We start from the raw sequence: 41869 nt of genomic DNA on the forward strand, positions 1-41869 counted from the left end.
AAGTTATTGATCAGCTTGTTGTCCAGCACATTCGCGTGATTGGGATCAAGAGACACCCACTCGATTGGCGAAGGCTGCACCTCCGTATATTGCACATGATCCTCCTGAGCGTTCCAGATCTTCGTCAAGGTGGTTCCGTCGGCGAACTTGAACAGAATCGGCACGGGGCCGTTCGTTCCGCCGTTCTTCTTGATCAGTACGGTCGATTCGTACATATTGCCGTTATCTCCTGCGCCGGGACGAGCCCCTACGGCTTCCACCGCGTAATCGGCCATGGAGCTGCTATAGACGAACTGGTTGAAGTAGTCGGTCCACTTCGCCTTTGTGACGCTTTCCACGACACGCTGGAAGTCGGAGGTGGAGGGATGCTTGAATTTGTATTTTTGAAAATAAGTCTTGAGAATCTTCGCCATCGTCTTGTCTCCGACCTTGTTCTCGATGTCGACGAGCACCAGCTTCGCCCTTATATAGACATTCTCCGCATAGGCGTTATGATCATGATACGCCCAGGAAGCTTGACGGAGGGGGGCGGGATCCGTCATATAGCTGCCCTCGAGCCGCAGATTCGGACTGATGCCGTAAGCGGCCTCCATCACCTTGTCCTCCGCGTAGGAGGTGAAGCCTTCGTCGAGCCAAGCCTCCTCGAATTCATTCGAAGCGACCATGCCGTACCAATATTGATGACCGATCTCATGAACGACCGTTCGTTCCAGATCGTAGCCGGGATGATCGTTCTCGGCGGCGAACGCCGTGACGAGCGTCGGGTATTCCATACCGCCGGCTCCGTTCGCGCCAGCGGGAGGAACGACGATCGACAGCGTGCTGTACGGATAGGTTCCGTACCATTTCGCATAATTCGAGAGAGCGGACTTGGCCGCAACCATATAGCGATCCTTCAAATCGGCATGCAAGGGATCGAGATAGAGCTTGATGCGAACGCCGGGGATACCTGTATCCGAATAGGCCGCCTCTTCATAGATGAAATCGGGAGAAGCGGACCAGGCGAAATCATGCACATCCTCCGCATAAAATTGGTAGGTGCTTCTTCCGCCCGAGGCGGACACCGGCCTTGTTTGGAACCCTGTAGCGGCGACGGTGTACGTCTCCGGCACTTGGATGTTGATGCTATATACGCCGAAGTCGCTGTAGAATTCCGAATTGCCGTGATATTGATGCACATTCCAGCCTTCCTCGGCTCTCCCGCGCGTTCCCGCCGTCTCGTACACGGCGAGCTTGGGAAACCATTGGCCGGCCATGACGAAGCTTCCCGAATAGCCCATGCGGGCGAACACCTCCGGCAGCTTGACCTCGAAGCTCATGCGAAGCGTAATCGACTTTCCAGGCTCGACGGGTTCCGCCAGTCGCAGCCGGGCCAGCGTCTGATCGTTCTTGTTGCCGTCGTCAGGCTGGATGAATTGCAGGCGCGGCAGCAGACTTTCGCCCTCCAACGTCTGAAACGTCAGCAGCTTCATATAGCTGGTGGAGTTGGCGGTCGCTTTGTCTTGCCGCAGCGAGCCCCCGGATTCCTTCATAAAGGTGGTCTTCGAGGATTGAAAGGCATTGGGATACAAGTGGAAATAAAGCTCGGACACCGGCTTCTTCCCCGGATTGGTCCATGTCACATCCTGCATGCCGTCGAGATGCTGACCATCCTCACGAAGGCTGACATTGATGTGATATTCGGCCACGCGGTTGCTCAGCGCCTTCACTTCATCCGCGACCGTCTGATCCGGCTGCGGGACAACCTGCGGCTTGGCCGTTTTCGGAGCAGGCGTATTCGTCGCGGCGGCAGGGGCGAGGGCGTAGGTATACTGCGATTGCCAAGCGTTCCCGAAGCCGTAGCGCACGGACAGCACCAGCAAGACGGCGGCGAGCAAACCGAATAGAACTCGTTTGACATAGCGTGGGGTCATTGATCGTTTCCCTCCCGTTGACAAGCATCTACAGCATGTATATGTTTGCAATTCAAAGATTATTAGCTAAAATGGAATTATTGTATGGGAAGGTGGGAACACAGATGGCAGAAGAACAGAACAAGCCGGCCGAGCCGGCCGCGAAAGAGAAAAAGTCCTTGACGCTCAATGTGGTGAGCAGCAAGAAACATAGAGGCTTCGGAGCGGGCTCCATTGATTTGAGCGATGTTGCCTGCGTGATGATCGATGAAGGCAGAGCTTTCATTGACGTGGGCGCCATGCATGCGAAGAGCAAGATTGAACGCGGCATCAAGTTCACGCCGAACAAGGAGGATACGCCGAACGGCCGCCAGTGCTGGATCGTATGGGTTGCGGTGGACCGGAACGAGGAAGGCTCGTATTATGCCGGAGCGGCTTCCTGCGAGATGCTCGTGGATTCCGAAGCGAAGCGCGGCTGGAAGATCCTCGCCGATCATGTGAATCGGCTGGACGCCGCGATCAAACGCAAGTTCATGCTGGAGAATCTCGGAGCGGAGGACAAGGCCGCGCTCCGCACATTCCTTCAGGAGCATAATCAGGAATGGTGGGATCGCTCGCCGGATGCGCTGAAGGAAGCGCTGGCGTAGCAAGCGTCGTGATAAAACGACTGATGGGGAACATACAGACGGGCTCAGTCGTATATCATGTACAACAACGATGTGGAACGGGTTACCGAGACATATCGGTCATAGGCGACCAATAAGTGGAACGGGTTAGCAGGAGCATTGTCTCCGCTAACCCGTTTTTCAAATGCAAAGAAGCTTATAAAATTTCGATGAGAAATGAATGCTTGCAACTGTAACGGACTTTTTCGAGGCTGTCGATTAACTGTGGACTGGGTTGCAAGATTGATTACCAGCGCTGCAGCCACGGGTGACGCTCCGACTGACGCTCTAGCGCTGCTTACCAGCGCTGCAGCTTCAAAAGCGGAACTGGCTGAGGTGTTCTACAAGTTGGTGATTCACAGTTAATCGACAGCCTCCTTTTCGCTTCTTAGCGGGTTAATCCGATTGTTTTTTCGCTCGTTTGGTTGGCTAAGAGGACAAAAGGTCCGTTAGAGCAAGCGAGTGTTGAAAAACGCTGTCTAAGAGGACGAAAAGTCCGTTAGAACAGGCGGGATGCAACGAGCCGGAGAATTTCATTTCCAAAAATTTTTTCAGAAAAGCGCAGGGTTTGCGAGGATGACTGACGTCTATTATAGGTGAAGGGGGGAGAGCGACATCGAGGATGAAGCATGGATCGAAGCTGTGCGCAGCGGCGGGCCCGAGCAGTATCGGACGTTCGTGCAGGCTTATGCTCCATATATCTACCAAACCGTATACGCCGTTCTGCGATCGCCGCAAGATGCGGAGGATATGACGCAGGAAGTGCTTCTGCAGATTTATCGCGCTCTCCCCGAGTATCGTATGAACGGCTTGAAAACATGGATTACCCGAATCGCGGTCAATAAAGCGATCGATTTCAAACGCAGCAAGGCGCGCAGGCCCGAGCAATTATTGGAAACAGTAGAGGTCGCAGACTCCGGCGGCAGGCAAGCGGGCATCTCGGACGGGATGCTGAGCGCAGCGCCTGCGCCTGCCGCGGAGGAGATCGCGCTCAGCAAAGCGAACAGGCAGCTCATGCATGAGCGAATGGAGCTTATGCCCGCAGGCTATCGAGATGTTGTTACGGCATTTTATATCGAAGAGAAAAGCTATGAACAGATCGCGAAGGAAACAGGCTTGGAGCGCAAGAGCGTCGAGTCGAAGCTTTACCGGGCCAGGGGCTGGATGAGACGGAATTGGCGGAAGGAGGATTTCGAATGAATAGGAGCGGAGAGCATCTGAGCATGGAGCGCCTTAGAGGCTATATGAGCGATACTCTTGGCGGGCAGGAGAGGCAGGAAGTAGAGAGAGAATTATATGCTTGCGACGAATGCTTGAGACGGTGGATAGCGCTGCAAGAGGAGATCGGCATGTCTAAGCTGTTGGACAGGGAGGGTAATCAGGCAACCCAATTGCCATCGCAGCCCGATTTCGCCGGAATGGAGGAAGCGGTGATGGAGCGTATCCTTGCAGAGCATTCAATGCATGAAAGCGCGGAGCAAAGTTCAAGCGCATCACAGGTCGCGAGCCTGCCTCTTCAAGAGCAAATCGTGCATGATAGATATCGTCCATCTCAGCAAACGCTGAATGCTACCGATAAAACCAGACGAAGAAGCGGCTCTTGGCTGCGCCTTCCCGCCGTTCAATATACGATTGCCGCATCCATCACAATTGTATTAATGGCGACGGGGGCGTTCACGGGACTTGCCGATACCTTGCGCGATATCGATGAAAACATAGAGCAGCCGCCCTATGCCTCCGCACCCGAAGAGTCCGAACTGCCGCTGGATTCCTGGTCCCAGCATCTGTTCGATCGGGCGAATCATTGGCTGGAGCATGTGGAATCGGCCAGATTCAATTCGAATAGCTGACGATTGAGTAGAGGCATAGAAGATAAATGAAAGGAAGGATTCACAGTGAGAAAAAGTCCATTAATCGCATTTCTCCTCTCCTTTATTCCCGGAGCGGGTCATGCTTACCTTAGAAGGTATGTCAGAGCGGCGATTTATGCGCTTGCCTTCTTCATGCCGCTCGGATTGTTTATGATGGTTATTATTATTGACGGATATTTTCAATTCGAAGGAGGAGAAGTGGCGTTGCTCATGCTTTTCCTGTTCTTCGTCGGCTTGATCAACATGATCGACATGGTCGTCGCCTTGCTCTCGGGCAAGGTTCCGGCCCTTAACGAGGGCATGCCTTACGGGGCGGCCACGCATCTGGGGAGCTTCAGTCATTCCGGGAGCGAGAACGCGCCGTACGGCCCTGCTTACGCCGAAGGAATCAGACCTGCGGAAGCGGCCTTCTACGAGCAGGCCTTCTCGGGAGCAGACGCTTCTCAACGAAGCTCCCGCTCTTACGAACAACAGCAAGAACGCACGAAAACCATCCTGCTGTCAATCATTCCCGGACTCGGCCATATGAGCTTGGGGTTGATGAACAGAGGCATTACTTTTCTCGTCTCCTTCATCGGCTTGTTCGCCATGCTTGTTTTCATCAGCGTCATCACAGGCTCCGGAGCGCTCTTGATCTTCTTGCTGGCGCTGCCGATTATTTGGATCTACAGCATGTTCGACGTGATTGGGTTCATTCACGCCAAGCATCTAGGGGAGCCGATTGCGGACAAGTCGCTCTTCGAGGATCTTGAGGCGCAGATCACAGCCGATCGCAAGAACAAGATGCTCGCGATTGCGCTGGCCGTGTTTCCCGGAGCGGGTCATCTATACCTCGGCTTGCAGAAGAGAGGATTGCAGCTCATGGGAGCTTTCCTGCTCGCAATCTATATCATGGACAATTTGCGCCTGACCTTGTTCTTGTTCCTGCTGCCCCTGTTCTGGTGCTTCGCCTTCTTCGATGCGCTTCAGCAAGCGTCGAAGTATGAGCGCAGTCCCGTACGTGACGAAGGCATACTGCCGGCTTTCGTGCCGTACCAGAGATGGCTCGGCATCGGCCTGCTCGGCTTTGGGGCCTACTACTTGATCGACCGTCTGGCGCTTAGCTCGCTTACGAGATATTGGCCGGAGTTCCAACGCAGCTATATGGAATACAAATATATGCTGCCAACGGCGGTCATCGCCTTTCTCATGATTGTACTCGGCCTGCGTCTGGCGTTCGGCAGCAAGGGAGCCGTATCCACCTCAACGCCTCCACCGCCACTGCAGAGCACCGCAGGGGGGAATCATTCGCAGGAAGAAGGAGGTCGATAGCATGTCTTCAGTTAATGGAATTACAGCAACCCCAGGAGGCGCTTTACCTCCCGAGTCAGGGCAAGGACGGCAGCCAACGCAGAGAATATGGAGGGTCGGCTCGTTATCGATGGGCATCACGCTCATGCTGATGGGCACAGCGCTTGCTGTGTCGATCTGGCAGGATGCGAAGGCCTACGAGTTGTTGCTTTGGGTTGCGCCGATCGTCTTCATTTTGCTTGGAGCCGAGCTGCTCCTTCATCTCAAATTATCCGGAAGCCGGCATACGATGCTCCGCTATGATTGGATGAGCGTCTTCTTCGTCGGATGCATTGGCTTCGCCAGCCTCGTGCTCGCCTTCCTGATGTCAACCGGACTGTTCGATCAGTTCAAGGCTGTCTTACAGACGACGCAGCGAACCGTTATCGTGAACACGGACAAGATTACCGTACCTGGCGAGATCAAGAAGATTGTCGTTCAAGCCGTCGATTCAGTCACCATCGAAGAGTCGGACTCGCGAGAAGCGCAATTAATGGGCCAGATTCGTTATTGGTCGGCGGAGCCGAATATAAGCATCAACCAAGATATTATGCAGACGAAGATCGTAGGAACGACGATGTACTTCATCATCGGATCTATGGACCGCAGGGACGGAGGCCTCGTTACCGACACGATTAGACCGATGCTGATTCTCTCCTTGCCGAATAATGTGGAAGTGCAGCGATATTTCAAATAAAGAAGGAGCTTTGGAGGCAGTCACGGTATGACTCTCCAAAGCTCCTTGCTGCATTGACAACCCCCGCCCGCCAAGAGCATCCCGAGGATGCCCGAGGCGGGCGGGGGTTGTTTTGCCTAGCCTACCGCATTGTATGTCATAATCCAGATCGATCCGGCGACGATCGTCACCATGATGACGATGCCGAAGATCAGAGCGATCAGGTTGAAGCGCGGCTTCGGCTCCTCGCGGATATGCATGAAGAAGAGCAATTGAACCGCGAATTGCATGATCGCCATCACAATAATGACGACAGTTGTCACGCTTTTGCTGAACATATCGTTCATGACCATGACAAGCGGAATGATCGTAAGAATGATCGAGAGAACGAAGCCGATGACATAAGCCTTCATGGAGCCGTGCCCGCCTTCATGGGCGTCATGACCGCCATGCGAGCCGTGGCCGGCCTGCGAATGTTGATTGGCCATCTTACATCACCCCCATCAAATACACAATGGTGAAGACGAAAATCCAGACGACATCGAGAAAATGCCAGTACAAGCTGACGATATTGACCTTGCGCTTTGTGACTGGCGTAATGCCGCGTCTGGCGATTTGAATCATGAGAGCCGTCATCCATACAAGGCCGAGTGATACGTGAAGACCATGCGTGCCGACGAGGACGAAGAATGCCGACCAATGCGCGCTGGTCGCGATCGTCGCGCCTTCATGAACGAGATGCGTGAACTCTGTCACCTCGAGGAAGATAAAGGACGCGCCCAGCAAGGCGGTCACGATTAGCCAACCGATCAGGCCGCCTTTGTTGCCTTTGTTCATCTGCAGCAGCGCGATGCCGCTTGTGAAGCTGCTCGTCAGCAGGATGAACGTCGAGGCGATGATGCCCGGCAATTCAATCAGATCCTGTCCCGTCGGTCCGTCCGCTGTGTTCAGGCGAAGCACCGCATAGGTGGCGAATAAGACGCCGAACAGGATAACGTCGGTGATGAGAAACAGCCAGAAGCCGAACACCTTCATATCTTCATGTTCTTGGTGACCGTGATGGTCGTCATGTCCTCCGCCGTCATGATGACCATGTCCCTTGGCGGTTGCAGCAGTCGAATATGCCATTTATCTCGCCCCCCCTGCGGCAGCTTCCGTCCGCTTAATCTCGTCAACAGGGATGTAATAATCCGTGTTGTAGGTGAAGGATCTGGCGAGCAAGCACGCGATAACGCCGAGCATGCCCGGAATCCACATCCACTTCCAATCCCATACGAAGCCGAAGCCGGCAACGAACCAGCATACGGACATGATGAACGGAATGCCCGAATTGCGCGGCATGTGAATCGGCTCCAGCGGCGCCGTCTCGGCGGCGATGATCTCCGGTGCGTCCTTCACGCCATTGCGGGCGCGCTCCTTCTTCTCCCACCAATCATCGGTATCCGTCACAACCGGCAAACGCGCGAAGTTGTAGAGCGGAGCGGGAGACGGAATGGACCATTCGAGCGTTCGGCCGTCCCATGCGTCGCCTGATTTTTCTTTATTGAAGAATTTGATGCTGTGCGCGATTTGCCACACCTGGAAGATGAAAGCGAGACCCATGATGAAGGCGCCGACGGTCGAAAGCACGTTAAGCGGCTGCCAGCCCATATCGAAGTCGTAAGCGTTGAAACGGCGTGTCATGCCCATCAGACCAAGCGCGTATTGCGGCATGAAGCAGATATAGAAGCCGATATTCCACAGCCAGAACGCCCATTTGCCGAGCCCCTCGTGAAGACGGAAGCCGAACATCTTCGGCCACCAGTAGTACAGACCAGCGAAGTAGCCGAACACAACGCCGCCGATCAGCACCTGATGGAAGTGGGCAATCAGGAAGTAGCTGTTATGGAACTGAAAGTCCGCCGGCGCAACCGACAGCAATACGCCCGTCATGCCGCCGACGATGAAGCACGGAATGAACGCGATTGTCCATAGCATCGGCGTCGGGAAGCTGAGCTTGCCTCGGAACATGGTGAACAGCCAGTTGAATATTTTTACGCCCGTTGGTATCGCGATCAGCATCGTCGTGACGGCGAAGAACGCGTTCACGTTTGCTCCCGAGCCCATCGTAAAGAAGTGATGCGCCCAGGTGAAGAACGAGAAGAAGCTGATGGACATCAGCGCGAACACCATCGATTTGTAGCCGAACAGCTTCTTCTTCGAGAAGGTGGCGACCACCTCGGAGAAGATGCCGAATGCCGGCAAAACCACGATATACACCTCGGGATGTCCCCACATCCAGATGAGGTTGATATACATCATCGGATTGCCTCCGCCGTCGAGCGTGAAGAAATGCGCGCCGAGATAGCGGTCGATGAACAGCAGGAACAGCGTAACGGTCAGAATCGGGAATGCGAACATAATGGTGATGCAGGAAGAGAGCACCGACCATACGAACATCGGCATTTGCATCAGCTTCATGCCCGGCGCGCGCATCTTCAAAATCGTAACCACGAAGTTGATGCCCGTCGCCAGAGAGCCGATACCGGAAATCTGAATGCCCCAGATATAGAAGTCCTGTCCTACGCTCGGACTGCCGGACAGCTCCGACAGCGGCGGGTAGGCAAGCCAGCCCGCGTCAGGCGAACCGCCGATAATGAACGATACGTTGAACAGCATCGCACCGAAGAAGAACATCCAGAAGCTGAGCGAGTTGAGATAAGGGTACGCGACATCGCGCGCGCCGATCATGAGCGGCACGACGATATTAAACAGGCCGAACATAAGCGGCATGGCCATGAATAGAATCATAATCACGCCATGCGTCGTGAAGATCTGGTTATAATGCTCCGGAACGAGGAAGTCGAGCTCCGGCATAGCAAGCTGCGTGCGCATGAGAAGCGCGTCCACGCCGCCTCGGAACAGCATCAGAAGCGAGGCGATGATATACATAATTCCGATCTTCTTGTGGTCGACAGAAGTAAGCCACTCCGTCCATAGCCAGCGCCACTTCTTGAAGAAGGTGAGCGTGAATATAATCGCAACCAAGGTTAACGCGATGGACACCTGGGCGCCGAGAATGAGCGGATCGCCCGTCACAAAAAAATCATTGAGCATAAAGTCTTTAAATTTATCCCACATGGATGACCTCTCCTTTCGCTAGACATACAATTAGTGCTTGGTATCCGTACCCGACATATCCATCTTGCTGTGATCCATGTCGGACATGTCCATTTGTTCATCAGACTTCGAGTTCGAGTTTGAATCACCTTCAGCATAAGGAGATTCTTCTTCGAATTCAGAGTTGTTCGCCATGTCCTTGTTCATGTCCGCAGAAGGATCCGAATCGAGCTTCTTCTCGCCTTCGGTCATGGCGCCCATATCCATGCTATGCCCCATATGCATGCCGCTGCTTCCTTCCGGAATATACTGCATGGCAACCTGATAGAACAAATCCTCAGGAGAGCTGGAGAACAATTGAACATCCGAGCTTCCCGGTTGTCTAAGCGTATCGAATCCGTCCATGGTTAGAGCAGGTGCGTTGCTCTTCACATCCTTCACCCAAGCATCATAGTCCTCGCGGGACACCGCATCCGTCTTGAACGTCATCTTGGCGAATTCTTTGCCGGTGAAGTTGGCTCCCGATCCGTAATAGCTGCCTTGCTCGTCCGCTTGCAGATACAAGGTCATCGCCATGCCGGACATCGTATAGATCTGGCCGCCAAGCTGCGGAATCCAGAATGAGTTCATGGCGGTGTCCGAGGTCAGCTCGAAGCGAATCGGCGTATCTTCAGGTATTTTCAAATAATTGACCGTGGCGATATCCTCGCCGGGATATTTGAACAGCCATTTCCAATCCAGCGATACGACTTGAATGGTTATGGGCTTCTCTGTTGACGCGATTTCCTTGGAAGGCTCCAGCTTGTACGTATAGACGACCGTAACAGCCGCGAGGATGATAATGACGATGATCGGAATGCCCCACCATACGACCTCCAGCTTCGTATTATGCGCCCAGTTCGGCTTGTATGGAGCTTTGCTTCCGGGACGGTCCCGATAGCGCCATACAATGAAAGCCGTCAGAATAAGGACGGGCACGATGATCACTGCACACAGAAGAGTCGAAATGATGATCAGGTCCTTCTGGGATTCCCCGATCGGTCCCTTCGGATCAAGCACGATGTAATCTCCGCTGCATCCTGATAGCATGGTTACCATTGCCAGGAAAACGGCAGCTGTCAGCATACGATAATAACGTCTCATCACGTTTCACTCCTCGATTAATTGTAACTTACGATAACCATAGCAGATTAACAAACAAATAACTGCGGGGTTAACAATTACGTAAACAATTTGACTTTATTCCGACAAAGATTATTCACCAGTTCGACATAGACGGCTATTCGTATGTAATTTCATCAGTATTCCCTGCTCCCAAGCTCGCTAATTCATCCAGAAAAGCACAGTCTTTCCTGCATACTACCCATAGAAACGCATACGCAAACATCACAAAAAGAGGGCGATTCAGATGCATCATCTGTATCGCCCTCTTGCGCCTGTTCACAATGTTTAATGTAAGAATGGATTAGATGTCATCCAAAGCGGCGGGCAGCGATTGCTTGGCTTCGTGAAGCCTGGCATGCACGAGGCCGATTGCTGTTCCGATCACATAAATGTGAACACTGCCTACGAGAAAACCGATGCCAACCATTAAGCCGATATTCTTGTCGCTGAAGTGGCTGAGATTAATCAGGCAAAGCAGAACGCCGATGCTGAGAACAGCCCAAGCGATCACAGTCATGACATATACGAGACGCTTGACGTCGGTTTTCGTTGCGCCAATAACGGATGAGGATTTTGTTGTCATAGGAAACACTCCTAACTCATATCGAATAAGAATGATGGACAAGCACGTGTAAGTGCTTTCTTATACCTACTATACCACAACTTATGCGATTTGTTCAAAGAAAATTCACGATTTGCACATAAAATGGACAAATTCGTCGTTTTCTGTTCTTAATCTGTCCACCATCGCTTCAAATCATTCCACCAGGAACGAACGCGTTCCGTCTTGCCCGAGCTCTCGTTATTCGACGAACCGCCTTGCTTTCGCTGCTTGCCTTCCGCGAAGGAGGCGCCGCAAACCTCGGTAGGCTCCGTTCCAGCCAGGAAGGCTTGCATCCGTTTGTTCGGACAGGTATCGCCGGCCAGCTTGCCGCTCTGGGGATCGATCAAGACAGTGACGACGCCTTCGGGTACGGGGAATAGCTTGGCAGGCACAGCCGCAAGCGCATCCTCCATGAAATGAGCGAAGATGGGAGCGGCTCGATGCGCTTCGGCTATGGAGAGCAAGCGGTCCTTGTCGTAGCCGACCCAAACGGCGGCAGCGAGCTCAGGCGTATAGCCGACAAGCCAGGCATCCGTTGTGGTTGTTCCTGTTTTACCCGCTACCGGCCGCTTCAAAACAGAGGCGACGCGATGCGCTGTTCCTCCCTTGTCGAAGACGCTCTGCAGCAAATTCGTCATGACATAGGCTTCCGCAGGCGTGATGACTTGCTCTTTGCGAGGCTTCGCTTCGTATAGGACTTGGCCTTTGCGGTCTTCAATTCGCAGAATCGCGGCAGGCTCGATTCGCTCCCCCTCATTGGAGAAAGCGCTGTATGCGGAAGCCATCTCGAGAGGACTGACGGGAAAGGTGCCAAGAGCAAGCGAAGGAACGGGCTGCATACTGCTTCGAATGCCCAGCATGCGCGCAGTCTCGATCACCTTGTCGGCGCCTACCGTCATAATTGTATTGACGGCGTATATGTTGTCGGAGCCGCTAATCGCCTGGCGCATATCGATATAGTCTTCGGCGTATTTGTCTCCATAATTATGCGGCTCGTATGTCTTCCGTCCTTCATCGTAGGAGAAGACCGTAGGTTCGCTTCTGAACCTCGTCACCGGCGACATGAATCCGCTTCTGAGCGCGGTCAGATAGAGGAAGGGCTTGAAGGACGAGCCGGGCTGGCGCGTGCCGGCGAATACGCGGTTATATTGGTTGGCATGATAATCGCGGCCTCCCACCATCGCTTTGATGTAGCCCGTACGCGGATCGATGGCGACAAGGGCGGCTTGCTGCTCGGATTTCTCCGGGAAGCCTCCCTTGATCGATTCCTCCGCTGCCGCCTGAATATCCTGATCCAGCGTCGTGTAGATGGTTATGCCGCCTTCGTTCAGCAGCTTCTCGTCTATGCCCAGTTTGTCTACTGCGAGATAACGGATGTAATCGCGGAAGTAAGGCGCGAAGCCGTCCTGCTGCTCCGAGCTCAGCGGCTGGAGGTCGAGCATCTCGGCGAATGCGGCGTCGGCTTGCTCCCCGGTTATGGAGCCGCCCTCTTTCATCGCCTCGAGAATGAGATATTGGCGATCCTTGGCATTCTTCATATTCATATAAGGCGAATAATATTTCGGCCCCTTCGGAATGCCGGCCAGCATGGCGCTTTCCGCGAGCGACAGCTCGGAGGCATGCTTGTCGAAGTACATCATGGCCGCGGCTTCAATGCCGTAAGAGCCATGCCCGTAATAGATCTGATTGAGATACATGGCCAGAATCTCGTCTTTGGAATAATTCATCTCGAGTTGAGTGGTATAGACCGCTTCCTTCAGCTTGCGCTGCCACGTGCGTTCATGCGTCAGATAGAGGTTTCGCGCGAGCTGCTGGGTAAGCGTGCTGGCTCCCTGTCTGGCGGACATGCTCGACACGTTGACGACGACGGCGCGGGCCATGCCCTTCAGGTCGAAGCCGGCATGCTCATAGAATCGGCGATCCTCTATGGCGAGCGTCGCGTCAATCAGCGTATGGGCGATATCCTTCAAGTCTACCGATCTGCGGTTCTCGCCCGCATGGAAGGTGTCGATGACATTGCCTTGCAGATCCAGCATTTGAGAGGTCTGACTTATAGAAGAGACAGGCAGAGCCTGCGCTCTGAGGTAGAGATATAAGCCGGCGGAGACAGCGAATACGACAGCCGCAGCGACGGCTCCTCTGCGAAGCCATTTTTTTAGCGTCGCGGCATAAGGAAGCCATTTCTCCGTTAGAATAGGGAACAGGGGTCGGCGTCTTTTCCCTTGTTGCTGTGAGGATGTATTTTTCATGTGACTCCCTTCCTTTCTTCAATAGAGGCTGACTGAACGCTTTTCCTTAGTATGGAAATGGAGGGGCGTTCGTATTCATTGACGGTGGCAGCTTATAAATATTTTGTAGATACGACTGCAAATGGTTGCTTTTTGTGCGTGACAGACTATAATACAGGTTGAATGATTGTAAGAAAGAAGGGATCCCGACATGGAATTATGGTATACCGAGAAGCAGACGGAAAGCTTCGGCATTACGGCGAAAATTACGAAAACGTATGTAGACGAGCAAACGGATTTCCAACAGCTCGATATGATTGAAACGGAAGAGTTCGGCACGATGCTCGTGCTCGACGGGATGGTCATGACAACTGTGAAGGATGAATTCGTCTATCACGAGATGGTGGCGCATCCGGTTCTGTTCACGCATCCGAATCCGGAGCAGGTGCTCGTTGTCGGCGGCGGCGACGGCGGCGTCATTCGCGAGATCATGAAGCATCCGAAGGTGAAGAAGGCCGTGCTTGTCGATATCGACGGCAAGGTTATCGAATATTCGAAGAAATATCTGCCTACGATCGCGGGAGAGTTGGACAACCCTCGCGTCGAGGTGCTGGTGAATGACGGCTTCATGCATATCCACGATCACAAGAACAGCTACGATGTCATTATGGTGGATTCCACCGAGCCTGTCGGCCCAGCGGCGAATCTGTTCACGAAGGGGTTCTATCAAGGCATCTACGAATCCTTGAAGGAGGACGGCATCTTTGTTGCGCAGACGGACAACCCGTGGTTCAAGGCGGATTTGATTCAAAGCGTAAACCGCGACGTGAAGGAAGTATTCCCGATCGTACGCGTGTATGCCGCCAATATCCCGACCTATCCGAGCGGCCTGTGGACCTTTACAATGGGCAGCAAGAAGTATGATCCGCTCCAGATCGACGAAGCGTCCATTCCTGAGCTGGAAACGAAATATTACACGCCTCACCTGCATAAGGCAGCCTTCATCCTTCCGAAATTCGTGGAGGATCTGGTGAAATAAGAGGGGAAGCTTTGCTTGATGAAGAGCCCGTTTTTGGCTGTTGCCAAAAACGCGGCTCTTTTGTTTTTGAGAGAGGGAACGTTATACTAGGCTCTAGAAAGAATGACCGGGGGGAACGGAAATGACAGCCTTGGAGCTATGCAAGGTATTAATTGTTGATGATGAGCTTCTCATTAGACAAGGCATCAAGCATTTCATGAATTGGGAGAATGAAGGCTTTCACATCGTGGGAGAGGCGTCGAACGGGAAGGAGGCGCTCGAGCGCATCGAAGAGCTGCAGCCGCATATCGTAATCACAGATATTGTCATGCCCGTCATGGACGGCGAAGAGCTCACGAAGCAGATCAAGCAGAGCTATCCGGATATCGAGGTCATCGTGCTCAGCAGCTTTGGGGAGTTCGACTATGTGAGGTCCACCTTCCAGCAAGGCGTTGCGGACTATATTCTGAAGCCGAAGCTGGATATGCAGCATTTGTTGACGGTATTAAGAATGACGGCGGAGCGAATTTCCTCGCTGCAAGCGGGCGTGAAGGAGCCGGATATCCGTCCTTCGCTCGATCGGTATCTCGAGGGACTGTTGAACGGCTTCGAGCCGAATGCCGAGAAGGAAGCGGAATGGAAGGCTGCGCTTCCCTTCGATCGCTTCTGGCTTGTCGGCATCGACTTGCGGAGCTCGAGCGGGAAGAAGGCCGAGGGGGGCTTGACGAAGACAATCGCGGCGCAAAGATTGAAGGATGGACTGCTGCAGCGATTGGAGGGGCGTTCCGCCGCGATCTACGAGCTGCCGAACGAGGAATCGTTAGTCGCGTTCATGATTAACGCCAATAAGCTTGAAGCCGCCTTTCTGCAAAATGAAGTGCGGCAAATTCCGGGTTGGATGGCGATTGAAGAGGAATTTCGCTATCCCGTTGCACTAAGCGCCGACTTCGGATCGCTGAGCGAGCTCGCAGGCATGTACCGCGATTCTCTTCTCGCATGCATGAATTATTTTTTCTATTTGCCCGAGCTTCGCGTGCTGCTGGCGGATGATCTTCCTGCGCGGCCCGAAGCGCTGGAGAGCTTTCATCTTAATCAATTTACGGAGCAATTCAAACGCGAGCATTTCAAGGAAGCCTTCGACGATTTGCGCTCGCATGTAGAGGAGATGACGCGTCAGTATACGATGGATGTGTTTGAGTTTAAATCCTTTCTCGGCAACATCATCTTTAATATAACCGTACTGCTTGGCAATATGGAATATGATGTCGGAGAGCTCGAGAAGGGGAAGTATCGCTACTTCAAAGGAATCGAGGATGCCGTGCAAGCGGATGAAGCCGCAGCGAAGCTGGAAGCTTTCGTCAATGAAGCTAAGGCATGCATCGCGGGCAAAGCGGCCAAATCCAACCAAGCGAATATGAAGCGGCTGCTGGCCTACATCGAGGAGCATTACGCGGATGCGATTACTTTGACGGAGATGGCGAAGCATTTTCATTTCAACCCTTCCTATTTGTCCAATTACTTCTCCATGCACAACGAGGAAGGCTTTGTCGAATATGTGCATAAGGTCAGGATCGGGAAGGCGGAGGAGCTTCTCCGCAAGGGGGAGGCGACCATATCCGAGATAAGCGGAATGGTGGGATTCTCGGATCACAGCTATTTCTGCAAAGTATTCAAGAAGCAAACGGGCTCATCTCCGAGCAAGTACAGGCGAATGCATCGGGGCGATGAAAGGAACAGGCTATGAGAAGGCTTATCGATCGTTTTTCCAACTATAGACTGTTTATCAAAATGTTCATCATAATGGTCGTCAGCATTGTCGCCGTCTCGGTTGCAACGACATGGGCGACCATTAACATGTCCGGACGCGTATTCATGGATACCTTCAGCATTACGAACTCGAAGGTGATTGCGCAAATCAACAGCAATTTGAACAATTTCAACTACTCGATCGTGGTAGCCTCCAACCGCATTCTTCAAAGCGGCGCCATACGTGGATTTTTGACGCAAGGCGACGGGGATTCCCTGTCCAATTACAAGAGCTACTACAATATGACGCAGCAGATGGAGCAGATATACTCCAGTCTCGATGCCTACGATGTCAGTCTGCTTGTCACGGGCATCAACGGCCGCAGCTATGTGTCGGATCGCTCGATCTGGTCGATCTCCGATCAGGAGCTGCGCGAGCATGAAGTGACCGCCAACACCTTGGCGGATCCGCGCAAGCTATTGTTCCAATACGCTCCTTCAGACCCTGACAGAGCCGGCAGCCAAGGAGTTATCGTTGCGTCCAAGGCACTCATGGACCGGACCGACAACGAGATTTACGGCGTCATGTATTTCGCCATTACCGAGAGGACATTCCAGCGGTTCTACAACAGCTTCACCAGCAAAGGGAATGACGTCGCTATCCTGAGCGGCGACGGCTCCATTCTTTCCTCCAATAAGGAAGACTGGATCGGCAAGCCCGCGCCCGAGCTGTTGGGCTATGCGAAGGACATCCAGCAGAATGCCATGACCTATAAGGAAGTTGAGTTGGAGGGAAGGAAGGGCATTCTGTTATCCTCCTATCTGTCTCCTTACGACCTGTATCTCGTAAATGTGGTGGACAAAGAAACGGCAGTCGGCCAATTGATGGATACCCGAACGATTATCCTGATCGTAATCGTCATTGTGGCGCTTTCTTTAATGATCATGTTCCTTGTTTCCAGGCAATTGACGAAATCGCTGACGCGGCTCGTAAAGCAAATTTCAACGATATCGAAATACGAGTTCGACCATCACGTCTCTGTGGACGGAAGCTATGAAACGAGGCAGATCGGGCTTGCTTTCAACGATATGCTTGGCGAGCTGCAAGACTATGTGAAGGAATTGGTGGAAACTCAGAAAGGACAGCGCAATGCGGAGCTGGAAGCTTTGCAGCAGCAGATTAATCCGCATTTTCTCTACAATACGCTCGCTTCGGTCAAGTTCATGGTGCAGCAAGGAAGCAGGGAGAGGGCGGCGGAGACGATCAACGCCCTTATCTCTCTGCTTCAGAATGCAATAGGCAACGTTAGCGAGACCATACCGCTCAGTCAGGAGCTCGTTAATTTGCGGAATTATGTCTACATCAACCATATTCGCTATGGCGAGCGGATCAAGATGAACTATTTCGTTTCGCCGGATTGCCTGGGCTGCCATGTGCCCAAGCTGATTATCCAGCCCTTTATTGAAAATGCATTTTTCCATGGCTTTAATGAAAAGGCCGAGGGTCAGATTTATTTCATGGCGTCTCTGGACGCGGATGCCCTGGTTTGCGAGGTGGCGGATAACGGAGACGGCTTTCTTCTGACAGAGGACGAGGACGCGCATCCGCTCAGCCCGAAGAGCAAACGGCAGCTGTTCGCCGGCATCGGCATGAAGAACGTCCATGATCGGATCAAGCTGTTGTACGGCGATTCCTATGGCGTGACCATCGCAAGCGAACCGGGCGAAGGGACCAAGGTGAAAATCAGGCTTCCCGTCATCTTCAGCCAAAAATAATTCAAAATTCCAAAGATCGTCTTAGCCCGGTGAAGGAATTTCGCCGGGCTCTAATAATTTGACAAAGGTAGGCAAAGATAATGCTAACAACGCCAAACTTCATGGTGCTAACATGGAGCAGTAAGCAGGAAACGCTTACGGGCTAAAGCTGAAAATATAGATACGGAGGTCTAGAACATGAAGAAAATGCTTGCTTTGCTTCTTGTCGGAATTGTGGTTCTGACGGCAGCGTGCTCCAACAACAACACATCGAATAACGGGGGCAACAATGGCGCGAACAATGGCGCTGGAGATGCTACAGAGCTAACCGTTTGGGCTTGGGATCCCAATTTCAACATTAAGGCGATGAATTTGGCGAAAGAAACCTACGAGGCAGATCATTCGGATGTGACGGTCAATGTCATCGAGAACGCTCAGAACGACATCGTTCAGAAGCTGAATACAGGCCTCAGCTCGGGAACGACCAAGGGACTTCCCAATATCGTGCTGATCGAGGATTATCGCGCGCAAAGCTTCCTTCAAGCGTATCCGGACATGTTCTATCCGCTCACGGACAGCTTCAAGGCATCGGATTTTGCCGATTACAAGCTTGGACCGACAAGCGTCGGCGATGTGAATTACGGCTTGCCGTTCGATTCCGGCGTAACCGGGCTTTATGTAAGAACGGATTATCTCGAGCAGGCCGGCTACACGATTGACGATCTTCAAGACATTACTTGGGATCAATATATCGAGATTGGCAAGAAGGTCAAGGAAGCGACGGGCAAGGATTGGATCTCCCTTGATCCGAACGATCTGGGCATCCTGCGCGTCATGATTCAATCGGCCGGCTCCTGGTATATGAAGGCAGACGGCAAGACGGCCGACTTGGCGGACAATGCGGCTTTGAAGGAAGCCTTCGAAACGTACAAGAAGATGATAGACGCTAATATCGTGAAGACTCATGCGGACTGGAGCCAATTCGTTGCCAATTACAACAGCGGCGACGCAGCCTCCGTTCCGACAGGCAACTGGTTTACGCCATCCATCACGGCTGCCGAGGATCAAGCCGGCAAGTGGGCGATCGCTCCGCTTCCTAAGCTGACGAACAACGAGGCTTCCGTACACGCCTCCAACCTCGGGGGAAGCTCGTGGTATGTTCTCAATGTGCCGGGCAAGGAGAAAGCGGCAGAATTCCTGGGCGCTACGCTGGGATCGAACGTTGATTTGTATCAGAAGCTTGTTACGGACGTTGGCGCGATCGGCACCTACAAGCCGGCTGCGACAGGCGAAGCCTATACGGCCGCGAACGATTTCTTCGGCGGGCAGAAGATCGTTCAGGATTTCGCAGACTGGACAGCGCAAATTCCGAGCGTCAACTATGGCATGAACACCTATGCGATTGAAGATATTCTCGTTGTCGAAATGCAGAATTTCTTAAACGGCAAGTCGATTGACGCTGTGCTGAGCGACGCTCAGAAGCAAGCGGATTCTCAGCTGAAATAGTAAATGCTTGAAGAGGACCTTGAACGACCGCTTGCTGGCTTGACAAAAGTGGCTGGCGGCCCGTTCAAGGTTTCTTTTTCTTTCGAGGAGGCAGCAGGGCTCATGAATATTAAAGCAAGAACCAATGCGATAAGCTGGTCATTTATCGCCATAGCGGTCCTTATGATCTGCGCGTTTTATTTCTACCCGATGATCGAAGCGCTCAAGATGTCGTTCCAATCCGGAACGGGCACCAACCTGAGCTATGTCGGCTTCGACAATTACCAGCGCTTGTTCTCGGACTCAACCTTCAAGACCGCGCTGACGAACACCTTCTTGTTCCTGATCATCCAAGTTCCGATCATGATCATTCTGGCGATGTTTATTTCCGTATTGCTCAATGATAAGAATCTGAAGCTGAAGGGCTTCTTCCGCACGGCTATTTTCCTGCCGGCCGTAACCTCTCTGGTTGCGTATTCGGTTATTTTCAAATATTTATTCGGCTCTGACGGCCTTGTTAACATGCTGTTGCTTAATCTGCATTTCATATCCCAGCCAATCGGCTGGATTACCGATCCATTCTGGGCGAAAATCACGATCATTATAGCCATTACCTGGCGCTGGACCGGCTATAACATGATCTTCTATTTGTCGGCGCTGCAAAATATTGACGCGTCCATCTATGAAGCCGCACGAATCGACGGCGCTTCATCCATCAAGCAATTTACGAAAATAACCGTTCCGCTGCTGAAGCCGATTATTCTGTTCACATCGATTACTTCAACAATCGGCACATTGCAATTGTTCGACGAGGTGATGAACATTACGAAGGGCGGCCCGGGCAACGCAACGATGACGCTATCCCAATATATCTACAACCTGTCGTTCAAGTACACGCCTGATTTCGGCTACGCCGCGACCGTCTCTTATGCAATTGTGATCTTGATCGTCATCTTCTCCATCCTTCAATTCAAACTGGCAGGTGATAAGAATGTCTAAGCTGAAGCGCGTGCTCATTTATTTGTTTCTGAGCGTATCCGCTATTGTGTCGGTCTTCCCTTTCCTGTGGATGATTATCAGCGCCACGAACAAGTCGGTCGACGTCACGCAGGGCAAGCTGCTCCCTGGCTCCTATCTCATCGAAAATGTGAAGAAGGTATTCGACACGGTTGATCTCGTTCCGGCCTTGCTCAATTCGGCCAGAATTTCCATTATTACAACCTTGCTGGCCATGCTCATCGCATCGCTGGCGGGCTACGGCTTCGAAATATTCCGAAGCAAAGCCAAGGATGTCGTGTTCAGCATCCTGCTCCTGTCCATGATGATTCCGTTCGCGGCGCTCATGGTGCCCCTCTACCGGATGTTCGGCAAGATTTCGAATGTGGCTCCGGTTATCGGCATCGACACGGTCTCTGCGGTGATTCTGCCAACGGTGACAACGGCGTTTCTGATCTTCTTCTTCAGACAGAGCACGAAGATGTTTCCGAAGGATATGCTCGAAGCAGGAAGAATCGATGGATTGACTGAACTCGGGGTCTTCTTCCGCATCTTCGTGCCAACGATGAGAACCTCCTATGCGGCTGCTGCGATCATCACTTTCATGACATCATGGAATAATTATCTCTGGCCGCTCGTTGTGCTGCAATCGCCGGAGAAGCGGACGATTCCGCTGCTAATCTCGAATCTGGGCTCGAGCTACGCCCCGGATTACGGTGTGAACATGACAGTTATTCTGATTGCCACGCTGCCGACGGCGATTGTCTTCTTCCTCATGCAGAAGCATTTCGTCGCGGGCATGACCGGCTCGGTGAAATAAGTTTGGAAAGGGGAGAGCGATTATGCCAACGGTGAATAAACCAGAGCTGAGCTGGCTGAGCGACACAAGCGTGTTTGCGGTAAATCGACTGCCTGCTCACTCCGATCATGCTTATTATAGAACGATAGAAGAAGCTGCGGCGGGAAAGAGCATGTCCATGCGGCAGAGCTTGAACGGAGCTTGGAAATTTCATTATGGGGTCAATCCGGCAAGCAGACCTGCGGACTTCTACCTAACGGAATTCGATTGTTCAGGCTGGACGGACATTCAGGTTCCAGGCCATATTCAATTGCAGGGCCACGGTCAGCCGCAATACGTGAATACGATGTACCCATGGGACGGAATTGAGGAATTGCGTCCGCCCCATATATCCGAGACGCATAATGCGGTAGGCAGCTATGCGAGAGACTTTGAGGTTTCTGCCGATCTGCGGAACTCGCCCTTGTTCATCTCCTTCCAGGGGGTGGAGACCGCCTTCTATGTATGGCTGAACGGACAATTCGTCGGCTACAGCGAAGACAGCTTTACGCCCTCGGAATTCGAGCTGACTCCTTATGTACGCGAAGGAGAGAACAAGCTGGCTGTCGAGGTTTATCAGCGGAGCACCGGAAGCTGGCTGGAGGATCAGGATTTCTGGCGTTTCTCCGGCATCTTCCGCGAGGTGTATCTCTACACGGTGCCCGAGCTGCATGTGAGAGATATGCGGATTGGCGCGGAATTGGACGCTTCTTACACGCAAGGAACGCTGAATGTTGAATTGGATTTCTTGCAGCGCCCCGAGGAAGGCGCCAAGGCCGTCCTGACGCTGCTCAGCGCAGAGGGCCGAGAGGTATTTACTTGTTTCGCTGCGACAGACGGTTCGACGACTGATCTTAAGCTGCAAGCGACTCTGCGGCAGCCCGAGCTGTGGAGCGCCGAGAAGCCGTACTTGTATCGCTTGCGTATCGACATCTTTGACGGCGAAGGTCGGCTCCTCGAAGCGATTCCAAGCAAGGTCGGCTTCCGCCGCTTCGAGATGTCGGATAAGATCATGAAGATCAACGGCAAGCGAATCGTATTCAAGGGCGTGAATCGTCATGAATTTAATTGCAGGACCGGAAGAGCGATCTCGAAGGAGGACATGCTCTGGGATATCAAGACGCTCAAGCAGAACAATATCAATGCGGTCCGCACCTCCCATTATCCGAATCAGAGCTATTGGTACGAGCTGTGCGACGAATACGGCGTCTATGTCATCGACGAGATGAATCTGGAGACGCATGGTTCCTGGCAGAAGATGGGCGCCGTGGAGCCCTCTTGGAACATTCCCGGCAGCAAGCCCGAATGGCAGGACATTGTCATGGATCGCGCAATCTCCATGTACGAACGGGACAAGAATCATCCTTCGATCCTGATCTGGTCGCTGGGGAATGAATCCTATGTGGGCGATGTGCTGGTGAATGTATCCCGTTATTTCCGTTCGGTCGACTCCTCGAGACTTGTTCATTACGAAGGCGTATTCTATGACAGGTCGTTCACCGAAGCGAGCGATATGGAGAGCCGCATGTACGCGAAGCCCGCCGATATCGAGCGCTATTTGAACGATAAGCCCGACAAGCCCTATATCAGCTGCGAATATATGCACGCCATGGGCAACTCGCTTGGAGGCATGAAGAAGTATACGGATTTGGAAGAGCGCTACGAGCTGTATCAAGGCGGCTTTATCTGGGATTATATCGATCAATCGCTGGTGAAGAAGGATCGGTACGGGAAGGAATTTCTGGCGTATGGCGGCGACTTCGGCGACCGTCCGACCGATTACGGCTTCTGCACGAACGGCATCGTCTACGCGGACCGCAGGCTGTCGCCGAAGATGCAGGAAGTGAAATATTTGTATCAAAATATAAAGTTGTTCCCGCAGAAGGATGGCGTGCTGATCCGCAACGGCAATCTGTTCGCAGATACCTCCGGACTTAAGCTGCTATGCGTCTTGTCGCGGGACGGCCATGAAATAGCCAGGCTGGAGAGGGAGAATGTTGTTGTAGCGGCGGGAGAAGAACGATTCTTGGCTTACGAGCTTACAGGCAAGCTTGAGGGCTCCGGCGAATATGCGATCGATGCGGCGTTCCTGCTAAAGGACGATGCGCTGTGGGCGGAAGCGGGCTTCGAAACGGCTTTCGGGCAGCTAGTGTTCATGGCCGAAGCTTCCGACCATGAGAAGGCGTCAGGCCGGCATACGAGCTCAGCCGAAGCCGTCTCTGCGAACCATCAAACAGAGATCGCTTCGCCCCGTGGGCCCAAGCTGAGAATTGCGAATGGCGATGTTAATATCGGGGTGCATGGGAGTGACTTCAGTGCAATCTTCTCGAAGCAAGCGATGAGCCTGGTATCGCTTCGATATGCCGGCAGAGAGATGATTGCCGTTCCTCCCGCGCCTCTCTTCTGGAGGGCGACTACGGACAATGACCGAGGCTTCTCGCAAGGCTTTGCAAGCGGCGCGTGGTTCGCCGCCAGCCTGGCGCGCAAATGCATCGGAATCGATACCGAGGAGTTGGAGGAAGGGTTCCGCATCGTTTATCGCTATCGGTTCTCCATTAGCGAACAGGCGGAAGCGAGTATTGCGTATACCGTGCGTTCAGACGGCAGCATTCTCGTCGATGCGTCCTACGCGGGCGCGGAAGGGCTGCCGCAGCTCCCGACATATGCGGTATCCTTCAGGATTCCCGCAGAGTATGAAGAGCTGGAATGGCTCGCTATGGGTCCTGAGGAGAATTATACGGATCGGGCGAATGGAGCGAGACTCGGGCTGTTCCGCAATCGGGCGAGCGACCAGGTATCGGGCTACGTAATGCCGCAGGAATCCGGAAATCGAACAGGTGTTCGCAATTTGGATATAACGGACAAGCTGGGCGGAGGCATTCGAATCCGCTCCGAGGGAGAAACCGTCGAATGCTGCGTTTCGCCTTACACGGCTTTCGAGCTCGAGAACGCGCTGCATCACTACGAGCTTCCGGTTCCCCATTATACGGTTATAACCGTTGCCGGCAAGCAGATGGGCGTTGGCGGCGACGACAGCTGGGGAGCTCCGGTTCACGAGGAATTCACGCTTCGCGGCGACGAGAACAGATCGTTCTCTTTCGTCATCGAACGTCTATAGAAGAGATTGAACGAAGCGAAAAATAAACGTATGCGCGGCTTTCAACAGAACCTTGCAGCGGCGGTCTTCCAGCATGGTATAATGCGGAGATCGGCCGCTGCTTTGCATGTCTGCGCAAAGTATGGAAGATCATAAGGCGAAAGGGGAGCAGGTTCATATGCGCATACATTCATTTCCGCCTGTTGTCGACGAACGGGCAAGAGTGCTGATCGCGGGGACCGCGCCAAGCGTGAAGTCGCTGGAGCATCGGCAATTTTATGGACATAAGCAGAATTATTTCTGGCGAATCGTCTACGGCTTGTTCGGCGAAGGGGGCGGCGATGCGAACGCGCGAATCCATCAACCGCCACCCGAGTCCTACGAGGAGCGGGTCGCTTTCCTGCAGAAGCATCGGCTCGCCCTGTGGGACGTGATCGCCTCTTGCGAGCGCGAGGGCAGCCTGGATGCGAACATAAGAGATGAATCGGCGAATGATATTCCGGGGCTGCTGCGTCGTTATCCGGGCATTCGGTGCATTGCCTTCAATGGAAGCAAAGCCTGGGAAACCTTTCGCAAGGTCCACGGTACAGAAAAGGTTTTTCCGGGAATCAGTCTGCTCAAGCTGCCGTCGACGAGCCCGATTCCGACCAAGCATATGCGGAGCCTGGAGGATCGGCTTGCCGCCTGGAAAGTTATCGTTCCTTACGCGGAGCGGTCTTAAAGACCTTCTTGCCGCCCCGGGCGCGTCGCGGGCGAATCGCATCTCATCGTTGAAATTGAAGCGGTTCCTGTATATAGTAGTAGGACGGCATAATAATCGACAGGAAACGGGAGCAGGTCTATGACTGTGGGCAGGAATGTATGCATGACGCTGGAAAGCCGGCAGGACGGGGAAATACAGTCCTTTCAATACAAGGGAGAATGGTTTCGCAAAGAGCATGCGCTCTACTTGCGCTATCGGGAAGGAACGGGAGAAGGCGAGAGGAACGAGGTTCGAACGCTTCTTCGTTATTCGCCGGGCGAGCTGTCGATCGCAAGGAGCGGCGCGGTGGATTCCCGGCAATGGTTCGTGCCGGGACAGCGGAGAAGGGGGAGCTACCGATCTGCGGCCACCGCGTTCGAGCTGGATACTCTGACGACAGCATTAGCCGCTTATGCGCTTGACAAGGATCGATTGCCGGAAACGGAAGAACCGGAGAGAGAAACGAGTCTGCCGTCGAAGCTTCCTTTTATAATAGAATGGCAGTACGAGCTTTATGTGGAAGAGCAATTATCGGGGAATTTCCATATTCGTCTATGGATACAGGAGGAGCGGAAAGCATGAATGAAGGCAAGAATGTGCTGGAGCACATGTACGAGCAAGTGAAAGAAGCGATCGCAAACGCCGTCGAGGCGGCGGGACTGGCGGGCAAGGAAGCGATGCCGGCCTTCGCACTCGAGGTGCCCAAGGATAAGTCGCATGGCGACCTGGCGACGAATGCGGCGATGCAATTGACAAAGCAGGCGAAGAAGAATCCGCGCGTCATCGCGGAAGAGATCATCGCGCACATGGATATGAGCGGAGCGTCGATTCAAGCGGCGGAAATCGCAGGTCCGGGATTTATTAATTTCCGCTTGGACAAGACGGGCTTGTATCCAGTAATTGGACAGGTGCTGGAAGCGGGAGCGGATTATGGGCGAGTGGCTGCCGGAGCGGGCCAGCGCGTGCAGGTGGAATTCGTCAGCGCGAATCCGACGGGCAATTTGCATCTTGGTCATGCCAGAGGCGCTGCGGTGGGCGACGCGCTTTGCAATCTGCTGGACTTTGCGGGTTATGACGTGACGCGCGAATACTACATTAATGATGCGGGCAAGCAGGTCGAGAATTTGGCGTTATCGCTTGAGGCGCGTTACCGTCAAGCGCTCGGTCAGCAAGCCGAGATGCCGGAGGACGGCTATTACGGCGAGGATATTATCGGCTTCGGCAAATCGCTGGCCGAGAAGGAGGGCGATCGTCTGCTGTCGCTTCCCGAGTCGGAGCGATATGCCTTCTTCCGCAGCTTCGGACTGGAGAAGGAGCTCGACAAGATTAAGCGCGATCTGACTCGCTTCAGAACCTCCTTCGATGTGTGGTACAGCGAGACCTCTCTCTACGAAAGCGGTCAGGTGGAGCAAGGCTTGGAGGCGCTCAAGGCTTCCGGCCATGTCTATGAAGAGGACGGAGCTGTCTGGCTGAAGACCGAGCCCTTCGGAGACGACAAAAACCGCGTGCTGGTGAAAAATGACGGCTCCTATACGTATTTGACGCCGGATATCGCCTATCACCGCAACAAATACGCGCGCGGCTTTGATCGCATGATCAATATCTGGGGCGCCGACCATCACGGCTATATTCCGCGCGTGAAAGCGGCGATGGAGGCTCTTGGCAACGATCCTTCGAAGCTGACGGTATTGATTGCGCAGATGGTCAGCCTGTTCCAGAACGGCGAGAAAATGAAGATGTCGAAGCGCACGGGCAAGGCGGTGACAATGGAGGATCTGATGGACGAGGTCGGCGTCGATGCGATCCGCTATTTCTTTTCGATGCGAAGCATGGACTCCCATCTCGATTTCGATATGGATCTGGCTATATCCACGTCCAACGAAAATCCTGTATTCTACGTGCAATACGCGCATGCCCGCATTTGCAGCATTTTCCGGCAGGCTGATGAGCAAGGCATTGTCCTTCCCGCTGCGGATAAGCTGAGCTTGAACAAGCTGGACAGCGAAGCGGAATTCGATCTGATGAGAAAGCTTGGCGAGCTTCCCGGCGAAATTGCCGAAGCCGCTGCGCATTACGCGCCGCATCGCTTGATTCGTTATGTATACGAGCTTGCTTCGCAATTCCACAGCTATTACCGCGCCGAACGCGTTATTACGGAGGATGCCGAGCAGACGACGGCCCGCTTGGCGCTTCTGGGAGCCATTCGCATCGCGATCGCGAATGTGCTGGGGCTCGTCGGGGTATCCGCGCCCCAGCGCATGTAGGCAAGGAGCCGCGGCGCTACATGCGTTCCGCGGCTTGAAGCATACGCGAGATATCCAGCTCGCCGATGATTCGGCGAGTTTTGTAATTTCGGAGCGGGAGCATGGAACGCTTCATGACGGCTTTGATCTCGCCCGGCGTCAGGTTTGGCCGCAGGGAGAGCAGCAGGGCGATTGCTCCGCTTACATGAGAAGTGGCCATCGAGGTGCCGCTCATCTCATGGTAACGGCCCTTCAGCCAGGATGAGATGATCTTGTCTCCCGGCGCATAGATGTCGATATAGATGCCTCTGTTGCTGAAGGGCGCGACCTTGCGCAACCGGTTCGTCGCCCCCACGGATATCGTCTGCGGATACCGCGCGGGATAGTCGACGGATCGAAGCTTCCCGTCGTTGCCCGAAGACGCGACAATGATGACGCCCGCATTATAGGCGTTGACGACGGCCGACAGCAGCGCCTTGCTTCTTGTCTTCATTCCGAAGCTCATATTGATAATGTTCATTCCGTTGCGGACGCACCATTCGATTCCAAGAATAATATCGGAGACAAAGGCGCTTCCGTTATGATCGAAAGCTTTGACAGGAGCGATGATGGCTCTTGGGGCGACCCCGATCATGCCGTGCATTTGATTGGCGGCCGCGATAGTGCCGGCGATATGGGTGCCGTGGCCGTTGTCGTCATAAGGCGGCTTGTTCCGGTTCAACAGGTTAATGCCTCGAAGAAGCGAATGCCGCAGGTCGGGATGATTGAAGTCGACGCCGGTATCGATGACGCCGATTTTCACGCGATGGCCGGTCGTGATCCCCCAAGCCTGCGGCGCCTTGATTTGCTGCACGCCCCATGGGATGCCCTTGTCGGATGCAGTCGTTTTCAAAGCGGACGGGGTTACGCTGATCAGGCAATCCTTCTCGATTCGAACTCGTCCGGCAAATGCTGCGGGAAGTTCGACGGAGGGCAGCGGGCATGATATTCCCTGGATGCTGTCGATGGGGCGGATTTCATCAAGCAGGGGATGAGACTCGGCAGCTTGGGACAAATGCTGCAGGAAGCTCTCATACTCGCTGCTATCGTGGAAATGTACGATTTTGGAGTCAGTAGCAACGCTGCTGCGGGATAGATGCTGCAGCAGCCAACGTAATAAGGCGTCTGTATCCAATATATGCTTCCCCTCCCGGAGGACGATGCTGCACTATTGTATGAACGCGAACGCGGCGCCGCATGAGCAACTTGCCCTTTTTCCGAGAAATGGGCCCTAAACCGTGTCAAATTCGCCCGAGGGACATAGGATGAATGAAGAGCTGCGGAGGCTCTTGCATCTCCGATGCGTTCGCGTCAGCGAATGGTCGGATGGATACAGTCAAAGCGAAGGGCGCGCCCTTCGCTTTTTTGCCGATTCTTCTTGAGTAAGAAGAAAGGCATAGTTGGCCGCTTGCTTTTTTGCATGAAATAGGTTTTACTATAGTTTGACTAACCAACATGATTAACGGTAGCCTACATATTTTTTGACATATAGGAAAGGATGTAAACTCATTTCTCCTTTCTCTATAATGTTGCGAGAAACGCTAATGTCCTTTGACAAGGACTCCGAAGTCGTTTCTTCTTACAAGAGAGGATGTGTCCATATGAGCGGCAGCAGCTTTGCGTTAAAGATTGATCCTGAACGGATTAAGGAAATGCCAATGGTGGATCTGGCATTCGAAGTGCTGAAGGCGGCTAACACCCCTTATTATTATCGCGATTTGATGATGGAGATCGCGAAAATTCGCGGTCTGTCCGAAGAGGGCATCAAGCAATTTATCGCGCAGGTCTATACGGAGATTAATATTGACGGACGTTTCGCGTGCGTGGGAAGCAATATGTGGGGCCTCAAGCGCTGGTATCCGGTCGAGAAATCGGAAGATCCGATCGGGAACGCGAAGCGCACGCGCATCATTAACGATGATGACGATGATGATGACGACGTGTTCGCGGACGAGGAAGATGACAACTTCACGGCGGATGACGACGATTTTGACGCGTATGACGAGGACAAGGAAGATTTCGACGAGAACGATGACGATTCCGACGAGGTAGATGAAGATGTCGAGATCGAAGACGAGGATATGGATGACGAGGACGATGATGATCTGGATTCGGATGAGGATGACGATGAGGATTCGTTCGATGACGAGGACAAGGATAACTAATTTTCAGAGTCGCTGATTACGCTTGACATGTCCTATGAGGGCAGAGTAAACTATTGCATGGGCTTAAGAATTAGTTTACAAATAACTCATTAAGATAGGCTTGAAGAGAAAAGTGCCCCCGTAGCTACGGGTGTCACTTTTTTTGTTTGAAAGACAACAATTTAGAAGTGCGAGTTCAAAAAGTTCAGTTTTCAGCACAATAGCTTTCGTGATCAAAAGTGGACAGTTGGACAAACTGAAACAATACACATAGGAGCATGGAGGGTATCATCACAGTGACTAAGTATATTTTTGTAACCGGCGGAGTGGTTTCATCTTTGGGGAAGGGGATTACGGCGGCTTCCTTGGGAAGATTGCTCAAGAACAGAGGCCTGAAAGTGACGATTCAGAAGTTCGACCCTTACATTAACGTGGACCCGGGAACGATGAGTCCGTATCAGCACGGCGAGGTCTTTGTAACGGATGACGGCGCTGAGACGGATCTCGATCTGGGACATTACGAGCGCTTCATCGATATTAATTTGTCGAAGAACAGCAATGTCACCACGGGCAAAATTTACTCCAATGTTATTACAAAAGAACGTCGCGGCGACTATCTGGGCGGAACGGTTCAAGTTATTCCCCATATTACGAATGAAATCAAGGAACGTGTATTCCGCGCGGGCAAGGAAGCGGGCTCCGATGTCGTGATTACGGAAATTGGAGGCACTGTCGGTGATATCGAAAGTCTTCCGTTTCTGGAAGCGATTCGCCAGATCAAAAGCGATATCGGCAGAGATAATGTGATGTACATTCATGTCACTCTTATCCCTTATATTAAAGCGGCCGGAGAAGTGAAAACGAAGCCGACCCAGCATAGCGTGAAGGAGCTCCGCAGCATCGGCATTCAGCCTAATGTCATTGTTTGCCGTTCCGAATATCCGCTTGCCGAGGATTTGAAACGCAAGATCGGTCTATTCTGCGATATTGACGCGAATGCGGTCATTGAATGCCTGGATGCTTCGACGCTGTACGAGGTTCCTCTCATGCTGCGCGAGCAAGGCCTTGACGAGATTGTGGTCAACCATTTGAAGCTTGTCACCGATCAACCGGATATGCACGAATGGGAATTGCTCGTGGATCGGGTGAAATCTCTGCACAAGACGACGGAAATCGCCATCGTCGGCAAGTATGTGGCGCTGCATGACGCGTATCTCAGCATTGTTGAATCGCTCGGGCACGCGGGCATTGCCGAGGATTCCGAAATTAAGATTCGTTGGGTCGACGCCGAGAATTTGACGGACGACAACGTGAAGGAGGCGCTGTCCGGCGTGCAAGGCATTCTTGTGCCGGGCGGCTTCGGAGATCGGGGAATCGAAGGGAAGATTTCCGCGATTCGCTATGCGCGCGAGCAGAAGGTGCCTTTCTTCGGCATTTGTCTCGGCATGCAAGTCGCCGTCATTGAATATGCGCGCAACGTAGCGGGTATGACAGGCGCGAACAGCTCGGAGATCAATTCTTCCACGCCGTATCCGGTCATCGACCTGCTTCCTGATCAGAAGGATATCGAGGATATGGGCGGCACGATGCGTCTTGGTCTGTATCCGTGCAAAATTGCCGGGGAAACGATCGCCTCGCGTGAATATGGGGATGAGCTTGTCTACGAACGCCATCGCCACCGGTATGAGTTCAACAACGAATATCGCGAAGGGATCGAGAACGCCGGTCTTATCATCTCGGGCACTTCGCCCGACGGCCGCTTGGTCGAGATGGTAGAGATGAAGGATCATCCTTGGTTCCTGGCCGTGCAATTCCATCCGGAATTCACGTCGAGACCGAATCGCCCGCAGCCGTTATTCAAGGGCTTTGTGAAGGCTGCCATCAGCAATTACGAGAGCAGTCGCTGAGCTTTTCGGCGACGAAATGCGATAATGTGACGGTTTCTTTCATCAATAGTAAGTTTTTGTATGCAATAGAAGGAAAATCCCTAGACTTCTCGAATATATATTAAAAATGCGCGAGAGCTGTCCACGAATATTGTGATGCAGGTTCAGTCTAGGGGGGAGAAGCTTGGAGAAGAAGAAGGTATTAATTGTTGATGATCAGAATGGAATTCGCGTGCTGTTGCTGGAGGTGTTCAGCAGCGAGGGTTACAATACTTTTCAAGCGGCTAATGGCAAGCTTGCCTTAGAAATTGTGAATCGTGAAGCTCCGGATTTGGTTCTTCTCGACATGAAAATTCCGGGAATGGACGGATTGGAAATTCTGAAACATATCAAAGCGATTAATTCGTCGATCAAGGTTATTATGATGACGGCGTACGGAGAGCTCGACATGATTAAGGAAGCAACGGATTTAGGGGCATTGATGCATTTCACCAAGCCGTTCGACATCGATGAAATGCGCTTCGAAGTCAATCGACAGCTTCATGATGATAAGTCCTCCGACCGATTCGCCGTCGGATCATAGAAGAAGGCAGCCGGGCATCGTCGGAGGAAATGCGACGATGCTTTTTTTATGCGAGAAACGTTTCTTCTTTTCGATATTATTAATATTGGGTTCGATATGCTATAATAACTCAGAATGACATGCGAAAACGCTATTCATTTTATTATTTTTGTGCATCCAAGCAGGCAGAGTGTGCTCTTTGCTTTCTTCCATCAAACGGGAGGCTATATGATTTCATGGAGAAACTGATGATTCGCGGCGGCAAGCCGCTTCAAGGCACGGTACAGATCAGCGGCGCAAAGAACAGCGCAGTGGCTTTGATTCCCGTTTCGATTCTGGCGGAATCCGAGGTGGTGCTCGACAATCTGCCCATCATTAGCGACGTTGCCGTATACAGCGAAATTTTGCAAGAACTAGGCGCCAAAGTAACCCGGTCGGAGGATGTGATGCGCATCGATCCTTCGAATCTGATATCAAAGCCGATGCCCAACGGCAAGGTGAAAAAGCTTAGAGCTTCATACTACTTGATGGGCGCCATGCTGGGCCGCTTCGGGGAGGCGACGATCGGCTTGCCGGGAGGATGCAATTTCGAACCGAGGCCGATCGATCAGCACATAAAAGGCTTTGAAGCGTTGGGCGCTACGGTCACGAACGATCACGGTTCGATACGCATATCCGCGAAGGAATTGCGCGGAGCAAAGATTTATCTTGACGTCTCGAGCGTAGGAGCGACTATTAATATTATGCTGGCGGCATCCCGCGCCAAAGGCCATACGGTCATCGAGAACGCGGCCAAAGAGCCTGAAATTATCGATGTAGCCACTCTCCTCAATGCCATGGGCGCCACGATCAAGGGCGCCGGCACCGAAACCATTCGCATCGAAGGCGTCGACAAGCTCCATGGATGCCGACATTCCATTATCCCGGATCGCATACAAGCAGGAACCTATATGATTGCCGCAGCGGCGACTCGCGGGAATGTATTGATTGACAACGTCATTCCGAAGCATATGGAAGCATTGACGGCCAAGCTGGAGGAAATGGGCGTCGAGGTTATCGAGATGGATGAGTCCATTCGGATTATCGGGGCAGCCCATTATTCGGCCGTCGACGTGAAAGCTCTCGTCTATCCCGGTTTTGCGACCGATTTGCAGTCGCCGATGACGACGCTTCTCACGCAAGCCAGCGGCGTAAGCATACTTACGGATTATATCTATGGTACGAGATTCAAGCATGTTCCCGAGTTGACGCGAATGGGTGCGAATATACGCGTCGAAGGACGTTCGGCAATTGTGGAAGGCTCGAAGCTAAGCGCGGCGAAGGTGAAGGCTTCCGATTTGAGGGCAGGCGCGGCGCTGGTTGTTGCGGCATTGACGGTAGAGGAAGGCGTAACCGAGATAACGGGAGTGGAGTATATCGATCGCGGCTATGATCATTTGGTAGAGAACCTGTCGCTTCTCGGCGCAGAGGTATGGCGGGAATCTGAGCAGAGCTGAGTTCGTTTCAGAAGCATGGATGCCGCATTCGTCCGACTCGAATAGATGTTTGATATCGTGGCAATGATGGTTAATTAAGAAGAGATTCCTAATTTTAGAATAGAGTGGTGAGAATATGTCCGATCTACAGATCGCAGATCTGGAAGAATTGAAGCTAACGGAGCTATACAAATTAGCGAAACAATATCAGATTGCTTATTACGGAACATTGAAGAAAAAAGAATTGATTTTTGCTATTTTAAGAGCGCAAGCCGAGAAGAGCGGTCTCATGTTTATGGAAGGCATTCTGGATATTCTGCAGGAAGGCTTCGGCTTCCTAAGGCCGATTAACTACTTGCCGAGCAAGGAAGATATCTATATTTCGGCATCGCAAATTCGCAGATTCGATCTGAGAAGCGGAGATCTTGTATCAGGGAAATGCCGTCCGCCGAAGGAGAATGAACGTTATTTCGGATTGCTTCAGGTCAATGCAGTTAATGGGGAGAATCCGGAAACCGCGTCAGAACGACTTCACTTTCCCGCGCTAACTCCTCTATACCCCGAGAAAAAATTGGTGCTCGAAACCGCCCAGTCCAAGCTCTCCACGCGGATGATGGATTTGCTTGCTCCCGTTGGTCTGGGGCAGAGAGGTCTCATTGTTGCTCCTCCCAAAGCCGGCAAAACGTTATTGCTGAAGGAAATCGCGAACAGCATATCCGAGAATCATCCCGATATCAAATTATTCGTGCTCTTAATCGACGAGCGGCCGGAGGAAGTAACCGATATGCAGCGTTCGGTGAAGGGCGAGGTTATCGCGTCAACCTTCGACGAGCTGCCGGAAAACCATATCAAGGTAGCCGAACTGGTCATGGAGCGCGCGCTCCGTCTTGTCGAGCACAAGAAGGATGTTGTGATTCTGCTCGACAGCATCACAAGACTCGCGAGAGCGTACAATCTCGTTATCCCCCCATCCGGCCGTACGCTTAGCGGCGGTATCGATCCGGCCGCCTTCCATCGTCCGAAGCGCTTCTTCGGTTCCGCCAGGAATGTTGAAGAAGGCGGAAGCTTGACGATTCTGGCTACGGCTCTGGTAGAGACGGGCTCCCGCATGGACGATATTATTTATGAAGAGTTCAAAGGAACGGGCAATATGGAGCTTCATCTGGATCGCAAGCTCGCGGAACGCCGTATTTTCCCTGCGCTCGATATGAGAAGATCAGGCACGCGCCGCGAGGAGATGCTGCTGACGAAGGAAGAGTTGGATAAAGTATGGGCGATTCGCAAGGGCATGACCGATACGCCTGATTTCGTCGATAATTTCTTGAAGAAGCTGAAGGATTCAGAGAATAACGAACAGTTCCTGATGTCCCTGGATACATCTGCAGAAGCTGCGAAGCCGGAGCGCAGCGCTGTCAGAAGCGGCAGCTCATCCTCTTCTTCCTCGCATAACGGGCGTCGCCCGGTTTCCAGATCGACGCACAGCTCGTAATGCTTTGAAGGAGAAAGGAGAACATCATGAATCTCGTATATGCGGACGAGCACGGCAATGTGTTCGACCATCCCGACTATGTCGGACTCGGACGAAGCGGCGATATGATTGTAGAAATTATGGAGGAGGAGCTAATTCCTCTGCCGAACGGCGCCACCTTGGTCAGTCTGCCCTTCACGAGACCCATTGGCCTTAACGGGAAGACAGGCGAGATGGAAGTATTGAAGAACGGCGTTCAGGCTGTGGGGGCGCTGCTGCCTCAGGGCTTTACCCGTTTATGCTTGCCCGGTTATGTGAAATCGGACAAAGAGCAGAAGCTCCCGCTCTTCGGCTATACTGCCGTTGTGTGGAAGGATGGGGAATTCTTCGTTACCGCGGAGCAATGCGATGATCCGGAACGCTGGGATCCTCTTAATTGCGATCAACAGGAGCTCCAGGTGCGGGTCGAAGGCTTGCTGGAGAAATATCCGGACAATCGCTTATATAAGCATCTTTCGAACTGCGCTTTAGGCTACGAATGCCTGACGGCATCCAACACGTTTCTTGGCCGCTGGGAAGGAGCCGTTCCGGTTTCCTATTCCTGCAACGCAGGCTGTTTCGGCTGTATTTCCGAACAGCCGGAGGACAGCGGTTTCGTGGCCCCCCAGACTCGAATGAATTTCAAGCCGACTGTCGATGAATTGGTGGAGATTATGCTCGAGCATCTGCAAGAGCCTGAATCTATCATTTCATTCGGACAAGGCTGTGAAGGCGAGCCTTCGACGCAGGCCAAGATTATCGTGGAGGCGATGAAGCAGGTCAGAAGCAGGACTTCTAACGGGTTTATTAACATTAATACGAACGCGGGTCTAACCGATTTCATGAGAGCGATTGTGGATGCCGGGCTCGATTTGATGAGAGTCAGCACGATAAGCGCGCTCGATGAGCATTATAACGCCTATTACAAGCCGCGTGGCTATAATCTGCTTAATGTGGAGAAGTCGCTTAAGTATGCAACGGACCAAGGCGTCTATACATCGATAAACTATCTGATCTTTCCAGGCGTAACAGATCGGGAAGAAGAGATCGAAGCGATGCTCGGCTTCTGCAAACGAACGGGCCTGAAATTAATTCAAATGCGGAATTTGAATATCGATCCCGAAAGCTATCTTTCCATCATTCCGAAGCCGCAGGGCGAGATCTACGGCATGAAGCAGATGCTGGACATATTCAGGCAGGAACTGCCTGAAGTGGTAATCGGCTCGTACACGCATGTGCCGCCTCCAGAGCTCAGAAGGAAGCAGTTGCTTCGTTAATCGTTCTGTTCCAGATCTGTCGACTATCCTCGCAAAGAGCCGAGATTCACCAGCAATCCTTGCAGATGTATCCCAAGCATTTATCTTGCAACCTAGAGGTTGTTCATGGTATACTGATGCAGCATGATTTTAACTCTGCGTCCGCATGTGATGCAGGGCAGGAAGAGGTGAACGAGATGAAACAAGGTATTCATCCGACATACCACGTCATTACAGCTACTTGCGCTTGTGGGAATTCATTCGAAACAGGTTCGATTAAATCGAACATTCGTGTAGAGGTTTGCTCCCAATGTCACCCGTTCTATACGGGTAAGCAGAAGTTCCTGGATGCCGGCGGCCGCGTCGACCGTTTCAAGAAGAAATACGGCATTTAATTCATATCGAACATTCAGCCTTTATTTGGCAGAATACAAGAACCTCCCTCAGCCATCCTATGGTTAGAAGGGAGGTTTTTTTGTGGTATATGCTGTTGCTTTCATGAGAAGAAGGAGTAAATGGCAGTGCATAATAGCGGCTGTTTGCCTTAGCTTGTTGTTCTTGCTGACGACAGGCTGCGCAGGTGAATCCGAGCAGGAGAAGCGCTCCTATGGACAAGATGGATACATGGGCTTATCGAACAGCAATCCCAATACGATAAATCGGCATTCGACGCAATCCTATTCGGAGGATATCGCGTTTGTAAAACAAGTGCTTGAGCCTGTTGAAGGCATTAAGAAGATCCAGGTCGGCTTCAACGGCAGCGAGCTAAATGTGCTTCTGACTCCCGAGAAGGGGTTGTCCGATGCCAATCGGGATTGGATCCGCGATAAAGCGGAGCAGATTGTCCAGCATAACTTGCCTGACTATCATGTACATGTACGCATTGATTAAGCCGTTGGGAAATTTCCTCAGAGCTTCGAATGTTGCGCTTTCCCATAGAATGTACTATACTTGTCTTTGCCGTGCTAGATGGGGAGGTAGCGGTGCCCTGTAACTCGCAATCCGCTGTAGCGAGGTTGAATTCCTGTCTGAGGTAATACTGATGTGAGGCTTGGCGCTTGCAAGCAGTGTTGACAGTCGGGTCCTCCGCAATGGACGCTTATGAACCCGGTCAGGTCCGGAAGGAAGCAGCCGTAAGTAAGTTAGTTCATGTGCCGGGGGAGTGCCTGACTCGAGCTGTGCAGCAAGAATGCCGCTTGGATCGTATCTATCGAAGCCAGGTGCACGGTTCTAATCAGAACGAATCGTGAAGGAATTCCTTCACGCCTATACCTGTAGACGATTCTTAGTTAAGCTTTATGCTTGACGGATGACTCTGCAGGTATTTTTATTGACCATTATTTTGCTCGAAGGCGCAATGTAGTATACTGTTCATATTAGTTAGGATTAGATATTGAGAATAAACACTCTGAAGGGGAAGAGTCGCATGTCACATATAGCTCTATATCGTGCCTGGCGTCCTCAGACGTTTCAGGACATGGTGGGTCAGCAGCATATTATTCAGACGCTTCAGAATGCGATACGCGAGGATCGGGTATCGCATGCGTACCTGTTCAACGGGCCCCGCGGGACGGGGAAGACAACCACGGCCAAAGTGCTTGCCAAAGCGATTAATTGCGAGCGCGGTCCTGCTGTTGAGCCTTGCAATGAATGCGAGGCCTGTCTGGGGATAAACGCTGGTCATATTATGGATGTCATTGAGATTGATGCGGCATCCAACCGTGGTATCGATGAAATTCGAGATATCAGGGAAAAGGTCAGGTATGCGCCTTCCGACGTGCGCTTCAAAGTGTATATCATCGATGAAGTGCACATGCTTACGACGGAAGCTTTCAATGCACTGCTGAAGACGTTGGAGGAGCCGCCTGGTCATGTTATATTTATATTAGCGACTACAGAGCCTCATAAGCTGCCTGCCACCATTATATCCCGTTGTCAGAGATTCGATTTCAGACAAATTTCGCTCGAAGAGCAGTCTCTGAGATTAACCCAGATTTGCCGGGATGAGGGGATTTCTGCGGATGCGGATGCTGTTGCTTACATTGCCCGTTTGTCTGAAGGCGGGATGCGGGATGCCATCAGCCTGCTGGAGCAGGTGGCCGCGTTCAGCGATTCCCACATCACGCTGGAAGCGGCCGTTGATGTAACGGGCGGAATTACCTCCGAGCATTTCTACAAGCTGGCAGAAGCCGTTCGGGACGGCAATGCGTCCGGGATGCTGACGCTGGTTGAGGAATTGATGCTGGCAGGCAAAAGCGCGGATAAATGTATGGAGAATTTGATCTATTATTTCCGTGATCTTCTCGTGCTAAAGCTTGCGCCAGGAGGCGGGGTGGCGACAGATCGGGTGGTTGACGCGGAGAAGTTCGGTCAGATGGCAAGCTCCTACTCTTCTGAGCGGTTATTCGTCATGATCGATGTTCTTAATCGTTATCAGACGGAGCTAAGGCATGCGTCTCAGCCGCAAACCCTGTTCGAGGTGGCGCTTATGAAGCTGTGCACGATGAATAATGTTGCTGGTAGCAAGGAAGAAAGCAGCTCCTCGGCTTTGCAAGCTCCGAGCTCTGCCGGCGGGAGCGGCGCATCGAATGCGGAGGTTGGCAAGCTCCGCCAGCAAGTCGACGCTTTGGAGCGCAAATTGGAAAGCTTGATGAGAAGCGGCGTTGCTGCCGGAGGCACCGAATCCCAGGCCGGAGCATCCAGGCCGGCGGCAGGCGGCGGTTCGCGTCCGGGCATGCGTCCATTCGGAGGCTCAGGCGCGGCGAGAGCCAAGGTTAAGCTCGATGCCTATTTGGCAGCAGCCAACAGCGACGAAACAACGCAAGCCCGCTTGAAGTGGGGCGACGTGCTTCACCGGGTAAAAGCCGCGAAGGTGACTTTGCATGCTTGGTTGAAGGATGGAGAATTGGCGTCGGTAGCCGACGGCAAGCTTCTGCTTGCATTCAAGAATGAAATTCATCGCGAAACGACAGAGAAGCAGAATCATCGCGAGCTCATTGAAAGTGTCGCTCAGGAAGTGCTGGGCTCTTCCGTAAGTCTTGTAACGGTTATGCAGAAGGATTGGCAGGCGGGTCTGGATCAAGTCGGAGATCAGCCGAGCACGGCTGCTTCAGCGGACAATTTGGAGCTTCTGGAGGGCTTTCATGCAGCGGATAAGGCTGCGGAGAAACGGCCCGAATGGGTAGAGGAAGCGGTTAAGCTGTTCGGAGAAGATTTGGTTGTAGTGAAGAACAATGAATCATAACTAATACGCGAGGTGACGAAGATGAATAACATGAATCAAATGATGAAGCAAGTGAAGAAGATGCAAGAGCAAATGATGAAGGCGCAAGAAGAATTGGAAACGAAATTCGTTGAAGGAACTGCCGGAGGAGGAGCCGTTACGGTTACCGTGAGCGGACACAAAAAGCTTACGGATATTTCAATCAAACCTGAAGCGGTAGATCCGGAGGATGTGGAAATGCTTCAAGACTTGATTTTGACTGCAGTCAACGATGCGCTTTCAAAAGCCGACGAATTAGCTAACAAGGATATGGGCAAATTCACGGGCGGTATGAAAATCCCGGGATTATTCTAACCGCATAATTGCTATTCCGCAAATGTAATGCGTGCTGTATTTGAAAGGAGCTGTACCCTTGTATTATCCGGAACCGATTGCGAAGTTGATTGATTCTTTTACCCGGTTGCCCGGAATTGGACCTAAGACGGCCGCGAGGCTGGCCTTCTATGTGCTGCGGATGAAAGAGGATGATGTGATTGATTTCGCGAAAGCATTAGTGAGCGTGAAGCGCAATCTGTTTTTCTGTTCCGTCTGCTGCAACATTACAGATACCGATCCTTGCAAGATCTGTCAGGACAAATCCCGGGATGGCTCCGTCATCTGCGTGGTGCAGGAATCGAAAGATCTTGTTGCCATGGAGAGAACCAAGGAGTACGACGGTTATTATCATGTACTGCAAGGAGCCATTTCTCCTATGGAAGGAATAGGGCCGGATGAAATTCGAATTGCAGAGCTGCTAAGACGTCTTGGCGATGAGAAGGTGCAAGAGCTGATTTTGGCGACAAATCCGAACATCGAAGGGGAAGCGACGGCGATGTATTTGTCCAGACTTGTAAAACCCTTTGGCATTAAAGTGACTCGCATCGCTCATGGTTTGCCAGTCGGAGGCGATCTGGAATACGCTGATGAAGTGACATTGTCGAAGGCGCTTGAAGGACGCCGCGAACTTAGTTGAATGTGGAAGAACCGTTTCAATCATGATCCAGTCATGATTGAAACGGTTTTTTTTGTTTGTTCTGAGGTTCTAATGAGCGGTACAAGCTTGTAAATATGAAAGGAGGCGATGTTAGTCGGAGATAAGGAGGTGCGTTATGGTATTGTTGGAGCAAAGAGGGATTTCCGCAGCGGATGATTTGCAAGCAAAGGAAAGCTTGATGTCAGAAATTCGGGATGCGTTGTTGCAAAGAGAGAGCGCCAGGAGATATTTTGACTGCGTAAAGGAATTTGATCAGATTGACTATGCGATTTATGCCATTATTGCCGCGGAGAAACGATACGCAATGCTGCTCGGCAAGGCGAAGAAGATGGTTGGAGAATGGCCTGAATGGAGGAGGATGGAGCTGTGAAAATGATCTGGACGAGCTTGTTGATTGTATCATTGGTTCTTCTCTTGTGGATTGTGGTGCGCAATCGCTTATCATGGAGCTGGCTTCGGGGATTCAGCCTGCAATTGATTGCAGCTGCCGCAGTATTGTATTTGTTGAATTACAGCGATATTATCCCCAATCTGTATATTCCGCTAAATCCCGTTACGGTAGGTACCGTAGTGGCGCTCGGGGTTCCGGGAATAGCTCTTATTGCGGGTGTGCAATACTTCTTCGTATGAGCATATTGAATCAGAAATTTCTGAATTTTAATTTTAGGTTGACGAGCGCTTGTTAAATATGCTACATTAATTCTCGCGCCAAGAGTGATTGAATAAAGAACAAAAAGTTTTTCAAAAAAAGTTCTTGCATTAATCTTGGCGAGTGTGATATATTATAAAAGTTCGCTGCTGAGAAATACACAGCTAACGAGCAAGAAGGATTGTTCTTTGAAAACTGAACAACGAGTGAAACTGCCTCATTACATGAACGAAGCTTGCTTCGTTGAGATAATGAAAAAGCGAAAAAATGAGCAAGTCAAACACCTTGGAGCTTTTCGCATTGGCTTTGCCAAGTACGAAAACTCCCTTTATGGAGAGTTTGATCCTGGCTCAGGACGAACGCTGGCGGCGTGCCTAATACATGCAAGTCGAGCGGAGTTATGCCTTCGGGTGTAGCTTAGCGGCGGACGGGTGAGTAACACGTAGGTAACCTGCCTATAAGACTGGGATAACATTCGGAAACGAATGCTAATACCGGATACGCGGAACGGTCGCATGGCCGAACCGGGAAAGACGGAGCAATCTGTCACTTATAGATGGACCTGCGGCGCATTAGCTAGTTGGCGGGGTAACGGCCCACCAAGGCGACGATGCGTAGCCGACCTGAGAGGGTGATCGGCCACACTG

36 protein-coding genes, 1 rRNA gene and 1 other RNA gene (1 of these 38 running past the window's edge) are annotated in these 41869 nt (G+C 52.2%); 30 read left to right on the forward strand and 8 right to left on the reverse strand.

All coding sequences use genetic code 11. From position 1 onward, the window contains the following. Positions 1–1913: the 5' portion of a M1 family metallopeptidase gene (locus HFP08_RS23490; protein ID WP_168123065.1), read on the reverse strand. It extends 94 nt beyond the left edge of the window; only the first 1913 of its 2007 coding nucleotides appear in the window; its start codon is at positions 1911–1913; its stop codon lies beyond the left edge, outside the window. A 104-nt stretch (positions 1914–2017) separates the two neighbouring features. Between HFP08_RS23490 and HFP08_RS23495 the strand changes: the two genes are divergently transcribed. The 5 genes from HFP08_RS23495 to HFP08_RS23515 all read left to right on the forward strand — a co-directional run bounded on the left by HFP08_RS23495 (position 2018) and on the right by HFP08_RS23515 (position 6454). Next, positions 2018–2539 (forward strand): YwhD family protein, encoded by a 522-nt coding sequence (locus tag HFP08_RS23495; protein WP_168123066.1) that lies wholly within the window; start codon positions 2018–2020, stop codon positions 2537–2539. Positions 2540–3199: 660 nt separating this feature from the next. After that, the gene (locus HFP08_RS23500; protein WP_240941786.1) at positions 3200–3757 is read left to right on the forward strand and encodes a sigma-70 family RNA polymerase sigma factor; all 558 of its coding nucleotides are present in this window, start codon (positions 3200–3202) and stop codon (positions 3755–3757) included. After that, positions 3754–4407 (forward strand): hypothetical protein, encoded by a 654-nt coding sequence (locus HFP08_RS23505; RefSeq protein ID WP_168123067.1) that lies wholly within the window; start codon positions 3754–3756, stop codon positions 4405–4407. Before HFP08_RS23500 ends, HFP08_RS23505 begins: the two co-directional genes overlap by 4 nt. A gap of 45 nt (positions 4408–4452) precedes the next feature. Beyond that, entirely contained in the window at positions 4453–5739 is a 1287-nt protein-coding gene (locus tag HFP08_RS23510) for a hypothetical protein (RefSeq protein ID WP_168123068.1), read from the forward strand. A 1-nt stretch (position 5740) separates the two neighbouring features. Beyond that, positions 5741–6454 carry a hypothetical protein gene (locus HFP08_RS23515; RefSeq protein WP_168123069.1) on the forward strand — a complete coding sequence of 238 codons (714 nt, stop codon included), beginning with the start codon at positions 5741–5743 and terminating at the stop codon, positions 6452–6454. A gap of 116 nt (positions 6455–6570) precedes the next feature. Here the strand turns inward: HFP08_RS23515 and cyoD are convergent, their stop codons facing one another. The 6 genes from cyoD to HFP08_RS23545 form a co-directional block, all read right to left on the reverse strand. Continuing rightward, on the reverse strand, positions 6571–6921 hold the full coding sequence (cyoD, locus tag HFP08_RS23520; protein WP_168123070.1) for a cytochrome o ubiquinol oxidase subunit IV: 351 nt from the start codon (positions 6919–6921) through the stop codon (positions 6571–6573). A 1-nt stretch (position 6922) separates the two neighbouring features. Continuing rightward, a complete protein-coding gene (gene cyoC, locus HFP08_RS23525) occupies positions 6923–7561 on the reverse strand; it encodes a cytochrome o ubiquinol oxidase subunit III (protein WP_168123071.1) in 639 nt (212 codons plus the stop codon). Beyond that, positions 7562–9553 (reverse strand): cbb3-type cytochrome c oxidase subunit I, encoded by a 1992-nt coding sequence (locus HFP08_RS23530; protein ID WP_168123072.1) that lies wholly within the window; start codon positions 9551–9553, stop codon positions 7562–7564. A 30-nt stretch (positions 9554–9583) separates the two neighbouring features. Next, positions 9584–10675 (reverse strand): ubiquinol oxidase subunit II, encoded by a 1092-nt coding sequence (gene cyoA, locus HFP08_RS23535; protein ID WP_168123073.1) that lies wholly within the window; start codon positions 10673–10675, stop codon positions 9584–9586. 322 nt (positions 10676–10997) lie between these two features. After that, positions 10998–11279 (reverse strand): hypothetical protein, encoded by a 282-nt coding sequence (locus HFP08_RS23540; protein ID WP_168123074.1) that lies wholly within the window; start codon positions 11277–11279, stop codon positions 10998–11000. 149 nt (positions 11280–11428) lie between these two features. Then, positions 11429–13549 carry a transglycosylase domain-containing protein gene (locus tag HFP08_RS23545; protein ID WP_168123075.1) on the reverse strand — a complete coding sequence of 707 codons (2121 nt, stop codon included), beginning with the start codon at positions 13547–13549 and terminating at the stop codon, positions 11429–11431. Positions 13550–13739: 190 nt separating this feature from the next. Here HFP08_RS23545 and speE point away from each other — a divergent pair, with 190 nt between their 5' ends. From speE to argS, 10 genes are all read left to right on the forward strand, one after another. After that, positions 13740–14567, forward strand: coding sequence for a polyamine aminopropyltransferase (gene speE, locus HFP08_RS23550; protein ID WP_168123076.1), 828 nt, complete (start codon positions 13740–13742; stop codon positions 14565–14567). Between the two features lie 121 nt (positions 14568–14688). Continuing rightward, positions 14689–16290, forward strand: a complete 1602-nt coding sequence (locus HFP08_RS23555) for a response regulator transcription factor (protein ID WP_168123077.1) — start codon at positions 14689–14691, stop codon at positions 16288–16290. Next, complete coding sequence (locus tag HFP08_RS23560; protein WP_168123078.1) at positions 16287–18068, forward strand: cache domain-containing sensor histidine kinase; 1782 nt, start codon at positions 16287–16289, stop codon at positions 18066–18068. The genes HFP08_RS23555 and HFP08_RS23560 overlap by 4 nt, the downstream gene beginning before the upstream one ends. 177 nt (positions 18069–18245) lie before the next feature. Continuing rightward, on the forward strand, positions 18246–19553 hold the full coding sequence (locus HFP08_RS23565) for an ABC transporter substrate-binding protein (RefSeq protein ID WP_168123079.1): 1308 nt from the start codon (positions 18246–18248) through the stop codon (positions 19551–19553). Positions 19554–19655: 102 nt separating this feature from the next. Then, positions 19656–20531: a carbohydrate ABC transporter permease gene (locus HFP08_RS23570; RefSeq protein ID WP_168123080.1), complete on the forward strand. Its 876-nt coding sequence runs from the start codon at positions 19656–19658 to the stop codon at positions 20529–20531. Then, positions 20524–21348 (forward strand): carbohydrate ABC transporter permease, encoded by an 825-nt coding sequence (locus tag HFP08_RS23575; RefSeq protein WP_168123081.1) that lies wholly within the window; start codon positions 20524–20526, stop codon positions 21346–21348. The genes HFP08_RS23570 and HFP08_RS23575 overlap by 8 nt, the downstream gene beginning before the upstream one ends. Before the next feature lie 22 nt (positions 21349–21370). Next, positions 21371–24484: a beta-galactosidase, LacZ type gene (gene lacZ, locus HFP08_RS23580; RefSeq protein WP_168123082.1), complete on the forward strand. Its 3114-nt coding sequence runs from the start codon at positions 21371–21373 to the stop codon at positions 24482–24484. A 157-nt stretch (positions 24485–24641) separates the two neighbouring features. After that, on the forward strand, positions 24642–25184 hold the full coding sequence (locus tag HFP08_RS23585) for a DNA-deoxyinosine glycosylase (protein WP_168123083.1): 543 nt from the start codon (positions 24642–24644) through the stop codon (positions 25182–25184). Between the two features lie 120 nt (positions 25185–25304). Then, positions 25305–25787, forward strand: coding sequence for a YwiB family protein (locus tag HFP08_RS23590; protein ID WP_168123084.1), 483 nt, complete (start codon positions 25305–25307; stop codon positions 25785–25787). After that, the gene (argS, locus tag HFP08_RS23595; protein WP_168123085.1) at positions 25784–27469 is read left to right on the forward strand and encodes an arginine--tRNA ligase; all 1686 of its coding nucleotides are present in this window, start codon (positions 25784–25786) and stop codon (positions 27467–27469) included. The genes HFP08_RS23590 and argS overlap by 4 nt, the downstream gene beginning before the upstream one ends. A gap of 16 nt (positions 27470–27485) precedes the next feature. On the opposite strand, the gene HFP08_RS23600 is transcribed toward argS, so the two are convergent. Further along, positions 27486–28622, reverse strand: a complete 1137-nt coding sequence (locus tag HFP08_RS23600) for a S8 family peptidase (protein ID WP_168123086.1) — start codon at positions 28620–28622, stop codon at positions 27486–27488. Between the two features lie 466 nt (positions 28623–29088). Here HFP08_RS23600 and rpoE point away from each other — a divergent pair, with 466 nt between their 5' ends. The 15 genes from rpoE to HFP08_RS23675 all read left to right on the forward strand — a co-directional run. Next, entirely contained in the window at positions 29089–29652 is a 564-nt protein-coding gene (gene rpoE / locus HFP08_RS23605) for a DNA-directed RNA polymerase subunit delta (RefSeq protein ID WP_168123087.1), read from the forward strand. A 275-nt stretch (positions 29653–29927) separates the two neighbouring features. Next, positions 29928–31538: a CTP synthase gene (locus HFP08_RS23610; RefSeq protein WP_168123088.1), complete on the forward strand. Its 1611-nt coding sequence runs from the start codon at positions 29928–29930 to the stop codon at positions 31536–31538. A gap of 163 nt (positions 31539–31701) precedes the next feature. Beyond that, on the forward strand, positions 31702–32100 hold the full coding sequence (locus HFP08_RS23615) for a response regulator (RefSeq protein WP_168123089.1): 399 nt from the start codon (positions 31702–31704) through the stop codon (positions 32098–32100). 215 nt (positions 32101–32315) lie between these two features. Next, positions 32316–33575 carry a UDP-N-acetylglucosamine 1-carboxyvinyltransferase gene (locus HFP08_RS23620; RefSeq protein WP_168123090.1) on the forward strand — a complete coding sequence of 420 codons (1260 nt, stop codon included), beginning with the start codon at positions 32316–32318 and terminating at the stop codon, positions 33573–33575. A gap of 115 nt (positions 33576–33690) precedes the next feature. Further along, positions 33691–35043, forward strand: a complete 1353-nt coding sequence (rho, locus tag HFP08_RS23625; protein ID WP_168123091.1) for a transcription termination factor Rho — start codon at positions 33691–33693, stop codon at positions 35041–35043. Positions 35044–35069: 26 nt separating this feature from the next. After that, a complete protein-coding gene (locus HFP08_RS23630; protein WP_168123092.1) occupies positions 35070–36338 on the forward strand; it encodes a radical SAM family protein in 1269 nt (422 codons plus the stop codon). Between the two features lie 176 nt (positions 36339–36514). Then, entirely contained in the window at positions 36515–36712 is a 198-nt protein-coding gene (rpmE, locus tag HFP08_RS23635) for a 50S ribosomal protein L31 (protein WP_168123093.1), read from the forward strand. An 82-nt stretch (positions 36713–36794) separates the two neighbouring features. After that, positions 36795–37208 carry a hypothetical protein gene (locus HFP08_RS23640; RefSeq protein WP_168123094.1) on the forward strand — a complete coding sequence of 138 codons (414 nt, stop codon included), beginning with the start codon at positions 36795–36797 and terminating at the stop codon, positions 37206–37208. A gap of 69 nt (positions 37209–37277) precedes the next feature. Next, positions 37278–37545, forward strand: an RNA gene (ffs, locus tag HFP08_RS23645) — signal recognition particle sRNA large type. A gap of 198 nt (positions 37546–37743) precedes the next feature. Further along, positions 37744–39561: a DNA polymerase III subunit gamma/tau gene (gene dnaX / locus HFP08_RS23650; RefSeq protein ID WP_168123095.1), complete on the forward strand. Its 1818-nt coding sequence runs from the start codon at positions 37744–37746 to the stop codon at positions 39559–39561. Between the two features lie 21 nt (positions 39562–39582). Next, positions 39583–39894, forward strand: coding sequence for a YbaB/EbfC family nucleoid-associated protein (locus tag HFP08_RS23655; RefSeq protein WP_168123096.1), 312 nt, complete (start codon positions 39583–39585; stop codon positions 39892–39894). A gap of 58 nt (positions 39895–39952) precedes the next feature. Next, positions 39953–40552 (forward strand): recombination mediator RecR, encoded by a 600-nt coding sequence (gene recR, locus HFP08_RS23660; RefSeq protein WP_168123097.1) that lies wholly within the window; start codon positions 39953–39955, stop codon positions 40550–40552. Between the two features lie 136 nt (positions 40553–40688). Then, positions 40689–40943 (forward strand): DUF2508 family protein, encoded by a 255-nt coding sequence (locus tag HFP08_RS23665; RefSeq protein ID WP_168123098.1) that lies wholly within the window; start codon positions 40689–40691, stop codon positions 40941–40943. A gap of 2 nt (positions 40944–40945) precedes the next feature. Next, positions 40946–41203 carry a pro-sigmaK processing inhibitor BofA family protein gene (locus HFP08_RS23670; RefSeq protein ID WP_240941800.1) on the forward strand — a complete coding sequence of 86 codons (258 nt, stop codon included), beginning with the start codon at positions 40946–40948 and terminating at the stop codon, positions 41201–41203. 346 nt (positions 41204–41549) lie between these two features. Beyond that, positions 41550–41869 (forward strand): 16S ribosomal RNA (locus HFP08_RS23675); the annotation flags it as partial.

Source organism: Paenibacillus sp. HB172176 (genome assembly GCF_011947265.1).
Taxonomy (GTDB): domain Bacteria; phylum Bacillota; class Bacilli; order Paenibacillales; family Paenibacillaceae; genus Pristimantibacillus.

Excerpts from the sequence above, each read along its gene's own strand:
- HFP08_RS23495 (WP_168123066.1), top strand. The coding sequence starts at position 2,018 with ATGGCAGAAGAACAGAACAAGCCGGCCGAGCCGGCCGCGAAAGAGAAA.
- HFP08_RS23505 (WP_168123067.1), top strand. The coding sequence starts at position 3,754 with ATGAATAGGAGCGGAGAGCATCTGAGCATGGAGCGCCTTAGAGGCTAT.
- HFP08_RS23515 (WP_168123069.1), top strand. The coding sequence starts at position 5,741 with ATGTCTTCAGTTAATGGAATTACAGCAACCCCAGGAGGCGCTTTACCT.
- cyoD (WP_168123070.1), bottom strand. The coding sequence starts at position 6,921 with ATGGCCAATCAACATTCGCAGGCCGGCCACGGCTCGCATGGCGGTCAT.
- cyoC (WP_168123071.1), bottom strand. The coding sequence starts at position 7,561 with ATGGCATATTCGACTGCTGCAACCGCCAAGGGACATGGTCATCATGAC.
- HFP08_RS23530 (WP_168123072.1), bottom strand. The coding sequence starts at position 9,553 with ATGTGGGATAAATTTAAAGACTTTATGCTCAATGATTTTTTTGTGACG.
- cyoA (WP_168123073.1), bottom strand. The coding sequence starts at position 10,675 with ATGAGACGTTATTATCGTATGCTGACAGCTGCCGTTTTCCTGGCAATG.
- HFP08_RS23540 (WP_168123074.1), bottom strand. The coding sequence starts at position 11,279 with ATGACAACAAAATCCTCATCCGTTATTGGCGCAACGAAAACCGACGTC.
- HFP08_RS23545 (WP_168123075.1), bottom strand. The coding sequence starts at position 13,549 with ATGAAAAATACATCCTCACAGCAACAAGGGAAAAGACGCCGACCCCTG.
- speE (WP_168123076.1), top strand. The coding sequence starts at position 13,740 with ATGGAATTATGGTATACCGAGAAGCAGACGGAAAGCTTCGGCATTACG.
- HFP08_RS23555 (WP_168123077.1), top strand. The coding sequence starts at position 14,689 with ATGACAGCCTTGGAGCTATGCAAGGTATTAATTGTTGATGATGAGCTT.
- HFP08_RS23560 (WP_168123078.1), top strand. The coding sequence starts at position 16,287 with ATGAGAAGGCTTATCGATCGTTTTTCCAACTATAGACTGTTTATCAAA.
- HFP08_RS23565 (WP_168123079.1), top strand. The coding sequence starts at position 18,246 with ATGAAGAAAATGCTTGCTTTGCTTCTTGTCGGAATTGTGGTTCTGACG.
- HFP08_RS23570 (WP_168123080.1), top strand. The coding sequence starts at position 19,656 with ATGAATATTAAAGCAAGAACCAATGCGATAAGCTGGTCATTTATCGCC.
- HFP08_RS23575 (WP_168123081.1), top strand. The coding sequence starts at position 20,524 with ATGTCTAAGCTGAAGCGCGTGCTCATTTATTTGTTTCTGAGCGTATCC.
- lacZ (WP_168123082.1), top strand. The coding sequence starts at position 21,371 with ATGCCAACGGTGAATAAACCAGAGCTGAGCTGGCTGAGCGACACAAGC.
- HFP08_RS23585 (WP_168123083.1), top strand. The coding sequence starts at position 24,642 with ATGCGCATACATTCATTTCCGCCTGTTGTCGACGAACGGGCAAGAGTG.
- HFP08_RS23590 (WP_168123084.1), top strand. The coding sequence starts at position 25,305 with ATGACTGTGGGCAGGAATGTATGCATGACGCTGGAAAGCCGGCAGGAC.
- argS (WP_168123085.1), top strand. The coding sequence starts at position 25,784 with ATGAATGAAGGCAAGAATGTGCTGGAGCACATGTACGAGCAAGTGAAA.
- rpoE (WP_168123087.1), top strand. The coding sequence starts at position 29,089 with ATGAGCGGCAGCAGCTTTGCGTTAAAGATTGATCCTGAACGGATTAAG.
- HFP08_RS23620 (WP_168123090.1), top strand. The coding sequence starts at position 32,316 with ATGGAGAAACTGATGATTCGCGGCGGCAAGCCGCTTCAAGGCACGGTA.
- rho (WP_168123091.1), top strand. The coding sequence starts at position 33,691 with ATGTCCGATCTACAGATCGCAGATCTGGAAGAATTGAAGCTAACGGAG.
- HFP08_RS23630 (WP_168123092.1), top strand. The coding sequence starts at position 35,070 with ATGAATCTCGTATATGCGGACGAGCACGGCAATGTGTTCGACCATCCC.
- rpmE (WP_168123093.1), top strand. The coding sequence starts at position 36,515 with ATGAAACAAGGTATTCATCCGACATACCACGTCATTACAGCTACTTGC.
- dnaX (WP_168123095.1), top strand. The coding sequence starts at position 37,744 with ATGTCACATATAGCTCTATATCGTGCCTGGCGTCCTCAGACGTTTCAG.
- HFP08_RS23655 (WP_168123096.1), top strand. The coding sequence starts at position 39,583 with ATGAATAACATGAATCAAATGATGAAGCAAGTGAAGAAGATGCAAGAG.
- HFP08_RS23665 (WP_168123098.1), top strand. The coding sequence starts at position 40,689 with ATGGTATTGTTGGAGCAAAGAGGGATTTCCGCAGCGGATGATTTGCAA.
- HFP08_RS23670 (WP_240941800.1), top strand. The coding sequence starts at position 40,946 with ATGATCTGGACGAGCTTGTTGATTGTATCATTGGTTCTTCTCTTGTGG.